Origin of the sequence: Streptomyces sp. NPDC057565 (genome assembly GCF_042801455.1) — a bacterium.
GTDB lineage: Bacteria > Actinomycetota > Actinomycetes > Streptomycetales > Streptomycetaceae > Streptomyces > Streptomyces yanii.
In genome coordinates this window covers 1-44656 of the sequence record NZ_JBHVFU010000063.1, presented here as the reverse complement: position 1 = coordinate 44656, position 44656 = coordinate 1, and the positions used below count along the sequence as shown (strand labels likewise).

The window sequence follows — 44656 nt, the reverse complement described above, 5'->3', positions numbered from 1 at the left end:
GGCCGGGTGGGAAGCTGCAGGCGCAGCAGCGCCCGCTGCCCGTCGTCGGCCCGTTCGATGGCGGCCTGCTGCCCGTCACAGGCGGCGAGCAGCAGGATGCGCGAGACATGCGGCGCGGGTTCCAGCTCGAACACACCCGCCGGGAGACGGCCGTGCTTACGCTCGAAGGCGGTGATCTGCCGGGTGCGGGAACGGATGATGCTGGACGGAAGATACTCCCCGCCCGGTATCGCGGCCCGCACCTGATCCCACTCTTCGGCAGTGCGCTTCGCGGGATCGGCGGGCCACGCGGCCAGAACTCCAGCGGTCACATCAGCCCGCCACTTCGCCGATCGCAGCGCACGCCCGGCACTCTCCTGGGCGATGCGCACGATCCGGTCGTTCACCTTCACCCCTTCGGGGGCGACGGTCCAGCCGAGGCGGCGCAGTGCCATCCACGCGTTCGACGGCAGCTTGCGGCCCCCGGCATCCTCCCCGGAGGCCAAAACGTTCACGTCGGCGGTGTTCCAGTGCCCGGCCAGCAACGCGCTCGTCATGTCGGCCACCAGGTCGGCGCACCAGCCGACCCGCTCGACCAGGGCGGCACTGGTGAGGACTTCGCCGGTCTTCTCGTCCACGCCCGTACGAATGAGGGCGCGGGCGCAGGCGGTACGGGCGGTCTCGCCGTCGGCGAGGGGCAGCTTTCGGCTCACGCCACCCGCCCCTCGTCGCTGTCGCTGCACTGGCCCGATTCGGCCAGCAGACGGCGGCGGTTGTCCGCACTGCGCATCCCGTACAGCCGCCCGGCGAACGTGGTCACCAGGCAGCCGAAGTCCTCCAGCAGTTCATCCCGACCGCCGAGCTTCTTCGCGTGCAGTACCTCCACGGTGACGCCGTACACGGCGAACAGCCGCTTGAGCCAGCCGACACCGAACCGGGCCAGCCGGTCCTCGTGCGTGACACGAACAACAGTCACGGAGCCGTCCGACACCATCGCCAGTACACGGTTGAGTCCGGGCCGGTTCTCCTTCAGGCCCGAGCCCCGGTCCCGGACGACCTTGACGATCTCGCCCGTGGAAGTGGCCCGCAGTTCGGCCTCCTGGGCCTTAAGCGAGGACTCCTGCCCGGACGAGCCGGACACGCGCACATACAGCAACTCCAGGCGCGAACGGGCACTTGAGGAGTCGCTGCCGCGCTTCATGTTCTCCACATCCACCGAGGAGAACCGGCGCTCACGGCCGACCCATGTAAACGGGATCTTGCCGTCCAACGCCCACTGACGAAGCGTCATCGGGTGTATCCCGAGACGCTTCGCAGCCTTGGACACGCGCAGCAACTCCATGCACGGAACCATACATACGCAACACTAGGGATTACTAATGAAGTTGATGAGCCTGCTCCCTCGGTTACGGCTGTTGCTGCCCCGGGCGGTGCCAGCATGTTGGTTCAGGGGACTACGTTGTAGGTGAATAGGGCGGTGTTGGCGAGAGTCTTCCGTGGGGTGAAGCCCGCGCCCAGGAGTCAGAACAGAGGGTCGTCAATCCGATGGTCGAGTAGGTCTGCCGACTCCGACATCGAGGGCAGGTACGCCCGTGGCAATTCATCCACTTTTCCCACAACCAGTCACCATTGGCGTGGTGCAGGAAGAAGACCGGGCCGTTGGGTGATGAGGCCGGCGCCATGTCCCCGCCGATCCACTGGTGCACCTGGTTGTGCGACCCCGTGCCGGTGAAGCCCTGCAGATGGAAGGCGCTGCTTTCATGCAGGAACCGCCACGGCTGCGCGTTGTACATGGACGGCGCGGCTGTGGCGTCCTTCACGAGGGTCGTCACGGCCTCGGTGTCGAGTCGTTGGCTTCATCGAGCAGTAGTGGGTTCTGGCACACATTCCGTGAGGGCGATCAACGACGCTGGAGTTCGTCACCACCCGCAGGCCGAGCCGTTCAATCAGCCCAGCCTTCGGTGTTGGAGCAGGATTCGTAGGAGTAGCGGGTCTCACGGTCCCATTCCTCCCCAGTGATGCGTTTGTATGCCCGGTCCGGGGTGTAGAGCAGGGGCTCGGCCCAGATGAGGTCGATGGCATAGGGAGTGAAGGCTGCAGAGTTCTGGAGGGCGTTGTCGAATTTGGTGCGGCCGGCGGCGACGACCGCGGCACGGGTGTAGAGGAAGGCGTCATCGGACAGGTCGTGTCCGTACTCCTTGCGGTCCAGTCGGTAGAGCGCCCATGACAGTTGTTCGGCAAAGCCGATGACCAGCGACAACGGGGACTGGGCAAGCCGCTCGGTGAGCGTGGCTGCAAGGAGTTCGGCGTCCGGGTCAGGTCCTGTGGGCCTGCAGTCCTCGATGAGCTGCCAGAAGGCGTCTTCGTTCATGCTGGCGAGCATGCCGCAGGGGTCTGACAGTCCTGGCTCTGGGTCACCTGTTTGCTGCGGCTGTGAGAAGGACGCGTTTGCGGAGCAGGGGGAGCTTGGCTCGTCCGAACATCTGGCGTTTGATCATCTTGATGTGGTTGACGCGGCCCTCGACGGGGCCGGAGTTCCAGCGTGTGCTCAGGCCTTGGACGACGGCGTCCCAGTCCTTCTCCAGGCCGGTGGTGAAGGCATGCAGGCGGGGCAGGTCCGCGGTGCGGACGGCGCTGATCCAGTCTTTGAGGTGCTGACCGGAGCGGGTTTGAAGGATCGCTGCGAAGCTGCGGACGTGCTCGTGGAGGGCGATCAGTTCAGGGCAGTGGGAAAGTAGGGCGACGAACTGTTGGCGTTCTCCGTCGGCCAGGTTCTCGGGGTGTCGCATCAGCCAGCCGGTGATCCGGCGGATTCCTGGTGGTGCGGGTGGGACAACGCGGATGCGTCGGCGGCGCCTCGGTCGCAGATAGTCGCTGATGATCTGGTAGCTCCCGCAGTAGCCGAGGTTCTGAAGCTCGGCAAGCAGCTGGATGGCGTTGGTGTGTCCTTCGGCCCAGGGTTTGTCCAGGTGGGACTTGTAGGGGTCGAGCTGGCTGGCCCGGGGCTGGTGCCTTCCGGTCAGCAGTTGTTCGGGGGCTGCCGCGCGGGCGTTCCGGCGGACGGTGTTACCGCCCATGTGCAGTTCCCTGGCGATCTCCCTGATCCCGTGCCCCTGGGCCAGCAGGGCATGGATGGTCGCGTGCCGCTCTCGGATGCGAGCTTCGATCGGCGACATCGTCTTCGTCGCATCCGCGCTGTCGCCATCGCTCGTGGGGTCATCTGAGCTGGTGAAAGCCGTCTTGAGGCACGTGCTGTGGAGTCTGACGGTGGCTTCGACGGCAGTGCCGAGGTTCTGCCAGAGGTGGAAGCGGTCGGCCACTTGGATCGCGTTCGGTGCACCGGTCCGGGCGCCGTCGGCGTAGGAGCCGGACCGGTCACGGCAGATGATCTCGGCGCCGGGATGCTCGCGCAGCCAGCCCGCGAGGGTGGAGGCGTCCCGGCCGGGCAGCAGATCGAGAGGCCGGCCGGTCCCGCAGTCGATGAGGACAGTGCCGTGGTGGTGGCCGCGACGGGTGGCGAAGTCATCGACACCCAGCACCTTTGGAACGGCGCAGAGCGGATCAGGCACGGTCATGATCGCCCGCAGCAGCGTCGTCCGGCTCACCCTCGTCTGCAGTACAGCTGCCAGACGGGCCCCGGCCCGGCCTGCGAGGGCAACCGCAACGGCCGTCAGGACACGGCGCGAGGCCGGAGTCCTTCTCCCGTACCTGAACGTCAGACCCGCGACCTGCTCAACGAACGTACGGCGCCCGCACAAGGCGTTGTCGCAGTACAGCCGCCGCACGGTCAGCTCGATCAGCACCGGCTGGTCACCGACCGGAGTGTCGGCCAGTCGGCGTTCGTAGCAGCTGTGCACATGATTCGACGGAAGCTCGCAAGCCGGGCGCGAAGCCGTGCCATCGAGGGTTCTCGCGACGATGTGCACCACACCGCACTCCGTGAACACGCGCTCCACCAAGACCGCCCTGAACTGCGGAAACAGCACCCCTATGAGGTCATCACACCGCACCACGGTCCCAGATGACGCGACGTCACCGTGGCAGAACGCCGGTGATCGCCCTCACGGAATGTGTGCCAGAACCCAGTAGTGACGTCACTTGTCGATGGGTTTGGGAGACGCCCGGATCCACGGATGGGTGATGTTGATGCGAGTTTGGGAGGCACTGGGGTTCTTGCCAGGGCAGCATTGAGGTGCTCTTGGTGAAGGGCGCTGGTCATGCCGCCGATGTCGAAGGTCGAGCTGTACGCGGCGATCCGGCGTGACCATCGCGACGGCAGCACCTGGCGCACCTGCTGGAGTCCCTGATCGTTGAAGGCGCCGAGAGCGGCGGCCTGCGCGGGACGTCCCGCCCGCCGAGCTCGCCCGGTACTGCCTCCGATCGCCGGCATCGCCATGGCGTTCTCGTCGGTCTTCGTCGTCGATAACAGACTGCGACTGCGCCGGTTCCGCGCCGCCCGGCATCCTGAAGCGGTCGTTCTTCCACACGCTTACCCGCTCCGGTACCGCCTACTCGGTGCCAGAACGGGTCCCTGTGCGAGTCTCAGTCACCGGGGCGGTGCTCAGCCGACCCGTACGCCCCACATGAACGGCATGCCGCTGGTGCTGATCGCCTCATACCGCACGACGGCGCCCGGCTTGGGGGAGTGGAGGATCTGTCCGTTGCCCGCGTAGAAGCCGACGTGGCTGAGGTCGCTGCGCATGATGATGAGGTCACCGGGCTTGAGATCGCTCAGGGAGTTGATCCGGGTGCCGATGTTGGCCTGGGCCTGGGAGGTCCGAGGGATGGAGATGCCCGCCTGAGTGAACGCCCAGGAGGTCAGCCCGGAACAGTCGAAGGAGTTGGGGCCGTTGGCGCCCCAGACATAGGGCATGCCGACCCTGGACTTGGCCGCGGCGAAGGCGGCGGCCGCGCGCTGCGAGCCGCTGGCCTCGTTGCCCAGGACGACCCGCTGGCTGGCGCGGTTGGCCCGCTGCTCCTCCGCGGCTATCTGCGCGCGCTCCTTGGCAGACAGCGTGTTGAGGAGCCCCTGTGCCTTGGCAAGCTTGCCCTGGATCTCCTTCTTCTTGTCCTTCAGCTCCTTGCGGGTGCTCTCAAGGTCCGCGAGCTTCTTCGATGCCTCCTCGCGCTGCTGGGCGAGCGTTTGCTGCTTGGCCTGGACCTTCTTGAGCGTGCTGAGCTGCCTGCCGCTGATCTGGTCCAAAGCGGCAGCCTTGTCCAGATAGCTGTCCGGGGTGGAGGAGAGGAAGAGCTGCACGGACGGGTCCATGCCGCCGCTGCGGTACTGCGCGGTGGCGAGCGAACCCAGGCCGTCGCGTAGCTTGTTGAGCTCCTCCTGGCCCAGGGCGACGGCATCCTTCAGGCTGTCGACCCGTTTCTGGAGCTCGTCGTTCTTCTCCTTGGCGCCGTTGTACTTCTCGGTCGCCTGCGTGGCCTGCTCGTACAGCCGGTCGACCTCCGCCTTGACGCCCTTCTTGTTCGGGTCCGGTAGGGGATCGGCCTGAGCCGACTGCGAGGTGAGGGTCACTACCGCGGCGGCGGCGGTAGTGAGCACGGCCGTACGGGCGCGGTTGGGCTGCTTGGGACGACGGTGGGACGCCACGAGGGCGAGCTCCTTCTTCCTCGGCCGCCTGCCGGACATGGGGCCCGGCTCCGCGTGACCTCCGCGGACTCGGCGGTACCCTCGCCGCCGCCCCGGATGGGCGGCCGACCGTGCGAAGGCTCGGAGACGGATATTAATCAGCTAAACGGCTTAGCTGCAATCTGGTGGCTCATCGGGGTTGTTGGGGGTCATCAGGGAACACAAAGAGGCAGGATGCTGCCATTGCGTCGGCATATCGGTCCAGGGTTGCTCGTTTCCATCGCTAAGTTGCTTAGCTGTTGTCTGGCCATGGACCCTGCGGGCCGGCGACGGCCACGGTCGGCCGGGCTACTACGATGAACCCGTGCCGGTCCGGCACTGTCGGCAGTTCGGAGGCGGAGGAGCACGCGTGCGGCCACTGGGTGAGCTGGAGGCGGAGATCATGACCCGCCTGTGGGCCTGGGGGCGCCCGGCCACCGCGCGAGATCTCCTCGCGGACCTCACCAGGACCCGTTCCATGGCCTACAGCACCGTCAAGACCGTCGCCGAGATCCTGTACCGCAAGGGCATGCTTCGACGGCAGAAAGAAGGGCGGGCCTGGCGGTACGAGCCCACCTGCACCCGCCAGCAATACACCGCGGCGCTGATGCGCGACGCGCTGGGCGACAACCCAGACCCCGCCGGCACACTCCTGAGCTTCGTTGAGCGGATGTCGCCGGACGAGGTAGAGGCGCTGCGCTCGGCCCTGCGGGCGGCGCAGCGGAGGAATCAGACGTGACAGCGGCCCTGGCGCTCGCCGGATACGCCCTCCTGATCGGTGCCGCCGTTCCCAGAGCGCTGGCCCGGGCCCGGTGGACCCACCACGCCCCCCGGCTGGCGATACTCACTTGGCACGGACTGATGGCGACGTTCGTCATCACCGTCGCACTGATCCTCTACCACATCGCCCTGAGAGAGCCGCACGTCCACGACGGGCTGCTCGGCCTGCTCACCGCCTGCGGCCTGTTCCCCGGCGCCGCAGTCTTCGGCCCGGCACCGCACACCGCAGCCGACCCTGCCGCCCTGCTGCCGCCGACCCTCGCCGTACTTCTTCCCGTCGGCTGGTTTCTGCGCACGGTCTGGCGCACTCGGCGCGCCCAGCGTCGCCACCTGGCCATACTCGCCATGGTGGGCCGCCCCTCCTCCGAGCACGATGCCGTCGTCGTCAACCACGACACCCCGGCCGTCTACTGCCTGCCCGGACGCTCCCGCCAGGTAGTCGTGACCGAAGGAGCGATCAAGACCCTCTCCCGCGAACAACTCCGGGCCGTGCTCGCACACGAGCGAGCCCATATCACCGGCCGGCACCACCTGGGCCACGCGGCCGCCGAGGCATTCGAACACGCCTTCCCGAAACTGCCCCTCGCCCGACACGCCCGCGAGCAGACCGCCCTGCTGCTGGAGATGGCCGCAGACGACCAGGCACTGCGCTCCTACTCCCGGGAGACCCTGGCGACCGCGATGTGCGAGGTCGCGGCAGGCCCGACGCCCCGGGCGGCCTTCGGCGCAGGCGGGCCCAGTGCGGCCATCCGGCTGCACCGCCTCCTCACCCCGAGAGCCACGCCGCACCGTGCGACGCGGCTGGGAATCGTCGGCTGCTCCGTCGCAGCACCCTTGCTGCCGCTACTCATCGCCTGCTGCCTGCTCATGGGCTGACGATTGCCGAGTTCCGTCGCCGTAGCTCATCCGACCCAACGCCCATACGGGTAACGGGCAGGAGTTGGCCGGCTTCGAGCTGCTGCGGGGCCTTGCGGCGACTCCCAGTGTGTCCTCGTCAGTCGACCGCCGGTTCGGGCGCCGTGTCCCCGTAGCTGCACTTCCGTGTGTCTCCGTGGGGAGTGGATACCGAAGACACCTCGTTCCACATAGCGCTCTTCTGCCTTTGTCCGCGCACAGGGTGTATCTGCCGCGGTGCAGCATCGCCGTGTCGCTGGCACGCTTCGGCTGGACCTTCTGGGTTGTTAGGCCCGCGCCTGCTCCCGGCGCCGCTGCTCGTGGATTTCCAGCTCCCGGAGCGACGTATGTCGGGCGCATCTGCATCTGCATCTGCATCACCTTCACCTTCCTGTGTGCCGTGCCGAAGCCGGGCGGGGTACTGCGTCGCTCGTCATGGTTGGGGCCGCCGCCGTCATGGGGCCGGGTCAGTAAGCCCTGGTGAGGGGGGCGTCGTCGGCCAGGTCCGGGCCGGCGACGCCCCTTTGATCACTGGTCGTCGTCGCGGGGTACGGCTGGTTGCTGAGAGGAACGCTCTCGCTGCCTGGACACGATCTGCGACACCAGCAGGCATACGGCGATGACAGCGACGATGGCGGCGGCGACGAACTGGGCCGAGGTCAGCACCTCGATCAGCCCACCGCTGTCCTGATAGGGCTGATAGGGGTCATCGGCGGCGAAGATAAAACAGTCGGACACGGAAATGGCTCCACGTTGGTGCGCACCCGGGCACGGGCGGTGCGCCCGGTCGGGCAGTACACCGTCCGCGGTACGAGCGCGTCAGGAAAGGGGAAGGGAAGGCCGGGGTGTGGAGCGGCCGTTCAGGGGGCGCAGGGCTGGCCGAGGTGCAGCCGGGCCGTCAGCCGATGGGGGACCGGCAGAAGCGCCTCGTGGCGGTGCCGGCGGCCCGTCGGGGCGGGCGCAGTGAATGGGCGGGCTGAGCACAGCAGCAGTGCGACCAGGCCCAGCAGGTGCCGCCACCCGGGGCGCATCAGTGCGCTGAGCGCAGAGCCCAGCCGGGCGGGAACGCGGCCTGCGCCCCGTAGCAGTGCGATCAACGCGTGCGCGGCGAGCATGTTCAGCGCGGCCATCAGCAGCATGTTGTGGTGCCATACCGGCGGCAGCCGCAGATGATCGTCCAAGTGGTCGGCGGGCACCGACGTACCGGTCGCCTCCAGCCATACCGGCAGGGCCCCGCAAGCGGCGGCGAGCACGGCCCGCGCCCCGGCACCCCCCCGGGGGCGAAGCGCCCATGCCGCCGGCAGGGCCACGGCCACTGCTGCGGCCAGTACCGCGGGCATCGAGAGCCGGGAGTCTGCCGTGGCGTGATGCACGCCTACCGCCAGCGCCACACAGGCCAGGGCATGCACCAGCGCGCGGACGGCTGAAGCGCCCGCGCTGCTCAGAGAAGAGGGGGTGCTGCCCATGGTCCCCTCATGATGCGGCACGGTTCGGGGCTCGGGCGCCGAATACGGTCGAATTCACCCGTTGGCCGGCCCCTGCTCGCCGCCTGCGTAACCGACCGCGTCCGCACCGCACATCTCGACGGCCTTGGCATCACCGAGGTCGTCCTCGCCGACGCGCTGACCTCTGCCGGGCGAGAGCGCGGTGGCGAAAGCGGCTGACAGCGCGGCGCCATGCATGACTTGACGGTTCGGCCCCTACGGTTACGACGCGGGAGCCAGCGCGGTCGCATCCAGGGCCGGGCGCAGTGCTCTGGCCAGGGTGACGCCGTCGCCGGTGGCCCAGAAGTGCATGTAGAACAGGCGCGGCTGGTCGTTCAGGGTGTGGTTGTGGAGTTCGACGATGTCGATGCCTCCCTTGCGCAGCGCGCGGATGACCTTTTGCACCTCGGGGGCGGTCATGACGAAGTCGCCGTTGATGGCCGCCTTGTTGCCGCCCAGGGGCTGGAAGTTGATGCCGGTGGTGATGCCGAGGGCGGACGGCAGTACGTGGGTGCCGTCGGTGATGGTCTCCTTGCGGGCGATGGAGAACTTGTAGATGCCACCGTCGGCGGTGCCCTTGCGGCCGAGCGCCTTGTCGATGCTGGCGGTGTCCAGGTTGATGGGCGGCTGGGTGGCCGGGGGCGGTGAGGCCGGCGGGATGGCGGTTGCGGCGAGCGCGGACTTCAGACCCTTGGCCAGGGTGACCGGGGCACCCATGGCGTGGATGTGCGTCCACCAGACTGCCGGGGACTGCTGGAGGAGGTGCTTGTGCAGCGCAGTCTGCTCGATGCCGGCGGCCTGCAGCGCGTCGGTGACCTTGGGCAGTTCGTCCTCGGTGACGACCAGGTCGCCCATCAGGATGGTCTCGCGCTGGTACTTGGCGAAGACCGCGTAGCCGCCGAGCGCCAGGCCCGGCTTGATGGCGACGCCCTGCGTGGTGACCTTCAGGTCCTTGCGGGGCAGCGGGACGCGGTAGACGGTGCCTTTCATCAGGGTGCCGGTGCGGCCGAGAGTGTCGGCGACCGGCTTCCAGTCTGCCTCGGTTGTCTGTACGGGCGGCTGCGCCTGGCTGTCGGTTGCGGTCGGGGGCGCGACCGTCTGCGGACCGCCCCCAGCAGCACCCTCTGCCGTCGCGGTGCTGCAGCCTGCCAGCAGGCCTGAGCCCGCTATCAGGAGGCACGCGGCCGCTGTCCCGGCGACCGGCTTCAGGTGCGAGCGGGGTGACATGACCACTCCTCGTCGAGTTCGTCGTCGATGGTGCCTGTGTGGTCAGACAAACCGCCGCTGATGAGGCTGGCACGAAGAGCGCACCCAATCGGGTGACTTCATCACAGCTTCATCAGCAGACAGGATCGTGGGAGGTGAACCGCACGCCGACGCAGAAGGGAAGCACCATGCGGTCCTGGTGTTCGAGGGCGAGCCCAGGGTGCGGAACCCGCTCCACCGAGCTCTGACCGAGGAGGGATACGCCGTCGACACGACCGCCGACGGGCCTCAGGCGATCGCCCTGACCGACGTCGCTGCCTTCGACGCGATGGTCCTGGACGTGATGCTGTCCGGCCTGGACGGATTCGAGGTGTGCGCCGCCCTGCGGCGGCGCGGCATGTGGCTGCCGACGTGCCCCTTCCAGTACGGCGAAGGGGCACGGCAGCCTCCGGTGCGCGCTGCCTCAGAGCGGGCTCAGCAGCATGAGCACCTCGTCCCGGTCGTCGCCACCTGAGCCACCCGAACCGCTGCCCAGCCGAAGAGCGCCCGGCCAGCGGCCGATTTCCTTCCAGCCCAGACGCCCGTAGAAGTCCTCCAGCCCGACGCCGCCGCGCGCGGCGAGGTGGAGCTGTTCAAGGCCCATCTCGTCGCGGGCGATCTCGCGCACCCGGTTCATCAGAGCGGCGCCGACGCCGCGCCCGCGTACGGAGACGCGGGTCTGGACGTGGTGGAGCGTGCCCCAGTGTGCGACGAGAGGGTGCGTGTCCCTGCGGACGTTGAGCCAGCCGACGAGCTCGCTCCCCGCCCACGCCGTCAACAGACGGCTGCGGTTCGCGTCCAGTGCGGCGACAATGCCCGCTGTCGCCGCTGCGACCTCATCGGGGTCGACGGGAAGAAAGGGAAACCCGGCGGCCCCTCCGGCGTCGCTCACCTCGATCCAGCAGCGGGTCAGCTGCTGTTGCAGTGCCGCATCGACATCGTCGGGGCGGGTGTGCTGGCGGAATGACAGCGGGACTTGTGCACTCATCCGGGGAGTGTGGCAGGCGAGTCTGACAGTGCCGGTCCGGTGGCTCAGGCGTGCGGGACCTGCCCGCTGACCCGGTGGTCGGCGTGGCTGAGCGCTTCCATGACCAGGCGCCGCAAGTCGCCGTCGCTCAGGCTGTAGTACATGTGACGCCCCTGGCGGCGGGTCTCCACCAGGCCCGCGAGGCGCAGCTGGCCAGGTGCTGGCTCACTGCGCCGGGGCCGCGCCCTCGTGGCCCGGCCCCGGCACATGCCGCGCTGGACCGGCCACCTACGCGGTCGGGATCTCCTGCCGTCACACGCCCATCCCGCCCATGCGCGGCCGATCACTCCCACCTATCAGGCCGCAGGTCATGCCCGTGACGTTGTAGACGGCCGGAGAGTTGGATGTGATGGCGCGCTTGGCATGGAGCTGCGGGAGCCACTCGAAGACGGCGGGTGCGGCGTCTACTCCGGCCGCTCCGACGGGCACGCCCTGGTGCTCGTGGACGACGACGAGCGGTTGGGATGTGACGGCATGCCCCCGGGTTTGCCCGCCGGTGAATCCGATCGCGGCGACGGTGTTCCCGTAGACGACGGAGGTGTAGGGGCTGCATGGCAGGTAGGGGCCCGGGTCGGTGGCGAGTCCGAGGTCGTGGAGCAGGGTGCCCGCGGCGTGTTTGCCCTGCGCGGCGGCATCCGCCCAGTGGTCGATCCGCCAGGTTCCGAGCAGTGCGTCGTGGTGGATAGCGACGCCACCTGCGGCGTAGACGCCGTCGTCGTGAGCCCGGAGACGGTCGTCGACCTGCACGCCGGCCGCCCACGGGGCGGGCCCCGAGGGGGTGGTGCCCAGAGCGACGATCGCGAGGTCTGCGCGCAGGTCGGCCTGATCGTCCAGCGTGATGTCGAGCCCGTCGCCGTCGACTCTGATCGTGGCGGGGGTGCGTCCGAAAGCAGTCGACACGTTTTCGTGATGCGCTGCCGCGATGGTCGCTGCGATGTCGTCTCCGAACGCGGTGGCACCGGGCAGGGGCGAGCGCGCGACCAGGGTGATTTCGTGTCCCTTCTGGTGGAGCAGGGACGCGGTCTCCGCCGCTACCAGACCGGCGCCGAAGATGACGACTCTCGCGGGGTTCGAGCGGTGTGCCAGAAGATCACGCAGGCGGACGGCGTCTGAGAGGGAGTGCAAGCTGGTGAGCCGTCCGGCCGCGGTCGCGGCGTCTGCCCCCGGTACCAAGGCGTCGAGGTCTCTGGGTGTGCTGCCGGTTGCGACGATCAAAGCGTCGAAGTCGAGGGCCGCTCCGGAGGCCAGCCGCACGGTGCGGGCGCCGGTGTCGATGAACTGGGCGGTGTCGGCGACGAGAGACGCACCGGGGGTGGGCAGTGAGGCTTGCTCTGGTGTCAGGAGCCCGACGGCAACGCCCTTGTTCACCAAGGTTCGGTTGTACGGAGTCTCGCCCGTGCGGCCCACCAGCGTCACGGTGACACCGTCCGTCTTCGCGAGTTCCTGCGCGGCGGCGGCTCCGGCCGATCCTGCGCCCAGGATCACCACGTGCTGCGTTGTCATGTGTTCTCTTTCTGCTTCTTCTCAGGGCTGGGAGCCGGGGCGGGCGGCCCGGGATTCAGGATCGGACGAGTCGCGCGATGGCCTGTGATGCTTCGCTGACCTTCAGGTCGGCGGCCGGGCCTCCGGCGGCCGCGGCGTCCATCACGCAGTGACGGAGGTGGTCGTCGAGGAGGCCGAGCGCGACGCCCTCGAGTGCCCTTGTGATGGCCGCGACCTGGGTGAGGACGTCGATGCAGTACCGGTCGTCGTCGACCATCCGGCCGATTCCCCGAACCTGGCCCTCGATACGGCTGAGGCGCTTGAGGTACTTGGCTTTGTCGGAAATGTATCCGTGTGGTGCGGAGCCGGCAGCGGTGGGGCAGGTGTCGTGCTCCGGCTCGGTGATCGTGATGCTCATGACTGACCGTTCCTTTCTGGCGTGGGCACGGCACCTCCCGTTGTTCGGAGTGGGGCGCCGCGCTCGGGTGAGCTCGGCGCCCCGTGGTGTCCTGACCTAGGCGGCGGCGGCGTACTTCGCCGGGTCGGCGTCGAAGAGCGGGCCGCACGAGGCGCAACAGAACCAGTAGCGGCTGCCGTTGTAGTCACGGAACAGGCCCTGTGCCTCGGCGACGCTCTTGACGACGGGGGTGCCCGCCATGACCGGGCAGACGGCCTGGTCGTCGGCCGTGGCCGGCTGGGCGGGAGCTGACGCCTTGCTGCCGCAACAGCCGCCGGACTGGGGGGCGTTCAGAGCGGTGTTCTCGTTGGTCATCTTCGTTGCCTTTTCTGTGACGGGTTGGATGGACAGGGGTCAGGTGGTCTGTGTGGTGGTCTTGAACCGGCGCAGGCGCAGGCTGTTTCCGACGACGAACACGCTGGACAGGGCCATGGCGGCACCGGCGAGCATCGGGTTCAGCAGGCCCAGTGCGGCGACCGGGATCGCGGCGACGTTGTAGGCGAAGGCCCAGAAGAGGTTGGACTTGATCGTGCCGAGCGTCTTGCGGGACAGGCGGATCGCGTCGACCGCACTGAGCAGGTCTCCGCGGACCAGGGTGATGTCGGATGCCTCGATCGCGACGTCGGTGCCCGTTCCCATGGCCAGTCCCAGGTCGGCCTGGGCGAGGGCCGGAGCGTCGTTGACGCCGTCGCCGACCATCGCGACGATCTTGCCTTCCTTCTGCAGGCGGGAGACGACGTCGACCTTGTCCTTGGGGAGAACCTCGGCGATGACCTCGTCGATGCCCACCTCGGCTGCGATCTGCCGTGCCACAGCCTTGTTGTCGCCGGTGAGCAGTACCGGGGTCAGTCCGAGGCTCTTCAGCTGAGTGATGGCCGCCGCGCTGGTTGGCTTGACGGTGTCGGCGACCATGAGCACGCCCCGGGCCTTGCCGTCCCAGCCGACCGCGACGACGGTCTTGCCCTCGCCCTCGGCCCGCGTCTTGGCGGCGGCGATCTCCGGGCTGAGGTACAGGGACCACTCGGCGAGCAGTGATTCGCGGCCCACGAGCACCGCGTGCCCGTCGACGACGCCCTGCACGCCCTTGCCCTCGACGTTCGCGAAGTCCTCAGGTGCGGGCAGCACGCCGGCCTCCTGGGTGGCGGCCTTGGCGATGGCCTGGGCGATCGGGTGCTCGGAGGAATCCTCCAGCGCGCCGGCCAGGCGCAGCAGTTCGGCCCGGTCGGTGCCCGCTTCGGTGACCACGTCGACCAGGGTCATCCTGCCGGTGGTGACGGTGCCCGTCTTGTCGAGCACGACCGTGTCGACCTTGCGCGTGGATTCCAGGACTTCCGGGCCCTTGATCAGGACACCCATCTGGGCGCCGCGGCCGGTGCCGACCAGCAGAGCGGTCGGGGTGGCCAGACCCAGTGCGCAGGGGCAGGCGACGACGAGTACCGCGACGGCCGCGGTGAAGGCGGCAGTCACCGGGAATCCGGCGCCCAGCCAGGCGCCCAGGGCGGCGACGGCGATGGCGATGACGATGGGGACGAACACCCCGGAGACCTTGTCGGCGAGCCGCTGCACCTCGGCTTTGCCGGTCTGCGCGTCCTCGACGAGCTTCGCCATCTGGGCGAGCTGGGTGTCCGATCCGACACGGGTGGCGCGCACCAGCAGGCGGCCGCCGGCGTTCACGGTGGCACCGGTCACAGTGGCACCTTCACTCACCTCGACGGGCACGGACTCGCCTGTGAGCATGGACGCGTCTACCGCGGAGGTTCCCGAGACCACGACACCGTCGGTGGCGATCTTCTCGCCCGGGCGGACGATGAACTCGTCGCCTGCGTTGAGGTCCTCGACCGGGATCTTCGTCTCGATGCCGCCGCGCAGCACCGACACTTCCTTCGCGCCGAGTTCGAGCAGGGCGCGCAGGGCCGCGCCGGCCTGCCGCTTGGATCGCTTCTCGAAGTAGCGGCCGGCGAGGATGAACATCGTTACGCCTGCGGCCACTTCGAGGTAGATGTTCGAGGCGCCGTCGGAGGGTGCGAGTGTCAGCTCGAACGGGTGCGTCATCCCGGGGGTTCCGGCCGTGCCGAAGAACAGCGCGTACAGCGACCACAGGAATGCCGCGATCGTGCCCATGGATATCAGCGTGTCCATGGTCGCGGTGCCGTGCTTGAGGTTCGTCCACGCGGCCTTGTGGAACGGCAGTGCCGCCCACACGATCACCGGCGCCGCGAGCGTCAGCGACGCCCACTGCCAGTACGTGAACTGCAGCACCGGGATCATCGCCATCGCGATGACGGGAACCGTCAGCAGGACCGAGGCGACCAGGCGGTTGCGCAGCGATGTCAGCTCCGGGTCGGCCTCGTCCGGGTTCTGGCCCGATGCGGCGGCCTTCGGCGTCGCCTTGGGAGCGGGCAGGGCGGCCGTGTAGCCGCTCTTCTCGACCTCGGCGATCAGAAGGGCCGGGTCGTAGCCCTCAGGGACGGTCACCTTGGCCTTTTCGGTGGCGTAGTTCACCGTCGCGGCGATGCCGTCGAGCTTGTTCAGCTTCTTCTCGATGCGCATCGCGCACGAGGCGCAGGTCATCCCACCGATGTCCAGTTCGACGCTCGGCCCTCCGGCGGGAGGCGCTGATGTGCTCATCGCAATCCTTCTCTCAACTCGTCCGACGCACTGACCGGTTCGGTTCAGTGGCCGTGGGAGCTCGTGTCGTGGGTGCCGGTATCGGTGTCAGCGCCGTCGTCGCGGGCGGCGTCGAGGACGAACTCGGCGGTGTGCACCTTGCCGTCGACCTTGAAGTCCAGGTACAGCAGGTAGCGGCCCGCGTTCGGCGCCTCGGCGCCGAACGAGATCTCCGGACCGGTCGTCTCACCGGCCGAGGGCTCCTCGCCCTGCGCGTGGACGTGCAGGTAGGCGAGGTCTCCCTCGCGCAGCGCGACAAGATGTCCGTACGCGCCGAGGTAGGGCTGCAGGGTGGTGACGGACTTTCCGTCGCGGGTGATCTTGACGGTCAGTTCGCTGGTCTTTCCGGCGACGAGATCGCCGTCGACCGAGGCGGTGAAGCCGTCGACCTCGTCGGTCGTGCTGACCGTCTTGGCCGGGTCGGGGGTGAACTGGCCGGCGACATCGACCGTGCTGGTCAGCGTCATGCCATCAGAGCTGTTCTTGGGGGTGAAGTCCGTGTAGATGCGGTACGTGCCCGCGGTGTCCCACTTCCACGGGACCGACCATGTGCCAGTGGCCTTGTCGAGCGTCGGGTGCACGTGACGGAACTGGGTGCCGTCGGAACGCACCACGATCAGGTGCAGCTGCTTCTCGTGCGCGGTCTCGTACCCGAGCAGCGGGTCACCCGCCTTGTTCTGGATCTGGAAGCTCAGCTCGCCCGAGTCGCCGACCTTTTCGGGCGAGTTCACGGACGTCAGCACGTAGCCGTCGGCGGAGGCCGACAGCCCCGCGGGCGTATCCATCGGCATCGACGGCTTCTTGTCCGTCATCCCGCTGTGGCTGCCCGTGGTGCTTTCGTTCTTCCAGTCGGAGACCACGCTGTCGGGTACAGCCACAGCGGAGATGCCGAGCGCTCCGGTGAACGCGACCGCCAACCCCGCGCCGTACAGCGCCAGACGTCCTGCTGCGTTCATCGGACACGCACCGCCGAGTAGCCGGCCTCGTCCACGGCCGCCAGCACCTGAGCGTCGTCGACCGCGTCGGATCCGGTGACGACGAGCTTGCCGGTCTGCGCGCTGACCTGGATGTCCTCGATACCGGCGATCTTGACGACCTCCTCGCGGATGGACATCTCGCAGTGGCCGCAGGTCATGCCCGTCACCTTGTACTCGTTGCTGCTCATCACGCGTCTCCTCTCGAAATGGATACCCCTGCGGGGTATCAAGGGTTGGAACCGTATACCCCTGGGGGGTATTCCGTCAACAGTTGCCCCTGGCGGCGCACGGGCGCCCCTGGATCCGGGCACGCATTGCCTGCAGTGCACAGGTCGCCAGGCAATGGAGAACGGCCCGTCCGGTCGGGGACGAAGTCGCGGTGACGGCGGTCGACAGGGCGGCCGACACCGGGTTCCGGTCTGCGTGGTCAGTCATCTGGGTCACTCCTCGATATATGGGCCGGGGGTATGCTGCGCGCCGCAGTCTATATACCCCCTAGGGGTATGACTAGGCGGGTGCTGTCGAATAAGGGGAGCCGACGAGGCCTACCCCCAGGGGTGTGTGCTGCGTTGATCATCCAAATACCCATAGGGGGTAGCTGGCCTGCCGTTGGTGGAGGGGGAGGGCATGCCGAGCGTCTGCGCCGCTTGCGACGACAGATCACCGAGTCGCGAACCAGGAGGCGTACCGTCGGGCCGGCCGGTCTGCAGGGGCCCACACCTACGGGTGTCGGAGACGCGGGTTCGGGACTGGATGCCAGGTCCGGAATGTGCGCGGATCACGTGGTGAGGCGCATACCCGCCCGTGCGGCGAGTCGCGGTGCGCCCTTCGTGGTGCCGGCTCTCTCGGTGACGTTGGTGGTGCTGCTCGCTGCCAGCTGGCTTCTCACCCGGCATCTGGTCGCCGGCGCTCCGCCTCTGCTCGTGGCAGCAGGGCGGACAGCGGCCAGTTTCGTGGCCATCGGGCTCGTTTCCCTCACGTCCCCGCGGTCGAGGTCGCAGGTCCGACAGGCAACTGCCCGTGGTGGGGGCGCCGTGCTGCTGGGCTTCCTCGGCTTCTTCGCCTACTACTCCGGCACCCTGCTCGGGACCGGCTGCATCGGGGCCTCCCGGGTCAGCCTGATCATCTCCCTGCTACGAGGAAGCGTTCGCCGCGCTGCGCGGTGCCATTGCGCTGGAGGATGCCCTCCCTTATAGCGATCCGCCGGCCTGGCTCCAGCCCGTGCGCCACGCCTACGGCGCCCTCCTGACGGAGCAAGGGCGACTCGAGGAGGCCGTCGCCGTGTACCGCGCCGCCCTCTACCTCGACCGCACACTAGGGAGGCGGCGCACCCGCCCCAATAGCGTGTGGAGCCTGCACGGACTCCACGAATGCCTCACCCGGCTCGGCCGGCAGAGCGAGGCAGACGAGATCGCACTCCAGCGGGACATCGCCGTGGCTGCCGCCGATGTGCAGATCGCCGCCTCCTGCTTCTGTCGCCTGAGCGCCGCCTGCGAAAGCCTCGCTGGTCACTGAGCGTCTCTCGGACCGTTCCTAGCCAGTGTGCGTGAGTGAGTCCTGGACCCACTGCTGCGTACTGGGCGCATCCCGAGCGGTGTTGGATGCGCTGGGTTCCCGCGTTCGCGTCCCGTTCGGTGACGGCCCTGCGGGGGGCCGGTCCGTTGCGGGTGGGCGGGTTCCCTCACGCCCCCGGTCACCTGGTTCGGCCTGGGCGGTCCGATGCCCCGCACGATCGCTCCGGTCGTGTGGGGGCGGTGCCGTCCGTCGCCGGATCGGGTGTCCGAGGGCGCGTCGTCCGATCGCGATGCCCGCGGCATCGTGACGGGACATGGTGCGGTGCGGGGTGGCCAGTGGTTTCTGCCAGTGCTGGGCACCCCACCGGGAGGTGTAGGCGGGGTCGACCGCGACGATCGCAAGGCCGTGTTCGGCGGCCATGGAGACGAGCCGGGCCTTGAGCCTGCCGGTCGGGATGCCGGAGATGAGCTGCCGGAACCGTTTCCTGCGGCCGTGCTTCTCCCGGGTCTTCTCGGTGGTGAAGTCGAGGTCTTCGATGCCGATCGCGGCGACCCCGGCCTGCTCGGCCCAGTGGATCAGGCGGGTCAGGGCGTGGCGGATCTGAGCGTCGCGGTGACCGGCCGAACCGGACAGGTCGAAGCCGAAGCGGCGCGGGTCACCGACGGGATTGCCGTGCCGGTCGAGCCGGTAGGCGGCGAAGTGGTCGGCGTTGGTGTCGACACCGATCATGCCCCGGGCGCGGGCGGCGGACAGCGTCATGGTCAGGATGGCGGGGCGTTGCCAGGACGCGGTGAGGTACCAGCGGCCACGCTGGATGTCGAGGTGGATGCGGTAGGCGACGGCCCGGTTCGCGGTGATGCGGTCGGCCCACTCCGCACCCCGGTGCGCGAACCCGATCCGGGTGGTGAGGACGTACCGGCCGTGCCCGGCGTTGGCCAGGTGCGCCAGCGGAGCAGGCAGCCTGATGGACACTTCGCCGTCCGGGGTGACGCGGATCGTCTCGTTCCCGAACCGCTTCCCCGACTCACCATCAGCGGCAAGAAACCAGCGCCCCGCCTCCCACCGTTGCCGCCACTGCTCCTCGGTGAGCCCGGCCTCGGCGAGGTGGTGGCGGGTGTTGAGCAGACGCTTACCGCCCCGCACCACGCGCACCCGTCCGGCCTGCCACTCGGCGACAACGGCCGCATGCCGCGCCTCCAGTGCCGCGAGACGGCGGGACTTGTGGAACCACTCACCCCGGGACCGGTAGCCACCCGCGGCCCGCTTGGTGCCCTTCTCCCCGATCGGGAGGGACAGGCGGTGCCGCAGCGTCCTGATCCCGGCTGCCAGCGTCTGGATGTGCGCCGCCTGGCAACGGCGCGCCAGCGCCCACTGATCGTGCGTGGCCTTGGTGATCGCACCCGCGATCCGCGACGACGACTCCTTCGTCAGCTCCCGCTTACGCGACGCCCAGGTGTCCGCACTGTGCTCCAGACCGTCCGCACAGCGAGCCTTGAGATCACGCGAAGCCAACGCACCCTGATGCTCACCGACCGCACGCAGCACCATCTCGTCCCGGGCCGTGAGGTGCTTGAGCCGGTCCCGGACCGCCACCCCGCAAGGCCCCGGCACCACGAAGGGCACGGCCAACTCCCGCAAACCACCCACCACATCACCCCCGCCCTCAAAGGCCAGCCACCCGCTATCCAGCCCAACGAGCAACAGCCGCCAAGGTCACCCATTCGACCACAGAACCCCCGTTCCCACCCCCACAAACCCACCGACAGGACCCACTCCCGCACACCACCACTCACTTCAGCTCAGCAAACCGACAGCAGCTCACAACCTCTCCACTGCCTCGTCCGGAATCCAGCAGTGACCTGCCCGAGGCCCCGGTGACCTCGGACGTTCTGTCCACCGTGTCAGCAGGGCCCCGGGTGACGTATCCGAGTGCCCCGGCACCCGCTGCTGCCCGCTCGAGACCCGAGCCACGGACTGCGTGTTGCGGGTGGGCCGATACGCGTTCCAAGAACCCTGGCCATATACCCCCTAGGGGTATATGGTGTGGTCATTGCGAGAGTGGGAATCCCCCCGAAAGCGCAGCATCCCCCAGGGAGTTGTCATGACGAACCACGCCGGCCACGACCACACCACTCACGCCGCGCGCGGGGCCCAGGCCGGGGGCCTGTCGGTCTCCGAGAGCGGGTACACGCTGGAGCTCGACGCCACGGTCCTCGGCGCCGGCCGGCAGACGGTCACCTTCCGGGTGACCGGCCCGGACGGGCAGCCCGTGACCGAGTTCGTTCCCGAGCACGAGAAGGAGCTGCACTTCATCGCCATACGGCGGGACACCTCCGGGTTCCAGCACGTGCACCCGGTGCGGGACGAGAAGGGCGTCTGGACCACCGAGCTGACCCTGACGCCGGGCGACTGGAGGTTCTTCACGGACATCCACCCGGCCGCCCACACAGGAACCCTGACGCTGGGCGCCGACGCCGCGGTCGCCGGCGCCTACGACCCGCGCCCGCTCCCGGAGGCCACCGGGGTCGCCCGGATCGGCGACTACGCGGTCACGCTCGACGGTTCGCTGCGGGCCGGTGAGGTGAGCGAGCTGACTCTCACCATCAGCCGCGACGGCCGGCCCGTGACCGACCTCCAGCCCTACCTGGCCGCCTACGGACACCTCGTGGCCCTGCGCGTCGGCGACCTGGGCTACCTCCACGTCCACCCGGAGGGCGCCCCCGGCGACGGGGTCACCGCGCCGGGCCCCGAGATCTCCTTCATGGCCGTCGCGCCCTCGGCCGGCACCTACCGCCTGTACCTGGACTTCCAGCACGAAGGCGTCGTACGGACCGCCGAGTTCACCGTGCGCACGACGACGGCCGCGCCCCGCCCGGACGCGACCCCGGCCCCCGAGCACACCGAGCACGGCGGCCACCACCACGGCGCCCACGCGCACCACTGATCACGGTGAACACGCGCACACGCACCACTCATCGCGAAAGCCAAAGCGAATGGAGCATCATGCCCCGCCTGACCCGACTCTCGCCCGACACGGCGGTCGGCGCCTCGCGCGACCTCCTCGCCGATCTGGTCTCCCGGCACGGACAGATCGGCGACATGGTCTCGACGATGGCGCACTCGCCGGCCGTCCTGGGCGGTTACCTCCAGCTCAGCCGGGCGATGGGCCGGGCCAAGCTGGACCGCAGGATCAGTGAGCGGATCTCGATCGCGGTCCAGGCCGTGCAGGGCTGCGGACTCTGCCTCGAGGCGCACGTCGGCGCCGCCCGCGCCCTGGGCGTGGACGAGAAGGAGATCGAGCTCGCCCACCAGGGCACCTCGGCCGACCCCGCCGTCGCGGCGATCGTAGCCCTCGCCCTCCAGGTCTACCGCGAGCCGTCCTCGATCACTGACGACCAGGTCACCGCGCTGCGCGAGCACGGCTACAGCGACCGTGCGATCGCCGATGTCGTCGGTGTCGTCGCCCTCAACATCCTCACCGGCGCCTTCAACCTCCTCGCCGGCCTCACCCCGGGGAGCGCCGCCGATGCGTAGAGAAGCCCAGGACACCCCACCTGCCTGTACTCGCGGGGCACGGCCGCCACCAGGGGGCCGCGCCCCGCCGCATGGACACGGAAGGAACCCGTCATGCGACTGTTCGCCCTCCGCGACTACCGCCACCTCTTCAGCGCCCAGGTCATCGCCCTCTTCGGCACCGGACTGACGACCGTGGCACTCGGCCTGCTCGCCTACGACCTCGCCGGCCCCCGCGCCGGAACGGTCCTCGGCACCGCCCTGACCATCAAGATGGTCATGTACGTGGTCATCGCCCCTCTGGCCGCCGCGTACATCGACCGGCTCCCCCGGCGCGCCCTCCTCGTCACCCTCGACGTGATCCGCGGCGCGGTCGTCCTAGCGCTCCCGCTGGTCAGCGAGGTCTGGCACGTGTACGTCCTGATCGGCCTGCTCCAGGCCGGATCCGCCGCGTTCACCCCGACGTTCCAGGCGGTCATCCCCGACATCGTCACCGACGAGTCCCTCTACACGCGGGCGCTGTCCGCCTCCCAGGTCGCCTCCACCATGGAGAGCCTGCTCAGCCCCGTCCTGGCCGCTGTCGCCCTCACCTTCATGAGCTTCGACCGGCTGTTCCTCGGCACCTCCGCCGGGTTCCTCGTCTCCGCGCTGCTCGTCCTGTCGACGCGTGTCCCCGACGCCCGCCCCAGCACCCACACCAGGGCGTGGGACAAGGCCGCGGCAGGCATCAGGACCTTCGTCACCACGCCGCAGCTGCGCGGCATCATGGCGCTCAACCTCACGGTCGCCGCCGCGGGCTCGATCGTCGTCGTCAACACCGTCAACTACGTCCGTGACGAGCTCGGCGGCTCCCAGTCCGACGTCGCCTGGATGCTCGCCGCGTCCGGCACCGGCACGCTCCTGGCCGCCCTCGCCCTGCCCCGCGTACTGGACCGGATCGCCGCCCGCACCGTGATGACGGCCGGCGCCGCGGTCCTCGTCGCCGCCACCACCGCCGCGACAGCGCTCATCGTCGCTGGCCTCATCACCTGGACCGGCACGGCGATCATCTGGATCGGTATCGGCACCGGCATGGCCCTGGTCATCACACCGACCGGCAAGGTCCTGCGCGACTCCGTCGCCCGGAACGCGATCCCCGAGACCTTCGCGGCCCAGTTCTCCCTGTCGCACCTGGCCTGGCTGATCACCTACCCGATCGCCGGCTGGCTCGGCACGAGCGCCGGGTTCACCGCCGCCTGGTCCGTCCTCGCGGTCCTCGCCGCGGCGGGCGCGACCGCCGCCCTCCTTCTGTGGCCGCGCCACGACGGGCCGGAATCCACACGGGCGCCCGCGAAAATCAATCAGCACGCCTCGAGCGATGATCCATCCACGCTGGTCAGGGCTGCTTGAAGCGCCACGTTCAACGCACTGCCCGTGAGGAACGCTGAACGGCGGGTCCCATCGTCCAGGCATCGCGAAACGCTGCGTCCGTTGCCCGTTCAGTGTGGGCAGCGGACGCAGCTTGCCGAGAGCCGAGTGGAACATGAATCAGCAGCCGTGCGGGCGCGGCCGACTCGCGGAAGCGCAGCAGGGTGGAGAGCCGCAGGGGGACACACCCGTCTGCTCCACGCGGGCCGAGCTCGCGGCCACCGGCTTGCGCACGAGACAGACGCCTCTCGTTCCACGAGTGAGCGCTCTACTTGGCGAACAGCGCCAGTTAGAGCGCTCCTTACCTTGTTGGCGGGTTGATTCCGGTCCTTCGTACGATCGGGAGACCCAGGGGCCTGGGTGTGGCTGAAAGCGCTCATGCCGTACGTGTGGCTTTGACTGATAGGCCGCTCGGTGCCCCGCGACGACACGGTCACTCATTGGGACGAGCGAATGGAGATCGCTTCGTAAGGACACGTCGGCGTGGTCGTCTGCAGGGAACCAGTCAACCAATCGGCGAGGGAGGCTCGGGTGCCCGAGCTCTGGGCGGGGACGGCTGGTGCCATGACGGATTCATGGTCGACCCCGAGTTCCCGCTCCTCTACAAGCGAGACCCGTGGTGCTGGTCGCCCGAACTCGGCTTTCACCGCTCGCGCACCCCGGATGTCCCGCACCGCCTGACGGGGATCATTGGCAAGAAGTTCGTCAGCAACAAGGGCATGCAGATGTGGCAGGTCCTCCGGCTCGGTGCGGGCTGGGGCATCAGCAGCGAGCCGTGCGACGAGGGCCACTGGACCGAACAGACCTGGCAAGTCTTCGAGGCCGTCGACTACCGGTGGAGCGGAGGCCTGGAGCCGGTCGCCCGGCTCGGCCAGCTGGTCGGCCGGCACGTCGACAGCGGCGGCCAGGACCGCATCGCCGAAGACGACGCGCTCCTCACCGGATGGTTCCGCGACGCGATCCTCGAGTTCCTGCCCCACCCCGGCCTCGGTGGACCGGGTGTTCGAGGACATCCCACACCGCGTACGAGGCCGGGTGCCGCGCGGCCAGCGCGCGGGCCGGGGTCACGGACGACGCGGCCCGCGACTGGGCCGCCGCGAAATCGAGTCGCCCATCCCGCCAGATCACCGCCTCGCCATCGAGGACCGTGCCCGGCCGCAGTGCCATGCCGGCCAGGGCCAGGTCCATCCAGTACGGCGTGACGACCCGCCCTGACCGGGCGTACAGAGTGACCGTGTCCTCGGTCCGCACCATGATCATCCGGTTCCTCCGGAAGTGGTTGTTGTACTGATCGTTTCTCATTGATGTTACGGTCGTTACATGATGACGGACGGCGGCGAACCGTGAGCGGTTCCTGCTGATGTCGGTCAGTACCGCCGGTGCGCCTGCGACCACCCGCGTACGGGTGTGGCGGAAGCTGCGCTCGCTGGGGCGCTGTACCTGCAGCAATCCGCGTGTCTGCTGCCCGACCGAGAGGTGGTCGGCCGCCAGGTGGCGCGGCTGCTGGCGTCCGTGCGGGACGGCGGTGGCACCGCGCGGCAGTTGGCTGTGAACATCGCCGACGAGGCGGAGTACGGGCAGCTGATCGCCGAGTTCAACGCGGAGCGCGACACCGAGTACGGCGAGGTCGTCGAGCGTGCCCCGGAGTTGCTGAAGGAGTTGGAGATGGAGACGGCGCGCGGCAACGCCACCTATGCGGAGGTGGAGGAGTCCGAGGCGGACCTGGAGCGGTTCGACAAGTGGCTTGCCAAGATCGACGCTCGGGACTACTTCGGCGCGAACGGTGGTGCGGCGGCGCGGGAGGCAGTTGAGCGGTGCCGCGCGGCGCTGGCCGCGTTCGAGGACGCGGCGATCGCGGCGCAAGCCGGCACCCATCCGGTGGCCGACTCCGACACGAGCGCGCTGCCGACCTCGGCCAAGCTGCGCGCCGTCGAGTAGAAGGGGCCTTCACATGTGGTGGGACATACTCATCGCGACCGTCGCGGGCCTGCTCGCCGCCTGGGTGACGCTGCTGATCGCGCTGCTGCTGATCCGCCCCAAGGGTGCCCTGCTCGCCGAGGCGGTACGACTGCTGCCGGACCTGGTGCGCCTGCTGCGGCGCCTGGCCGCCGACAAGAGCCTCCCCAAGGGTGTGCGGGTGCGGCTCGGACTGCTGATGGTCTACCTGGTGCTGCCGATCGATCTCATCCCCGACTTCCTGCCGGTCATCGGCTACGCGGACGACGCCATCATCGTCGCGTTCACCCTGCGCTCCGTCGTGCGGCGGGCAGGAATCGACGCCGTGCGCGCTCATTGGCCTGGCACCGATGACGGTTTCGCGGCGCTGTCCCGCCTGACCGGCCTGAATCGAGCTGTGGACGGCACTGACCCCACGCCCTCGCGGCCTCGGCCGTAGATCAGTTCCGCCGCCTCCTCTTCACGACGATCAGCGAGGCACTGCGCCTGAACTGACTGTCCGCGAACGCACAGGGGTAGGGGGAGGTCGACGACCGGCCTTCCCCTGCAGTCGTCACAATGTGGCGGGCGGTCTGGCTTCGGGCGAGCGCTTGCCGCGGATGTGATGGAGAAATTCCACCTCGCATCCGGACTCGGCTCATGTCTGCCGGATTCAGCCAGAGAGGGATCTCCTGTCGCCAACCGCGAACAACTTCGTTACTCCGCAGACCAGTTCGGGCTACACCAGAAGGTTGAGAGTGGAGCCTGCCTGCGACTGGAGGACTGGTCGAATGCTGACGATCAACGTGGCGGTACTGCTCGCAGTCATTGTTGTCCTGCGGCTGCGCCGCCGGACACACTCCAGGAGCCGACTGGACGAGAAGTTCACCGTGGTCATCGTGCTGGCCCTCGGGGTGCTGATTGCCCCGACAGACCTCGGCCAGGGAATTCTGAGCGTCCTGGCCCAGCTCGTGCAGGGCATCTCGCAGTCGGGCTGAGAAACCACGGCCGGTCGGCGGTGCGGCTGGTGAAGGTCGCCCGCCTGCCGGTCGTGGGTGCCATGGCTTCCGGGAGGGCGGTGACACGGCACCGGCCCGGAAGCTTCAGGACGCTGGCGCCCTTCAGGGTCGGCCTGGGCGCTGCTGACTCACTCTCCGTGCCGGGTGGGGTGACGACTTTCCGGCCGAGCACTGGATCCATCTGCGGACCACGAACCCCATTGAGTCGACCTTCTCCACGGTTCGGTTGCGGACCAAGGTCACCCGCGGTGCCGGTTTCCGCACCGCCGCCTTGGCCATGGTCTTCAAGCTCGTCGAGTCCGCCCAGCAGCGGTGGCGGGCCGTGAACGTGCCCCACCTCGTCGCCCTCGTCCGCGCCGGAGCCCGCTTCGAACGTGGCTGCCTTGTCGAACGCCCCGAGGAGGTCGCGGTCTAGCCGATTGAGAAGGCGGCATCGGGGGCGGCGTAGTCGACGGGACCATCGAACCGCGCCGCGGCACGTGCCACCGCTTGCTGCGGCGTGAGGAAGCGGCCGACGTGCGTGACGATCAGTCGGCCCGCCCCGGCCGTGCTGGCTGTGTCGCCGGTGTCCTCGGGCGTGTGGTGCACCTGTTCGCCCTCGACTGGTGCCTGTGCGCTCTCGGCTTCGCACAACAGCACGTCGCATCCCTCGGCCAGCTCCGTGAGGCTCGGGCACGGTGCCGTGTCTCCGGAGTACACCAGCGACTTGCCCGCCGCCTCGATGCGCACGGCGAAGGCCGGAATGCCGTGCGACACCGCCCGGCTGGTCAGTCGGAGCGAGCCAACGGCCGCCTGATGCCCGTCGTGCAACTCGTTTACCGCGAAGGCGGATTCGATCGGGCTGCGAGCCGGAGTGTTGGTGAGAAAATTGGCCAGCCGGTCGGCGATTCCAGGCGGACCGTAGAGGGGGATCGGCGCTGCGAGGTGAATGTCCGCGTACAGGGCGCCGTAGTACGCGGTGAGCAGGTCCGCGCTGTGATCGGCGTGCAGATGCGAGATCCAGATCGCATCGAGCTCATCCAGCCGCACATGACGCTGGAGCGGGCCGAGCGTCCCGCTGCCCGCGTCCACCCAGATACGGGTGTCCCCGCTCGACACCAGGTAGCCGGAGCACGGATTGTCCACGCTCGGGTAGGGCGTCGCGCAGCCCAGGACCGTGAGGTGAAGAAGCTCGTCGCTCATCCCGAGATCCTAGAACACATGATCCACAAGTCTTGACGATTACTCGCCCGCCCCGCGCCCAAGCTCGGCGGTGGTTGCCCGTAGCGGGGAGGCGGTGGCTTCAGCGAGTTCTCGATCGTCGTCCGTGTACTGCTGCCAGTACCAGTCCAGGGCCTTCGTGGTCAGGAGGCAGCCGGATGCGAAGTGTTTCCGCGAGACGGTGTCGCAGTGTGGGGCGGTCATCGGGTGGTAGAGCAGTTGTGCGCGCATGCGCGGGCCGTCGCGTTGTTTGGCCATCATGGTGAGCGCTGTGGCCATGGTGGCGCCCGCGCAGTCGCCAGCCACCGCCAGCCTCCGACTGTCCAGTGAGAGGTCTGAGGCATTGTCGGTCAGCCAGGTCAATACGGCGTACAACTCTTCGAGCGCTACTGGGTACCGAGCCTCGGGAGTGCGCGTGTACTCGGGAACCACGAACACGGCTTCGCTGGTGGTCACGAGTTCACAGATCATCCGGGTGTGGGTCTGCGCGTCACCGAGCAGCCACCTGCCCCGTGGACGTAAAAGACCACGGGGAGCGGACCGCTCCGCGCTGCGGGGCGGAAGGTCCAGAAGCCGACCAGTCCGGAGGGGCCGACCGGCACCGCCCAGAACTCGGCGTCCACCGCGAAGTCGTCAAACAGATGCCCCTGGGCTTCCAGGAGTGCCTCCCGGCCGTCGACCGGACCGAGCTGATGCAGGTCCGGTGGGTCCGCCGAGGCGTCGACCAACCGTTGGACGACGGGGTCGAGGATCACGGCGGGGCGATCGGGACCGCCTTCGCCGGTGACGGGCTTGTACTACACGCCTCACCTCTAATTCCTCGTAGCGATCGGAACGGTATCCGCCAGTTGGCTTGCCTTCGTTCACAGGACACCGAAGACGTCGCGGAGCTGGTGACGGCTGCTGACGCCGAGTTTCGGATACACCTGGTAGAGATGCGAGCCGATCGTGCGGGGGGAGAGCTTGAGCTTCTCTCCGATCTCCTTGTTGCCCAGGCCCTGCGCCGCAAGCCGTACGATCTGCTGCTGCTGGGCGGTCAGTTCCGACAGCGGATCGGGCCGGTCGGATGGCGTGGCGACGCCGCTCGCCCGAAGTTCGGCCCGCGCCTCGTCGGCCAGGGCGGCGGCACCGAGCCGGGAGAAAGCCTCCATTGCCGAGGCCAGGAGTGGGCGGGCTTCCAGTGAGCGCCGCCGTCTGCGCAGCCACTGGGCGTAGTGAAGCCGGGCCTGCGCACGGGCGAGCGGCCACTGGTCACCGGCCGGGTTGACCAGGGCCAGGCGAAAGTGGTGCTCTGCCTGCGTCGGGCCGCCGACCAGCGCGGAGGCGTGGTGCAGGAGCAGCGTCATTCGGGTTGTCGGACGCGGTCCCAGCGCCTTGCGTACCGCCGCGACGACAGGCTCGACCTCCTCCTGGCGTCCGGTCCGCTGGGCGACGGCGGCGAGGTCGGCGATGGAGCCGTGGGAGAGGAAGTAGTGCAGGGGGGTGCCGTCCTGGTGGAACAGCCGCCGGAAGTGGCGCAGTGCCCCGTCGTAGTCGCCCGCGGCTGCGGCGGCGGTGCCCGCCGCGCGCAGCAGCCGTGCGTGGGTGGCTGTGTTCTCCTCCAGGTTGACAACTGTCCAGGCGGGGTCCGTCAAGATCCCGGCATCGGCAGAGCGGCCGCGCAGGGCTTGCAGCGTCACTCGTAGGGCCTCGATGTCGACTTCGATGTGCTTCATCTTCTGGACGGCCGCCAGGGTTGCTGCCTCTTCCAGCAGTTCGTCGGCCTCTGCCCACCGCCCGACATCGATCAGGGCTGAGCCCATTGCCGAGAGGGCGATTGCGCCCGTTCCGATGGCTCCGTATGAGCGGAGCATGGCGAAGGCCTGCCGGAAGGTATCCACGCACAGGTCGGACTCGTCGGCCCACCAGGCAACCGCGCCCAACGTCTGCAATCGGATCAGCTCTGCGATGCCGGTCAGTGGCTCCAGCAAGCTCGGCCGCCGGGTTCGGTTCAGCAGGGCAGGGGCGTTCCTGATCGGATCCGCTTCGCAGAGGATGACTGCCCGCAACGCGTTGACGGCCTCGTCCGCAACCAGCTCGGAGTAGGGCGTACTGACGGCGCTGGTCTCGATTGATTCGAGGAGGGGAACCAGCGGGCGCCTGACCTCGGACAGGCCTGACTGGAAGGCGACCGCACCGATCACGGCGGTCACCGCGAGCGTTGTCCTGGCGTCCTGCGGCAGGTCCGGTTCCAGGGCGCCAATCAGGAGCTGGAACGCTTCCCGCTGATGGCCGGACATGGAAAGGGCCAGACCGGCCCCGTTCGCCGCGACGCCGAGCAGGTCGCGGTCCTTGGTCAGTGCGGTGACCTTGGCGTAAAGCTCGCGCACCCAGAAGGTGTCGCCCGCGTTGTTGGCGGCTCTCAGCGCCTTGGCGTATCGGCGGGCCCGATCCTCCGGAGCGGGACTGCACTCGGCGGATCGCTCCAGGGCCCGTGCGGCCGCGTAGAATCCGCCACGCTGTTCGACGAGTTCTGCGGTGTCCTCCAGGGTCGCCGCCACTGATTCATCCTGGCCGATGCAGGCCGCGGCCAAGTGCCAGGCCTGGCGTGCTGGATCGTTCCGATGCACGGCCGCGAGGTCGATGTGCGCTCGCTGGCGCAGGTGCGCCGAGGCGCCCTGGTAAGCGCTCGCGCGCACGAGCGGGTGCCGGAAACCCACCTGGCGGCCGGCGATCGTGATCAGCCCAGCGTCCTCTGCGGACGCCCATACCGACAGGTCCGTGCCTACTCCCGCTGCGGACATAATGGTTTCCAGGTCCTCTTGGTGCGAGGAAGCCGCTGCGTAGAGCACCATCCGTTGGGTGGTGACCGGCAGCGCGCGCAACTGGGCGGAGAACATCTCCTGGATCCGCTGGGTCTGGGGCAGTGCGCCGTCGGTCAGACCAAGCGGGCTGCCCGACCGCACGGAACGGCACAGTTCGATGATGGCCAGAGGATTGCCGTCAGCCTGGTCCAGAACATCACTCCGGGCCCTGCCGGTAGGAGACTCGGGTTGCGCGTCCAGGAGGCGGGCCGCCGCCTGGACCGTCAGCGGTCCCAGCGACAGGACTGGCAGGTGCGCGACAGCAGCGTCCGGAGGTGTCAGCCCCCTGGCTGCGAGGAGCACCGTCACCGGCTCGGCCGCGAAACGGCGCAGCACGAACCCCAGGACGTCGAGGGAGTCGCGGTCGAAGAGCTGGATGTCATCGCCGATCAGCACGACAGGCCGATGGCGCGAAGCCCCGGCCAGCAGGGTGAGGACGGCGACGCGCAGCAGCATCGGATCGGCGGGTCTGGTGATCGGGGCGAGGCCGAACGAGGTCTCTAGAACCTCCCGCAGATGGCCGGGGAGATCAGCGGCGCCGGGCATGAGCGGAAGCAGCAACTGGTGCAGGGCTGCGAACGACTGCTCCGACTCCCCGTCAAAGCCCTGAGACCTCAGCACATACGCCCCGGTCACCCGCGCGTGCTCGGCAGCGACCTCCAGCAACGATGTCTTGCCGCTACCCGCTTCGCCGATGATGAGCAGCGCTTGCGGGGTGCTCCGACCGTGCTCGATCGCGTCCAGGATCCGGCCGACCTCCGATTCCCGGCCCGCCAGCCCACCGGTCAGCTCGTTCATGGTGTGGATCCCTCGTCCCGTCAGCGTCCGAAATGCGATGCGCTCCCTGCCCCTGCCGGCCAGACGATAAAGCATACTATTGCCCCATTCAGGGCAACGAATGGCGCCCGTTTCTGGGTTCTGGCTCAAGTTGTGTGGTCCGTGACTGTAGGTAACCGCTTAGACCGTTTCCTATGTGGTGAGTTTGAGGAGGCGTTTGTAGCAGCAGAGGGCGGCGGCGAGGCCGAGGAAGGCCAGGTGGTTGCGGGGGTGGCGTTCGTAGCGGTGGTTGAGTCTGCGGTAGCCGGTGAGCCAGGACATGGTGCGTTCGATGACCCATCGTCGGCGCCCTGATCGTTCGCTGGACTCGACTCCCTTGCGGGCGATGCGGACGCCGATGTGCTTGCCCCAGAGCCATTTGCGCAGGTGGGGGACGTCATAGGCTTTGTCCGCGTGCAGGCGCCGGGGTTTGAAGTACCGGCCGCGGTGGGGGTCGTGTCTCGTTTGGTGGCCCTCGATCATGGGCTTCAGTGCGAGGCTGTCGTGGGTGTTCGCCGCGGAGAGGCCGACGAGGAGGGGCAGTCCGTTCGCGTCCGACAGGACACCGACACCGCCATCACCGCGGCCGCCATCCGCGACCACTGCATCCCCGGCCACCCGCCGAACCCGGACAAGCCGATGCCGCTCGCGCACCGCACCTTCACCCCGGCCTGGGCAGCACCCAGATCGCCCCGCGGCTCGACCACACCCGCCGCCCACCGGATCCACCATCGCGCCCGCGCCGAAGCCGCACGCCGCACCGCCCTCGCTCGCGCCGAAGTGCAACAGAGGCCGCCTGTACGGCAGCAAGAGCACACCCCGCAGGCGGCACCACAGCAACCACCGCGTCCCGCCCCGGCCCAGGCACCCGGCGGGCGAAGCCAGTGAACCGCACCAGGGGCCGCAAGCTGCGATCGACGCCGAGGCGGCAGGCCGCGGCGCCCGACTGATCCAGGTGGGAAACTCGGCAGGCCCCACCGCCTCCCTGTCAGCCCCGAACTTCCGAAACAAACTGGTCACCATCATCGGGCACACCAACTTCCTCACCCCCCTTGAAGCCCGTCGCAGCGCCTACCAGCACCTGATGGAGCATGTCGAGGCAGACCGGATCCGGCTCGCATACGAACGGATGTCCCTCATCGATGCGGCCCGGGCATGGGAACGGCTGCAGGAAGGACACACCGGCAAGCTCGTGATCGTCCCTTGACGGCCGCGGCCGTCGGGAGCGTGCACGCCGCTGGCCCGAAAGGGTGGATGCAGCCGCAGAACTACCCTTTCATGCCGACCTGTTCACATTGCGCAGCAGGGTGGAGGGTGGTCGAATCGTTGAGGAGCAACGATCGCGAAAGCGTCTCGCCAGGGCATGAGCAGGAGCCGGACCCGCTTTCCCTCCTCTGTGAGCCGCGCGCCGTAAGAAACGCAGGAGCACGACAGTGGCGCGCGTCGCCGGTGCAACCTGCTGCCCGGACAAACCGACGCAACACGAGGCCTTGAAAGGCTGCGAGAGCTGTTCCGCGGCCCGGTAATCCAGCGATCAAGACCAGGGAAGCGTTCGTAGAACGCTGAACGTCCCGCACCCGGCGCACCAAGGAGCCCGAAGGATGACCAGCAAACCAATCCGTGACCAGGAAACCGACGGGCTGTTGACGCCGAAGAACGCGGCGCTCGTCATCATCGACTACCAGCCGGTTCAAGTGAACTCGATCGACTCCATGGATCGGCAGCTGCTGGTCAACAACGTCGTGGGGCTGGCGAAGATCGGCCGGACCTACGGATTGCCGATCGTTCACTCGACCGTCAACGTCGAGACCGGGCTCAACAAACCGGCGATCCCTCAACTGCGCAAAGTCCTGGACGATCTGCCGACGTACGATCGCACGTCGATCAACGCCTGGGAGGACCAGGAGTTCGTCGACGCGGTCGAGGCCACGGGCCGTCGAAAACTGATCATGGCGGCACTCTGGACGGAAGCCTGTCTGACGTTCCCCACCTATGACGCCCTCCACGAGGGCTACGAGGTGTACCCCGTGGTGGACGCGGTCGGCGGCACATCGCTCACGGCGCACGAAACCGCCCTGCGCCGCATGGAACAGGCAGGCGCGCAGCTGATCACGTGGACCCAGCTCCTGTGCGAGCTCCAGCGTGACTGGTCCCGCAAGGAGACCGCCGACCAGTTCATGAAGCTCTTCATCGAGACCGGCGGCACAGCCGGGCTGCAGTTCGCCAGCGAACGCGACCAGGCCTGAACGGCCGAGCACCGGCCGGATGCCGGGCGCGCGAAGACGGGGCCTCGGCACCAGGTTCACAACATTGCACGATGATCATGCGCATGACAGAACCGTTGACCGCCGGTGCACGCACAGTAAGGTGAGCGCATGGCCACGAACGCGCTCACACCTTCGGAGAAGGGCGCCGCCCTTCCCGGGGATCTCGTCCGGCATCTGGGAATCATCCTCCGGGGGTTCCAGACCCGTTTCGAGACAGCGATGGACGGGATGCCGGCGGGCGTGCGCGGATATCACATCCTGTCGACCGTTGTGTACGCGAATCCGCCCAACCAGCAGGCGATCGGTACTCACCTGGGGATCGACCGCACAGTCCTGACCTACCTGATCGATACCCTCGTCGACGCCGGACTGGTCGAGCGTATCCCCGACCCGGTGGACCGCCGTGCCCGGAAGATCGTGGCCACCGACGTGGGTGCCGAGGTACTGGCCAGGTACGGGGAGCGCGTGGCTGCGGCGGAGGCCGATCTGTTGTCGGCCCTGTCCCCGCAGGAGGCCGCGACGCTGACGGCGCTGACGGGGCGTCTGTCCATGCACATCCACCGCGCGCACCCGGGGGTCAATCCCTGCGAGGCGATGGACCACCTCTGACACCACCCTCAGGGGCGGGAGCGCGGGCAACACGGAGCGGGTCGCCGGCATGGCGGCCCGCTTCAGTGCTTCGCGCAGGTGTCGTTCGAGCGGCGGTTCGCCGATCACATGCTGGCGGCGGCGAGCGTCAGTTCGGCCGCCGAGGCAACGAGGAGAATGCCGGCGCCGGGCGTTCCCTTGAGGTCCTTGACCCGCAGGTGGGCGACTACAGCGCCCAGGAAGTACAGGACCACGCCCACGGCCGCCGCGGCGCCGAGCGGACGGTAGCCGATCCCGACGAGCAGGCCGACCGCCCCGGCGAACTCCAGAACAGCCAGAACTGGCACCATGCCGGGCGAGACCCCCACGGCGGTCATGACCGGCATGATCTTCGGGTCCTTGACGAGCTTGCCCCGGCCCGAGACGACCAGCATCAGTGACAGCAGGACAGCGAGAACGATATAGGCGATAGACATGGATTCTCCGGTGGTGACGGGCGGGCCAGGCAGGCCCCGGGGTTGAAGTGTGGTCGACCAATCATCGGTCTGGCAACTTATCTGTCAGACAGACTATATTCTGGGTGTGGCGTTCACCGCCCGTTCCGCTTGCGCTCACACTTGGCCGACCAAGTATGCGCCTGCCGGGCCCCCTCGGCGGCCGTTGCGCCTGGTCAGGCCTCGATGCGCTCACCGCTCCAGTACCAAGGAGAAGTTCCGCATGTCCCTGTTCGAACCCATACGTCATGGCCGTCTGGAGCTGCCCAACCGCATGGTGATGGCCCCGATGACCCGCAGCCGCGCCAATGGGGACGGCGTTCCCACGCCGAGCATGGCCACCTACTACGCCCAGCGCGCTTCGGCGGGCCTGATCCTGACCGAGGGCACCCAGCCGTCGTTGCAGGGGCAGGGCTACCCGATGACCCCCGGCATCCACACCGATGAACAGGTGGCCGGGTGGCGTGCGGTGACCGACGCCGTGCACGCGACCGGCGGGCGCATCCTCCTCCAGCTCCAGCACTCGGGACGGGTGGGCCACCCCAGCTCCACGGCCTCACCCCGGTCGCTCCGTCCGCCGTCCGCGCCGACGGACAGATCGTCACCCCGGAGGGCCCCAAGGACTACGTCGAACCGCACGCCCTGACCACCGCTGAGGTCGAGGACATCGTGGCGGAGTTCACGCGTGCCGCCGAGCGGGCGATCGAGGCCGGTTTCGACGGCGTCGAGCTGCACAGTGCCATGGGGTACTTGCTCCACCAATTCCTCGCGGACAACGCCAACCTGCGCACAGACGTCTACGGCGGCTCCCTCCAGAACCGCATCCGCTTCGTCGTCGAAGTGATCGAGGGCGTGGCCGGCGCGATCGGCGCCGACCGGGTGGGGCTGCGGATCTCACCCGCCAAGGCGCTCAACGACATCACCGAGGACGACAGCGCGGCGCTGTACACCGCGCTGCTCGGTGAGCTGGCGCCGCTGGGCCTGGCCCATCTGCACCTGGTCGCCGCGGAGGACGAGGACGTCAACGACAAGATCCGTGCCGCCTGGCCGGGCCTCCTCATGGTCAACCCGCTCAACTCCTTCCCGCAGCCCCCCGAGGACGGCGGCCGCGAGAACGCAGAACAGTGGCTGCGCCGGGGTGCGGACCTGATCTCGTTCGGACGGGGATTCCTCGCCAACCCGGACCTGGTCGCACGCTTCCGCGCCGACGCACCGCTCAACGCCCTTGTTCCCGAGGGCCTGTACGGCGGCGGTGACGGCGGCTACATCGACTACCCGGTTCTGGGCGAGTCCACGGCCTGACGCACCCGAGGCCCGCAGGGATCGCAGTGCACGGTGCACTGCGTCGGCACCCGGTCGCGGCCCGCTCGTCCTTTCTCCCCGTTCGCATCCCGTGAGGTGAGCCCTGTCATGTCTTTGCCCGTTTCTCAGCCTGTATCCGGGCGGTGGAAGGCGCTGTTGTTCATCGGCATCGCCCAGCTGATGGTGGTGCTGGACGGCACGATCGTCAACATCGCCCTGCCCGCGGCTCAGCGTGACCTGGGCTTCTCCGACGGCAACCGGCAATGGGTAGTGACCGCCTACGCGCTGGCGTTCGGCGGTCTGCTGCTCTTCGGCGGCCGGATAGCGGACTTGTGGGGCCGCAAGCGCGCCTTCACCGTCGGCGTCATCGGCTTCGCGGCTGCCTCCGCGCTCGGCGGGGCGGCCGTCGACACCAGCATGCTGCTGGGGGCACGCGCCCTGCAGGGCGCCTTCGGCGCGATGCTGGCACCGGCCGCGCTGTCGCTGATCACGGTGACGTTCACCGAGCCGAAGGAGCGTGCGAAGGCACTCGGTATCTACGGGGCAATCGCCGGCGCCGGCGGCGCGGTCGGCCTGCTCCTGGGCGGAGTACTGACCGAGTACGCCAACTGGCGCTGGACGCTGCTCGTCAACGTCTTCTTCGCTGTCATCGCCGCCGCCGGTGCCATCCTGGTGATCCATGATCCGGCAAGCAACCGCAAGGGCGGCAGGCACCTCGACATCCCGGGAGTACTGCTCGCTTGCGCCGGACTGGTGTCGCTTGTCTACGGGTTCACCCGGGTCGAGACCGACGGCTGGCGGGCCCCGGGCACCATCGGCCTGCTCGTCGCGGCGGTCGTACTGCTGGCCGCGTTTGTCGCGACGGAGAGCCGGGTCAAGGCCCCGCTGCTGCCACTGCGGGTGGTCGGCAACCGCAGCCGGGGCGGCGCCTACGCGGCGGTCGCCATCTCGGTGATCGGCATGTTCGGGCTGTTCTTGTTCCTGACCTACTACCTGCAAGTAGTGCTCGGCTACAGCCCCGTCATCACCGGTGTGGCGTTCCTGCCGATGGTGGCCGGCATGATGATCGGCTCTACCCAAATCGGCGCGCGGCTGACCCCCCGGGTGGCTCCCCGGCTCCTGATGGCACCGGGCTACCTCCTGGCCGCAGGCGGTCTGGCCATCCTCGCGCAGATCAAGGTCGACAGTTCCTACACCTTCGTGGTTCTTCCGGGCATGGTGCTGATGGGCCTGGGCCTGGGCACGGCGATGATGCCTGCGATGAACCTGGCCACCCACGGGGTCCGGCCGCAGGACGTAGGTGTCGCCTCCGCCATGGTCAACACCTCTCAGCAGGTCGGCGGCGCGATCGGTATCGCTCTGCTCAACACCATCGCCACCAGCAGCACCGCCACTTACACCAGGGACCACCTCCACGCCTCCTCCTCCCCGAAGGCCGACGGCATGCTGGAACTGCAGGCCATGGTTCACGGCTATGCCACCGCCATCCGGTGGTCCGCAGGCTTCCTGGTCCTGGCCGCGCTGGTGGCCTTCGCCCTCATCGACCACCGCCATCCCAAAGCCACCGGTGACTCGGCGGCAGCGTAGCCCGCGGTCGGGGAGGCGCCGGTGACTGCACCCTGAGGGCCGCTGGGTAGAACCTGTATCAGACACGGGTGTACGGACAATGGGTCGCGTTCGTCACCGCAGTGGTTGGGCAGGCGGATGAACTGCCGGTCAGTACTCTGTGGGTCACAGCCGTCGATGGGAGCGTGGCCCCGCGCAACTGCACCGGGTTTGGCCTGCCACAGGTCAGATCGAAGCCCTCACGAACTGGACGGACGGGATCCTCAGCTGTCTCCCGCTGGCCAGCCGTGGTCTGGTGGCCGTGGTCTCTGCGGACGAGCCGACAGACGAGGATAGCTCTGTCCACATCGCACGGTTCTGGCTCAGCTTCCGTGCAGCGGCCACTGTGAGTGACGGCTGAGCGTCTCAGGACAGCCTCAGAAGTCGCCCGAAAATCAGCCGTCGCCGCAGCGGTTGGGCTGGAAGTCCGGGCCGTGGAAGAGGTTGCACTCCGGATTGAGGAGCTGTTGTTCCCGTCGATGGCGGACATCGCGGTGCTGTCGGTAGACGTGAGTATCGAGATAGTGCGTGTTGATGTGCAAGGCACCACGGTCGGCGCCGCCTGTCCGAGGTGCGGCGCCTGGTCGACACGGGTTCATAGCTCCCACCTGCGGTTTCCCGCTGACGCACCGAGCGCGGGACGAAGAGTCGTGTTTCAGTTACGAGTTCGGCAGTTCCGGTGCCGGAACACCATGTACCTCCGCCGCACCTTCGTGGAGCGGCTGTCCGTTTTGACCTCGTGACGTCGGCCACGGTCACCCGTGGCGCTCCGTGGGTACGCCGTCTTCGCTGCCGTCGCGTCGGCCCGTCACGGTCGGCGTCGGACGGGCGAGGCGGTCGGGCGTGGGTTGAAGGCGGGCCTCCGGGGATCCCGTGACGGTTCAGGGTGCTCCGTCCAGGAACTGGGCGAGGTGGGATTCGAGGTCCAGTGCCTCGGCTTCCGTGCCGGCGGGCACGAGCTCGTATGTGCGGCGCAGCCATCGCTCGACCGCCCCGAGTGGGGCTGTGAGGTGGGCGGACCCGTGGGGGGAGGACAGGAGGAGGTGCAGGAGCGCCTCGGGGCCGGTTTCGGCGGGCCAGACCCGCACGTCGCCCTCCCCGCTGAGGGCCCGGGTCCCTGCGGTGAGAAGGTCGCGTGCGAAGACCCACGGGATCGGGCCCTGGAGACTGTCCTGGAAGAGGAGCTGTACGGCGAGCGGGTCCTGCGATCTGTAGAGCAGGTGGGTCGGCACGAGGATCCGCTCACCCAGAGGGGACGCGAGCTCCATGTGGAGCATGTGTTCTACGCAACTGGTCATGGTTCGACGTGTGGGGGCCGGGGGGCGCCGGGCCCGGGCGCCAGGATCGGTGCCCGGGCCCGGCGCTTGCCGTGGTCCGTGAGGTCAGCGGAAGATGCTGTAGTCGAAGCCGTGCGCGTTGCCGATCACGACGACCCAGGTGCCGCGCTCCCACTGGTAGAAGCGGTGGTTGTCGAAGCGGTAGCGGTGACCGTGGTCGTTGCTGTACCAGTACCGGCCCTCGCGCTCCCAGCGGCGGTGACCGTCCCAGCGCCGGTCGCCGTGGTGGTCGTTTCGGTCGCTCCAGCGGTGGCCGTTTCCGTTTCGGCCGCTCCAGCCGTCGCGGTGGCCGTCTCGGTCGCCGTGGTGGTCGCCGTACTGCAGGGCGGCCGGGGCGTGGGAGGAGGTCGGCGCGGCATGGCCGGCCGCGGGGTTCGGGGCTGCCGAGGCGGCGCCGGCCGTGGTCAGCAGGGTGCCGACCACGGCGGCGAGAGCGACGGCCGTGGCGGCGGCGCGACGTCCAAAGGCGTGATTCATGATCTTTCTCCTTGTTCCGTGCCGGAGCCCCATGGATGGGGGCCCTGGCGGGTGCCCCAGGGTGGTGGGGCAGGAGCGACGCTACTCCCCAATAAGTTGAACGTTGAACGTTATCTGCTGTGACATATTTCATCACCTTTAGGGTTATTCCGCTCCGGCTCCGGGGGCGTCGTGGCGAAGTCGAGCGCCGTCGCCTGCGGACCCCTCGCGTCCGCATCGTCCGTGCTCACAGGCGGGGCCGCGAAGCAGTCGGCAGCCGGTGTCTCTCCCGCCATCTGGTCCCGCCATCCTGAGCGCCGTGCTGCTCACCGCACCCGTGCCATGCCGCTGCGGGCAGGCCGCAGGCTGCGTCGCAACAGGCGACAGGACGACGGGGCCGGTGCCGGCCGGAACCCATGGCCCGCTCGGCGGACACGGCTCGCCGTGCCGCCCTCTTTGACGGTGAACATCTCGCCCCTGCCGGCGACAGAGCCGCCTCGGCGCCGGATCTGCCGGCCGGGCCGGTCAGGCCATCTGCGAAGAAAACTCCCGAAGTTGGCCGGAGGCCCTGACGAGGGGGACTGGGCCGGTGCGCTGGAATCGCCGGGCTTGCTCGCGTTTGCTCCGCAGGAACGTGAAGGTGAGGTCGAGTCCTTCGATCTCACCCCTCCGGTCCTCGGCGACGGTGCGCTCGCGGCGGGCGAGGAGGTCCTCCTCCAGCTCGTCCAGGCGGGGCAGCGAAGAAGGACCCGTTCCCAGAGGCCACCGACCACGAGACCGTCCGCCTGTGCCAGCCCTGCGCCACTGCCCGGTTCGAGGAGAGCTGACCGTAGTCCTCACTCCCAGGATGCCCAGCCTCCGGATCGGAGGGCGGGTATCGGGGTGCGTCCCTCACCGGCGCCGGTGCCCCATCCCTGAGCTGGGCCCGCCGGGGGCAGCCCGAAGGTGCTCCTTCCTCGACCAGCGTCTCGAGAGGTCCGTCAGCGTCGCTACCCGCAGCCAGAAACGTGAGGGGCGGACCTATGTGTTCTACCGGCGGTAGAATCGACGGTATGAGCAAGCCGACGAGCATCAAGACCAGCGAAAAGGTGCGCGACCGACTGCGCACCCTGGCCGACGAGCGCGGCACCACCATCACGGAGCTGCTGGAGGAGCTCGCTACCCGCGAGCTCACGGCTGCCGAGCGGGAGCAGCGTGCCATCGAGGCCGCTTCCGAGCTCGGCATCGAGTACACCGAGCAGGTCGAGCAGGCAGGCCAAGACGCCTGGGCGAAGATCCGCGCCCATCAGGGCAGCGCCGCCGCATGAATCTGACGGCTGTCCTGGACCACACCGCTTTGACCGCCCTGTATCGGGCGGACTCGTTCTTCACCGGCCTGTACATCGAAGCCTCGCGCGGCACCGGTCGTGTCCTGGTCCCGTCGCTTTCCGTCCTCGCCGCCGAGCGCCAGGTTGCAGGAGCGGGCAAGCACGCCGCGTCGCTGCGCTTCGCGGAGAACGTTCCTTTCAGCACGGCGCACGCCGTCGATGCGATGGACTGGCCGAGCGTGGACTGGCCGGTCGCTCACGTGGCGGCGATCGCCTGGCAGGCGGTCAAGGCGGGTGAGCCGCTCACGGTTTTGTCACTTGAGCCCGAGCTGTACGCGGGAACGGGAATCACCCCGCTGAATCCCACCTGATCGCGTCGTATCCAGACGCTGGCGCACCTTGCAGGAACGGCGGTCGTTTCACTGGAAGCGGCCGGCGACTGCATTCTCAGCGCGCGTTGCGCAGGTACTTGCGCCGTGCGGTGACCAGCGTCTGCCACCGGCTGCGGGTGGGCCACCAAGATCGCCGGTTCCCCAGCCCTCATCTACGCATTGCTGAACGACTCTGAAATCGAGGCGGTTCGTCTGCCCTGGGCACACTGACCTCCGGAATCGGCCAGGGCCTTCGAAAGACATCTCACGGTGCGTTATGTGGGCAGACCGGCTCGGCGGCGGGAAACGTCAGTGATGGCGGCCCAGTCCTTCTCGGCGTCACCGTTCGCCAGGGCATCGAGGAAGGTGTCCCGCAGAATGCTGCCGAACGGCAGTGGGACGTGCCCTTCAGCACCAGTGGTGAGGGCGAGGTTGACGTCCTTGAGACCGAGCGTGAGGCGGAAGCCGGCCGGTTCGTAACGCCGTTCGGCGACCATGGGTCCGTAGTCACCGTAGATTGGTCCGGGGAAGGCTGTGTTGGTGAGCATCTCCACAAGATCGATTGTGGAGATACCGTTGGCTTCGGTCAAAGTACATGCCTCAGCCATAGACTCAATCGCACAGGCCACCAGGAAGTTGACGGCGATCTTGGCGACATTGGCCTGCCGGGGGTGTGTGCCGAAGTTCCAGGTACGTCGTCCGATGGCTGCAAGTAGTGGTTCGACGCGGTTGAGCAAGGCAGGGTCCCCCGCGGTCAAGATACTCAGTTCGCCAGCCGCGGCCACCGGGGGGCGACCCAGAACGGGCGCCGACAGGTACCCGATACCGTGTTCGGTGTGCAGTGCCTCAGCACGGTCGGCGAGCGCTGGTGAGACGGTCGCCATGTTCATGTGTACGGCTGCCCTCGCACCTGTCAGCAAGGCTGGGTCCAGCAGCAGTTGTTCCACGATGTCGTCATTGGCCAGCATGGAAACGACGACCTCGGCGGCGAAGGCTCCAGCAATGCCGTCAGCTGCTTCGGCGCCCTGCTCGACCAGTGTGGCAACCGGCTGAGGCGAGCGGTTCCAGACCCGCACGCTGTAGCCGGCGCGTACCAGATTGCCGGCCATGCCCTGCCCCATCGAGCCAAGGCCGATGAATCCGACCGTCATACCACTCATCGCGCACTCCTTGCTGTCTCCGAGCAACCTACGGTTCGGCCACGAACAGTTCTGACTGTACGTCAGGAACACATGGCGCTGAGTCGCCGACAGTTCGTGTCTGTCGGCAGACCGCCTGCAGCGCGGTTGTTCGAGCGCTGCTGAACAGGCGGACCAGGTGTCCGTTGGTGTCTTCGGCTGCGTCCAGAGGGGAAAGGGACTGCTCCAATAGGCCGGACGACAGACGGTTCGCCCCGGCGCATCCAGCATCCTTGCAGGAACATTCTCCCTGTTATAAACGCATACCTACTATTACGACGTCGACCGGAGTACCGATGGTCTCCCTGGCCTGGGCGGCGCCGTATTACTGCATCGACCTTTCCACCGCGTATGCCGAGGATGCGGTGCCTATCAAGCATGACGAGAGAGGAGAGATGATCTCCTGTACCTCCGCGCCTTCGATCGTGGCGCCCCAGCTGGAGCAGCTGGGTGCCGAGCCCGGTTACAGCTCCTGGAAGATGGGGCTGCCGTCGGCTGCAACACCGCGCTCCTCGGCCGGCTCGTAGCGCCAGGCGGCCACGTGTGGACCGTGGACGTCGACCGGATCTCGTCGAGGGTGCCCGGAAGAACCTTGCGCAGTTCTGGGCCTCGAACGTGACCGCCGTACTGCGAGAACCAGAATCGTCCCGTCGTCCTGCGGGAGGAAGCCCACGGGGTTCGCCTGGGGCTGCCCGTGCTCGTCCATGGTGGCCATCCGGCCCAGCCGCTGCGAGCGCAGGTAGCCGCGTCCGGCCTCGTTGAATTCGGTCATACATTCAGCCAAACACGCGCACCTGCGCGCCACATCGGCTCCCGGCCCTACGACCGTCGGCCCAGGGCCTCCCGTCGTCACTCCGTGTTGGCGTGGGCCTTCCGCGCCGTCTCGTTGTACACCGACAGCAGCCCAGCCAGCCGCAATGCCACGACGTCCAGGGCGATGTGGGTGGCCTGGTCGAAGAGGCTGGACAGGGGCTGGATGCTGGCGGCCTCGCCAGGGCGCCGGTACTTGGTCGCCGCCGGGATCACCAGGTGGTGGCGGCCGGCTTGCCGAGGGGGGAGCCGGGTGCCGTGGTGACGGCGTGCACCCGGGCGCCCGCCCCGGCCGCCTGTTCGGCGACGCGGACGGTGCCCGCCGTGGTGCCGGAGCCGGAGACCGCCACCACGGTGGCGCAGGCGCCGACCGCGGGCGTCGTGGTCTCACCGACGACGTGCACGGGCAGGCCGAGGTGCATCAGCCGCATGGCGAAGGCCTTCGCCATGAACCCCGAACGTCCTTCTCCGGTCACGAAGATCCGCTCGGCGTCGAGCAGCACCTTGGCCAGGGAGTCGAGAGAGATGTCGTCGAGGGCCGGGAGAACTCCCTTGATCTCGGCGAGGATCCGCGTCTTCAGTGCGTCGGTGGTGGTGTGGTCGGTCATCTGATTCCTTTCGTGGATACCGCCGCCTTCAGGCGAGGGAGGAAACGAAACACCTGCGGAGCAGGGCAAGTTGCGGTGTCGCCGTCGGTCGACAGGGCCGTGCTCTGACCTGCAGACTTGGTCGTTACAAGTGTTCACGCTAGTTTGTGAGCTGTGGTCGTGGCTCACGTGAAGCGGGCATACAAGTACCGCTTCTATCCGACGGATGCGCAGGCAGCAGAGCTGTCGCGGACCTTCGGATGCGTGCGGAAGGTCTACAACATGGCGCTCCAGGCCCGCACTGAGGCGTGGGCGCGGCAGGAGCGGGTCAACTACAACGCCACCTCGGCGATGCTGACCGCATGGAAGAAGACCGAGGAACTGGCGTTCCTCAACGACGTGTCCTCGGTCCCGCTCCAGCAGTGCTTGCGTCATTTGCAGGCGGCGTTCACGAACTTCTTCGGCAAGCGGGCCAGGTATCCGAAGTTCAAGTCGAAGAAGAAGTCGCGGGCGTGCGCCGAGTACACCACCAGTGGTTTCCGGTTCCGTGAGGGGAAACTGACGCTGGCGAGATGGTGGAGCCGCTGGACATCGTGTGGTCCAGGCCGCTGCCGGAGGGTGCGAAGCCGTCCACGGTGACCGTGTCGCAGGATGCGGCGGGTCGCTGGTTCGTGTCGATGCTCGTCGAGGACCCCGGCGTCAAGCCGCTCCCGGTCAACGGCAATGCCATTGGTATCGATGTCGGCCTGGATCACCTGCTGACCCTGTCGACCGGTGAGAAGGTTGCCAATCCCCGGCATGAGCGTCGTGACCGTGACCGGCTTGCTCTGGCTCAACGCCGTCTGGCGAAGAAGGCCAGGGGTGAGGGGGCGAACCGTCGCAAGGCCCGGCTGAAGGTCGCCAAGATTCATGCCCGGATCGCTGACCGTAGGCGTGATGGGCTGCACAAGCTGACTACTCGTCTTGTTCGTGAGAACCAAACGATCGTGATCGAGGACCTGACCGTCCGCAACATGGTCCAGAACCGGACACTCGCCCGTGCCATCAGCGATGCCGCATGGTCGCAGTTCCGGAGCATGCTGGAGTACAAGGCCCAGTGGTACGGGCGGGACGTGGTCGCGGTCGACCGCTTCTTTCCCTCTTCCAGGCTGTGTTCCGCCTGCGGCAGTCTTCAGCGGGAGATGCCGTTGCGTGTCCGTCTCTGGACATGCGAGTGCGGTATCACGCACGACCGTGACGTGAACGCGGCACGCAACATTCTCGCGGCCGGGCTGGCCGTGAACGCCTGTGGAGCCGGTGTAAGACCTCAACGGAGAACTCCGGGCGGGCAGTCGGCAATGAAGCAGGAAACCCTACAGCGCGAGCCGTAGGAATCCCCCTCCTTCAGGAGGGGGAGGAAGTCAGTACGCCCGACATGGGCAGCAGCTAAAGGGTGAAAGTCCCGACGAGGAGAGGTGAGACTAACTCGTTAGCCGAACGGCAAGGGCGTCATCG

At 68.3% G+C, this 44656-nt stretch carries 48 protein-coding genes and 6 pseudogenes; 20 read left to right on the top strand and 34 right to left on the bottom strand.

Going from position 1 to position 44656, the window contains the following annotated elements:
* From ACFU8W_RS44310 to ACFU8W_RS44285, 6 genes and pseudogenes are all read right to left on the bottom strand, one after another.
* Nucleotides 1-617: pseudogene (locus tag ACFU8W_RS44310) on the bottom strand (transposase); the annotation flags it as partial.
* Between the two features lie 71 nt (nt 618-688).
* Nucleotides 689-1321, bottom strand: a complete 633-nt coding sequence (locus ACFU8W_RS44305; RefSeq protein WP_384050538.1) for an IS607 family transposase — start codon at nt 1319-1321, stop codon at nt 689-691.
* 112 nt (nt 1322-1433) lie between these two features.
* Entirely contained in the window at nt 1434-1661 is a 228-nt protein-coding gene (locus ACFU8W_RS44300) for a tyrosinase family protein (RefSeq protein ID WP_384050550.1), read from the bottom strand.
* A 260-nt stretch (nt 1662-1921) separates the two neighbouring features.
* Nucleotides 1922-2350: a DUF4240 domain-containing protein gene (locus ACFU8W_RS44295; RefSeq protein WP_384050535.1), complete on the bottom strand. Its 429-nt coding sequence runs from the start codon at nt 2348-2350 to the stop codon at nt 1922-1924.
* A 43-nt stretch (nt 2351-2393) separates the two neighbouring features.
* Nucleotides 2394-3926, bottom strand: a complete 1533-nt coding sequence (locus ACFU8W_RS44290) for an ISL3 family transposase (RefSeq protein WP_384050547.1) — start codon at nt 3924-3926, stop codon at nt 2394-2396.
* 614 nt (nt 3927-4540) lie between these two features.
* Entirely contained in the window at nt 4541-5581 is a 1041-nt protein-coding gene (locus tag ACFU8W_RS44285; protein ID WP_384050544.1) for an NlpC/P60 family protein, read from the bottom strand.
* Between the two features lie 388 nt (nt 5582-5969).
* Here ACFU8W_RS44285 and ACFU8W_RS44280 point away from each other — a divergent pair, with 388 nt between their 5' ends.
* Entirely contained in the window at nt 5970-6338 is a 369-nt protein-coding gene (locus tag ACFU8W_RS44280; protein ID WP_384050532.1) for a BlaI/MecI/CopY family transcriptional regulator, read from the top strand.
* Nucleotides 6335-7255 carry a M56 family metallopeptidase gene (locus ACFU8W_RS44275; RefSeq protein ID WP_384050529.1) on the top strand — a complete coding sequence of 307 codons (921 nt, stop codon included), beginning with the start codon at nt 6335-6337 and terminating at the stop codon, nt 7253-7255. The genes ACFU8W_RS44280 and ACFU8W_RS44275 overlap by 4 nt, the downstream gene beginning before the upstream one ends.
* Nucleotides 7256-7801: 546 nt before the next feature.
* Here the strand turns inward: ACFU8W_RS44275 and ACFU8W_RS44270 are convergent.
* The 4 genes from ACFU8W_RS44270 to ACFU8W_RS44255 all read right to left on the bottom strand — a co-directional run bounded on the left by ACFU8W_RS44270 (nt 7802) and on the right by ACFU8W_RS44255 (nt 9984).
* Nucleotides 7802-8011 (bottom strand): hypothetical protein, encoded by a 210-nt coding sequence (locus ACFU8W_RS44270; RefSeq protein ID WP_384050526.1) that lies wholly within the window; start codon nt 8009-8011, stop codon nt 7802-7804.
* 122 nt (nt 8012-8133) lie between these two features.
* On the bottom strand, nt 8134-8739 hold the full coding sequence (locus ACFU8W_RS44265; RefSeq protein ID WP_384050523.1) for a hypothetical protein: 606 nt from the start codon (nt 8737-8739) through the stop codon (nt 8134-8136).
* 54 nt (nt 8740-8793) lie between these two features.
* Nucleotides 8794-8955, bottom strand: coding sequence for a hypothetical protein (locus tag ACFU8W_RS44260; RefSeq protein WP_384050520.1), 162 nt, complete (start codon nt 8953-8955; stop codon nt 8794-8796).
* Between the two features lie 24 nt (nt 8956-8979).
* Nucleotides 8980-9984: a DUF1259 domain-containing protein gene (locus tag ACFU8W_RS44255; protein ID WP_384050517.1), complete on the bottom strand. Its 1005-nt coding sequence runs from the start codon at nt 9982-9984 to the stop codon at nt 8980-8982.
* Nucleotides 9985-10111: 127 nt separating this feature from the next.
* Between ACFU8W_RS44255 and ACFU8W_RS44250 the strand changes: the two genes are divergently transcribed.
* On the top strand, nt 10112-10477 hold the full coding sequence (locus ACFU8W_RS44250) for a response regulator (protein ID WP_384050514.1): 366 nt from the start codon (nt 10112-10114) through the stop codon (nt 10475-10477).
* Here the strand turns inward: ACFU8W_RS44250 and ACFU8W_RS44245 are convergent.
* The 8 genes and pseudogenes from ACFU8W_RS44245 to ACFU8W_RS44210 all read right to left on the bottom strand — a co-directional run bounded on the left by ACFU8W_RS44245 (nt 10427) and on the right by ACFU8W_RS44210 (nt 16800).
* Nucleotides 10427-10990 carry a GNAT family N-acetyltransferase gene (locus ACFU8W_RS44245; protein WP_384050511.1) on the bottom strand — a complete coding sequence of 188 codons (564 nt, stop codon included), beginning with the start codon at nt 10988-10990 and terminating at the stop codon, nt 10427-10429. The genes ACFU8W_RS44250 and ACFU8W_RS44245 overlap by 51 nt on opposite strands.
* A gap of 44 nt (nt 10991-11034) precedes the next feature.
* Nucleotides 11035-11201: pseudogene (locus ACFU8W_RS44240) on the bottom strand (winged helix-turn-helix domain-containing protein); the annotation flags it as partial.
* Between the two features lie 80 nt (nt 11202-11281).
* Entirely contained in the window at nt 11282-12532 is a 1251-nt protein-coding gene (locus ACFU8W_RS44235; RefSeq protein WP_384050508.1) for an FAD-dependent oxidoreductase, read from the bottom strand.
* Between the two features lie 55 nt (nt 12533-12587).
* The gene (locus ACFU8W_RS44230; protein ID WP_384050505.1) at nt 12588-12929 is read right to left on the bottom strand and encodes a metal-sensitive transcriptional regulator; all 342 of its coding nucleotides are present in this window, start codon (nt 12927-12929) and stop codon (nt 12588-12590) included.
* Between the two features lie 96 nt (nt 12930-13025).
* Nucleotides 13026-13283 carry a YHS domain-containing protein gene (locus ACFU8W_RS44225; RefSeq protein WP_384050503.1) on the bottom strand — a complete coding sequence of 86 codons (258 nt, stop codon included), beginning with the start codon at nt 13281-13283 and terminating at the stop codon, nt 13026-13028.
* Nucleotides 13284-13322: 39 nt separating this feature from the next.
* Nucleotides 13323-15596 (bottom strand): heavy metal translocating P-type ATPase, encoded by a 2274-nt coding sequence (locus tag ACFU8W_RS44220; protein ID WP_384050500.1) that lies wholly within the window; start codon nt 15594-15596, stop codon nt 13323-13325.
* 44 nt (nt 15597-15640) lie between these two features.
* On the bottom strand, nt 15641-16591 hold the full coding sequence (locus tag ACFU8W_RS44215) for a hypothetical protein (RefSeq protein ID WP_384050497.1): 951 nt from the start codon (nt 16589-16591) through the stop codon (nt 15641-15643).
* On the bottom strand, nt 16588-16800 hold the full coding sequence (locus tag ACFU8W_RS44210; protein WP_384050494.1) for a heavy-metal-associated domain-containing protein: 213 nt from the start codon (nt 16798-16800) through the stop codon (nt 16588-16590). Before ACFU8W_RS44210 ends, ACFU8W_RS44215 begins: the two co-directional genes overlap by 4 nt.
* A gap of 1033 nt (nt 16801-17833) precedes the next feature.
* On the opposite strand from ACFU8W_RS44210, the gene ACFU8W_RS44205 reads away from it, so the two are divergent.
* Entirely contained in the window at nt 17834-18127 is a 294-nt protein-coding gene (locus ACFU8W_RS44205; protein ID WP_384050491.1) for a hypothetical protein, read from the top strand.
* 18 nt (nt 18128-18145) lie between these two features.
* Here the strand turns inward: ACFU8W_RS44205 and ACFU8W_RS44200 are convergent, their stop codons facing one another.
* Entirely contained in the window at nt 18146-19774 is a 1629-nt protein-coding gene (locus ACFU8W_RS44200; protein ID WP_384050488.1) for an IS200/IS605 family accessory protein TnpB-related protein, read from the bottom strand.
* Nucleotides 19775-20228: 454 nt separating this feature from the next.
* On the opposite strand from ACFU8W_RS44200, the gene ACFU8W_RS44195 reads away from it, so the two are divergent.
* From ACFU8W_RS44195 to ACFU8W_RS44185, 3 genes are all read left to right on the top strand, one after another.
* Nucleotides 20229-21071 carry a hypothetical protein gene (locus ACFU8W_RS44195; RefSeq protein WP_384050485.1) on the top strand — a complete coding sequence of 281 codons (843 nt, stop codon included), beginning with the start codon at nt 20229-20231 and terminating at the stop codon, nt 21069-21071.
* A gap of 59 nt (nt 21072-21130) precedes the next feature.
* Nucleotides 21131-21661: a carboxymuconolactone decarboxylase family protein gene (locus ACFU8W_RS44190; protein WP_384050483.1), complete on the top strand. Its 531-nt coding sequence runs from the start codon at nt 21131-21133 to the stop codon at nt 21659-21661.
* Between the two features lie 93 nt (nt 21662-21754).
* Nucleotides 21755-23029 (top strand): MFS transporter, encoded by a 1275-nt coding sequence (locus ACFU8W_RS44185; RefSeq protein ID WP_384050480.1) that lies wholly within the window; start codon nt 21755-21757, stop codon nt 23027-23029.
* 455 nt (nt 23030-23484) lie between these two features.
* Here the strand turns inward: ACFU8W_RS44185 and ACFU8W_RS44180 are convergent, their stop codons facing one another.
* Nucleotides 23485-24060, bottom strand: coding sequence for a hypothetical protein (locus ACFU8W_RS44180; protein WP_384050478.1), 576 nt, complete (start codon nt 24058-24060; stop codon nt 23485-23487).
* Entirely contained in the window at nt 23984-24349 is a 366-nt protein-coding gene (locus tag ACFU8W_RS44175; RefSeq protein ID WP_384050475.1) for a hypothetical protein, read from the bottom strand. Before ACFU8W_RS44175 ends, ACFU8W_RS44180 begins: the two co-directional genes overlap by 77 nt.
* A gap of 105 nt (nt 24350-24454) precedes the next feature.
* Between ACFU8W_RS44175 and ACFU8W_RS44170 the strand changes: the two genes are divergently transcribed.
* The 4 genes and pseudogenes from ACFU8W_RS44170 to ACFU8W_RS44155 form a co-directional block, all read left to right on the top strand.
* A complete protein-coding gene (locus ACFU8W_RS44170) occupies nt 24455-24985 on the top strand; it encodes a Chromate resistance protein ChrB (protein ID WP_384050472.1) in 531 nt (176 codons plus the stop codon).
* Between the two features lie 13 nt (nt 24986-24998).
* Nucleotides 24999-25442, top strand: a complete 444-nt coding sequence (locus tag ACFU8W_RS44165) for a YkvA family protein (RefSeq protein ID WP_384050469.1) — start codon at nt 24999-25001, stop codon at nt 25440-25442.
* 331 nt (nt 25443-25773) lie between these two features.
* Nucleotides 25774-25980 carry a hypothetical protein gene (locus ACFU8W_RS44160; protein WP_384050466.1) on the top strand — a complete coding sequence of 69 codons (207 nt, stop codon included), beginning with the start codon at nt 25774-25776 and terminating at the stop codon, nt 25978-25980.
* A 178-nt stretch (nt 25981-26158) separates the two neighbouring features.
* Nucleotides 26159-26416: pseudogene (locus ACFU8W_RS44155) on the top strand (IS256 family transposase); the annotation flags it as partial.
* Here ACFU8W_RS44155 and ACFU8W_RS44150 read toward each other — a convergent pair.
* The 5 genes and pseudogenes from ACFU8W_RS44150 to ACFU8W_RS44130 form a co-directional block, all read right to left on the bottom strand.
* Nucleotides 26413-27183 (bottom strand): MBL fold metallo-hydrolase, encoded by a 771-nt coding sequence (locus ACFU8W_RS44150; RefSeq protein WP_384050463.1) that lies wholly within the window; start codon nt 27181-27183, stop codon nt 26413-26415. The pseudogene ACFU8W_RS44155 and the gene ACFU8W_RS44150 sit on opposite strands and share 4 nt — an antisense overlap.
* A gap of 39 nt (nt 27184-27222) precedes the next feature.
* Entirely contained in the window at nt 27223-27657 is a 435-nt protein-coding gene (locus ACFU8W_RS44145; protein WP_384050460.1) for an alpha/beta hydrolase fold domain-containing protein, read from the bottom strand.
* An 11-nt stretch (nt 27658-27668) separates the two neighbouring features.
* Nucleotides 27669-27956, bottom strand: coding sequence for a hypothetical protein (locus ACFU8W_RS44140; protein WP_384050457.1), 288 nt, complete (start codon nt 27954-27956; stop codon nt 27669-27671).
* 108 nt (nt 27957-28064) lie between these two features.
* Complete coding sequence (locus tag ACFU8W_RS44135) at nt 28065-30971, bottom strand: helix-turn-helix transcriptional regulator (protein WP_384050454.1); 2907 nt, start codon at nt 30969-30971, stop codon at nt 28065-28067.
* Nucleotides 30972-31013: 42 nt separating this feature from the next.
* Nucleotides 31014-31424, bottom strand: a pseudogene (locus ACFU8W_RS44130) (transposase); the annotation flags it as partial.
* Nucleotides 31425-31815: 391 nt separating this feature from the next.
* Here ACFU8W_RS44130 and ACFU8W_RS44125 point away from each other — a divergent pair.
* From ACFU8W_RS44125 to ACFU8W_RS44115, 3 genes are all read left to right on the top strand, one after another.
* Nucleotides 31816-32067, top strand: coding sequence for a hypothetical protein (locus ACFU8W_RS44125; RefSeq protein WP_384050451.1), 252 nt, complete (start codon nt 31816-31818; stop codon nt 32065-32067).
* 394 nt (nt 32068-32461) lie between these two features.
* Nucleotides 32462-33106 (top strand): hydrolase, encoded by a 645-nt coding sequence (locus ACFU8W_RS44120; RefSeq protein ID WP_384050447.1) that lies wholly within the window; start codon nt 32462-32464, stop codon nt 33104-33106.
* A gap of 129 nt (nt 33107-33235) precedes the next feature.
* Nucleotides 33236-33736, top strand: coding sequence for a MarR family winged helix-turn-helix transcriptional regulator (locus ACFU8W_RS44115; RefSeq protein ID WP_384050444.1), 501 nt, complete (start codon nt 33236-33238; stop codon nt 33734-33736).
* 104 nt (nt 33737-33840) lie between these two features.
* Here ACFU8W_RS44115 and ACFU8W_RS44110 read toward each other — a convergent pair whose 3' ends face one another.
* Nucleotides 33841-34191 carry a DoxX family protein gene (locus ACFU8W_RS44110; RefSeq protein ID WP_384050441.1) on the bottom strand — a complete coding sequence of 117 codons (351 nt, stop codon included), beginning with the start codon at nt 34189-34191 and terminating at the stop codon, nt 33841-33843.
* A 241-nt stretch (nt 34192-34432) separates the two neighbouring features.
* Between ACFU8W_RS44110 and ACFU8W_RS44105 the strand changes: the two are divergent.
* A pseudogene (locus tag ACFU8W_RS44105) lies at nt 34433-35511 on the top strand (alkene reductase).
* Between the two features lie 108 nt (nt 35512-35619).
* A complete protein-coding gene (locus ACFU8W_RS44100; RefSeq protein WP_384050438.1) occupies nt 35620-37098 on the top strand; it encodes an MFS transporter in 1479 nt (492 codons plus the stop codon).
* Between the two features lie 413 nt (nt 37099-37511).
* Here ACFU8W_RS44100 and ACFU8W_RS44095 read toward each other — a convergent pair whose 3' ends face one another.
* On the bottom strand, nt 37512-37658 hold the full coding sequence (locus ACFU8W_RS44095; RefSeq protein ID WP_384050553.1) for a hypothetical protein: 147 nt from the start codon (nt 37656-37658) through the stop codon (nt 37512-37514).
* Between ACFU8W_RS44095 and ACFU8W_RS44090 the strand changes: the two genes are divergently transcribed.
* Nucleotides 37596-37859, top strand: coding sequence for a transposase family protein (locus ACFU8W_RS44090; RefSeq protein ID WP_384050541.1), 264 nt, complete (start codon nt 37596-37598; stop codon nt 37857-37859). The two genes, ACFU8W_RS44095 and ACFU8W_RS44090, sit on opposite strands and share 63 nt — an antisense overlap.
* A 138-nt stretch (nt 37860-37997) precedes the next feature.
* Here ACFU8W_RS44090 and ACFU8W_RS44085 read toward each other — a convergent pair whose 3' ends face one another.
* The gene (locus ACFU8W_RS44085) at nt 37998-38414 is read right to left on the bottom strand and encodes an SsgA family sporulation/cell division regulator (RefSeq protein ID WP_384050435.1); all 417 of its coding nucleotides are present in this window, start codon (nt 38412-38414) and stop codon (nt 37998-38000) included.
* 84 nt (nt 38415-38498) lie between these two features.
* Nucleotides 38499-38930, bottom strand: a complete 432-nt coding sequence (locus tag ACFU8W_RS44080; RefSeq protein WP_384050433.1) for a hypothetical protein — start codon at nt 38928-38930, stop codon at nt 38499-38501.
* Nucleotides 38931-39961: 1031 nt separating this feature from the next.
* Between ACFU8W_RS44080 and ACFU8W_RS44075 the strand changes: the two genes are divergently transcribed.
* Complete coding sequence (locus tag ACFU8W_RS44075; RefSeq protein WP_384050430.1) at nt 39962-40216, top strand: hypothetical protein; 255 nt, start codon at nt 39962-39964, stop codon at nt 40214-40216.
* The gene (locus ACFU8W_RS44070; RefSeq protein ID WP_384050427.1) at nt 40213-40587 is read left to right on the top strand and encodes a PIN domain-containing protein; all 375 of its coding nucleotides are present in this window, start codon (nt 40213-40215) and stop codon (nt 40585-40587) included. The genes ACFU8W_RS44075 and ACFU8W_RS44070 overlap by 4 nt, the downstream gene beginning before the upstream one ends.
* Nucleotides 40588-40862: 275 nt before the next feature.
* Here the strand turns inward: ACFU8W_RS44070 and ACFU8W_RS44065 are convergent, their stop codons facing one another.
* The 4 genes from ACFU8W_RS44065 to ACFU8W_RS44050 form a co-directional block, all read right to left on the bottom strand.
* On the bottom strand, nt 40863-41747 hold the full coding sequence (locus tag ACFU8W_RS44065) for an NAD(P)-dependent oxidoreductase (RefSeq protein ID WP_384050424.1): 885 nt from the start codon (nt 41745-41747) through the stop codon (nt 40863-40865).
* A 481-nt stretch (nt 41748-42228) separates the two neighbouring features.
* Nucleotides 42229-42537 carry a pyridoxamine 5'-phosphate oxidase family protein gene (locus ACFU8W_RS44060; protein ID WP_384050421.1) on the bottom strand — a complete coding sequence of 103 codons (309 nt, stop codon included), beginning with the start codon at nt 42535-42537 and terminating at the stop codon, nt 42229-42231.
* Between the two features lie 77 nt (nt 42538-42614).
* Nucleotides 42615-42791 carry a hypothetical protein gene (locus ACFU8W_RS44055; protein WP_384050418.1) on the bottom strand — a complete coding sequence of 59 codons (177 nt, stop codon included), beginning with the start codon at nt 42789-42791 and terminating at the stop codon, nt 42615-42617.
* Nucleotides 42788-43183 carry an SIS domain-containing protein gene (locus ACFU8W_RS44050; RefSeq protein WP_384050415.1) on the bottom strand — a complete coding sequence of 132 codons (396 nt, stop codon included), beginning with the start codon at nt 43181-43183 and terminating at the stop codon, nt 42788-42790. The genes ACFU8W_RS44055 and ACFU8W_RS44050 overlap by 4 nt, the downstream gene beginning before the upstream one ends.
* Nucleotides 43184-43336: 153 nt before the next feature.
* Here ACFU8W_RS44050 and ACFU8W_RS44045 point away from each other — a divergent pair.
* Nucleotides 43337-44532, top strand: a pseudogene (locus tag ACFU8W_RS44045) (RNA-guided endonuclease InsQ/TnpB family protein).
* The last annotated feature ends 124 nt before the right edge of the window (nt 44533-44656 follow it).

Coding starts and splice junctions, on each gene's coding strand:
- ACFU8W_RS44245 (WP_384050511.1), bottom strand. CDS start 10,990: ATGAGTGCACAAGTCCCGCTGTCATTCCGCCAGCACACCCGCCCCGAC.
- ACFU8W_RS44065 (WP_384050424.1), bottom strand. CDS start 41,747: ATGAGTGGTATGACGGTCGGATTCATCGGCCTTGGCTCGATGGGGCAG.
- ACFU8W_RS44075 (WP_384050430.1), top strand. CDS start 39,962: ATGAGCAAGCCGACGAGCATCAAGACCAGCGAAAAGGTGCGCGACCGA.
- ACFU8W_RS44150 (WP_384050463.1), bottom strand. CDS start 27,183: ATGAGCGACGAGCTTCTTCACCTCACGGTCCTGGGCTGCGCGACGCCC.
- ACFU8W_RS44220 (WP_384050500.1), bottom strand. CDS start 15,596: ATGAGCACATCAGCGCCTCCCGCCGGAGGGCCGAGCGTCGAACTGGAC.
- ACFU8W_RS44070 (WP_384050427.1), top strand. CDS start 40,213: ATGAATCTGACGGCTGTCCTGGACCACACCGCTTTGACCGCCCTGTAT.
- ACFU8W_RS44295 (WP_384050535.1), bottom strand. CDS start 2,350: ATGAACGAAGACGCCTTCTGGCAGCTCATCGAGGACTGCAGGCCCACA.
- ACFU8W_RS44090 (WP_384050541.1), top strand. CDS start 37,596: ATGGCGGACATCGCGGTGCTGTCGGTAGACGTGAGTATCGAGATAGTG.
- ACFU8W_RS44210 (WP_384050494.1), bottom strand. CDS start 16,800: ATGAGCAGCAACGAGTACAAGGTGACGGGCATGACCTGCGGCCACTGC.
- ACFU8W_RS44225 (WP_384050503.1), bottom strand. CDS start 13,283: ATGACCAACGAGAACACCGCTCTGAACGCCCCCCAGTCCGGCGGCTGT.
- ACFU8W_RS44100 (WP_384050438.1), top strand. CDS start 35,620: ATGTCTTTGCCCGTTTCTCAGCCTGTATCCGGGCGGTGGAAGGCGCTG.
- ACFU8W_RS44230 (WP_384050505.1), bottom strand. CDS start 12,929: ATGAGCATCACGATCACCGAGCCGGAGCACGACACCTGCCCCACCGCT.
- ACFU8W_RS44180 (WP_384050478.1), bottom strand. CDS start 24,060: ATGTCCTCGAACACCCGGTCCACCGAGGCCGGGGTGGGGCAGGAACTC.
- ACFU8W_RS44115 (WP_384050444.1), top strand. CDS start 33,236: ATGGCCACGAACGCGCTCACACCTTCGGAGAAGGGCGCCGCCCTTCCC.
- ACFU8W_RS44215 (WP_384050497.1), bottom strand. CDS start 16,591: ATGAACGCAGCAGGACGTCTGGCGCTGTACGGCGCGGGGTTGGCGGTC.
- ACFU8W_RS44195 (WP_384050485.1), top strand. CDS start 20,229: ATGACGAACCACGCCGGCCACGACCACACCACTCACGCCGCGCGCGGG.
- ACFU8W_RS44300 (WP_384050550.1), bottom strand. CDS start 1,661: ATGGCGCCGGCCTCATCACCCAACGGCCCGGTCTTCTTCCTGCACCAC.
- ACFU8W_RS44085 (WP_384050435.1), bottom strand. CDS start 38,414: ATGACCAGTTGCGTAGAACACATGCTCCACATGGAGCTCGCGTCCCCT.
- ACFU8W_RS44165 (WP_384050469.1), top strand. CDS start 24,999: ATGTGGTGGGACATACTCATCGCGACCGTCGCGGGCCTGCTCGCCGCC.
- ACFU8W_RS44265 (WP_384050523.1), bottom strand. CDS start 8,739: ATGGGCAGCACCCCCTCTTCTCTGAGCAGCGCGGGCGCTTCAGCCGTC.
- ACFU8W_RS44080 (WP_384050433.1), bottom strand. CDS start 38,930: ATGAATCACGCCTTTGGACGTCGCGCCGCCGCCACGGCCGTCGCTCTC.
- ACFU8W_RS44120 (WP_384050447.1), top strand. CDS start 32,462: ATGACCAGCAAACCAATCCGTGACCAGGAAACCGACGGGCTGTTGACG.
- ACFU8W_RS44050 (WP_384050415.1), bottom strand. CDS start 43,183: ATGACCGACCACACCACCACCGACGCACTGAAGACGCGGATCCTCGCC.
- ACFU8W_RS44060 (WP_384050421.1), bottom strand. CDS start 42,537: ATGACCGAATTCAACGAGGCCGGACGCGGCTACCTGCGCTCGCAGCGG.
- ACFU8W_RS44260 (WP_384050520.1), bottom strand. CDS start 8,955: ATGCATGGCGCCGCGCTGTCAGCCGCTTTCGCCACCGCGCTCTCGCCC.
- ACFU8W_RS44175 (WP_384050475.1), bottom strand. CDS start 24,349: ATGAGAAACGATCAGTACAACAACCACTTCCGGAGGAACCGGATGATC.
- ACFU8W_RS44305 (WP_384050538.1), bottom strand. CDS start 1,321: ATGGAGTTGCTGCGCGTGTCCAAGGCTGCGAAGCGTCTCGGGATACAC.
- ACFU8W_RS44160 (WP_384050466.1), top strand. CDS start 25,774: ATGCTGACGATCAACGTGGCGGTACTGCTCGCAGTCATTGTTGTCCTG.
- ACFU8W_RS44190 (WP_384050483.1), top strand. CDS start 21,131: ATGCCCCGCCTGACCCGACTCTCGCCCGACACGGCGGTCGGCGCCTCG.
- ACFU8W_RS44185 (WP_384050480.1), top strand. CDS start 21,755: ATGCGACTGTTCGCCCTCCGCGACTACCGCCACCTCTTCAGCGCCCAG.
- ACFU8W_RS44235 (WP_384050508.1), bottom strand. CDS start 12,532: ATGACAACGCAGCACGTGGTGATCCTGGGCGCAGGATCGGCCGGAGCC.
- ACFU8W_RS44110 (WP_384050441.1), bottom strand. CDS start 34,191: ATGTCTATCGCCTATATCGTTCTCGCTGTCCTGCTGTCACTGATGCTG.
- ACFU8W_RS44255 (WP_384050517.1), bottom strand. CDS start 9,984: ATGTCACCCCGCTCGCACCTGAAGCCGGTCGCCGGGACAGCGGCCGCG.